The sequence below is a fragment of the Streptomyces sp. NPDC057565 genome, assembly GCF_042801455.1.
Taxonomy (GTDB): domain Bacteria; phylum Actinomycetota; class Actinomycetes; order Streptomycetales; family Streptomycetaceae; genus Streptomyces; species Streptomyces yanii.
Genome location: NZ_JBHVFU010000002.1, coordinates 512400 through 568794 on the forward strand (window position 1 = coordinate 512400; position 56395 = coordinate 568794).

Consider the following 56395-nt stretch of genomic DNA (forward strand, 5'->3'; position numbering starts at 1 on the left):
TGCCGCCGATGGCCAGTCCGAACGTGAGGTCCTTTTTCTCCCGCTCGTCCTCGCGCTTCGCGTACGCCCCGAACAGGACGGCGATGAAGAGCGCGGCGGCCCCGAGCAGCAGCAGCCGTGAGACCAACGCAGCCCCGGGTTTGGTTTCGAGCACGGCCTTCAGGCCGTCCAGGTCGAAGGCGTCCGCGAGCTTCCCGGAGCCTGTGTACGGGCTCCGCAGCAACAGCATGGCCAGGGTGGCCGCGGTGAGGGTCAGCCAGCCGCGCACGACCAGACGCTGCAGCGGGCGCGCGCCCGCCCCGCGCTGCCAGCAGGCCAGGACGAAGGCCGCGCCACCGGCCAGCACGATGAACCCGGCGTACGCGGCGTACCGCGCGATGTCGTAGAGCGCGCCGACCAGGCCACCGCCGGCCTCGTTCGAGGGGAGGGCGACGGTGGTCTCCGAGGGGGCCCCGACGGAGAAGGTGAAGGCACCGGAGATCGGGTGACTGTCCGCGGAGACTGCCTGCCAGGCCACGGTGTAGGTACCGTCGGGCAGCCCGGAGTGGAGCGTGACGCCATACTTCACGGTGGAGCCGCTCTGCAGATCACGCGGAGCCGCACCGGTGTCGGCGCGCTTGCCGCCGGGGTCCAGGATCCGGATGGAACCGTCGCCCATGGCGACCTGCTCGGAGAAGGTGAGCGTGACCTCCTTGGGGGCGGTGGCGACCACCGCCCCGTCCTGCGGATCGCTCCCGGTGAGTGCGGCATGTGCGGATGCGGGTGCCGCGCCGCCCAGCAGCAGGCCCGCCACCATGGTGACGAGCGCGGCGAGGAGTGCGGCCGCGGCGAGTGGCCGGCGCATCGGGGGCACGGACGGGGACGGCCCGAAGTGCGGGGCGGTGGCTGTCATGGTGTGTCAGTACCTCACTGCTTCTTCGGGTTGTAGGTGGTCTCCTTCACGGGAAGGTCGATCCTGATGGGATCGGCCTTCTCGAAGTGCAGCTCCATGGTCACCGTCTCGCCCTGCTTGGGTTGCTCCTTGAGCGCGGTGAACATGATGTGGCTCCCGCCGCGCTCCAGATCCAGCTCGCCGCCGGCGGGCACCTCGAAGGACGTCACCATGCGCATCGTCTGGTTCTTCGTCTCGTGGATCGTGACGTAGTCCGAGAGCGGGCTGGTGACCGATGTGAGCCGGTCGGAGCTGCCGCCGGTGTTCCGCACGACGAGGAAGCCCGCCGCCATGTCGCTGACGGGCTGCGGCATGAACGCGCCGGTCACCTTCAGCTCGGGCTTGCTGTCCGAGGCCGAGCATCCCGCAAGCGCCAGCCCGGTGGTGAGGGCGAGGGCGCCGGCGAGGGTGGTGCGGCGGTTCACGGAGCCTCCCCCTTGATGATCTTGGGGAGGTCCTTGGTGTAGTCGTCGGGCGAGGTGTCCTCGCTGTACAGCACGTACCCCTTGTCGGTCTTCGGGGAGAACGCGATGACCTGCGACCCGTGCATCGAGACGACCGTGCCGTCCTTCTCCTTCTTCGGCGGGTCTATGCCGATGCCGATCTGGCGTGCGCCCGCCTGGATGGTCGGGAAGTCGCCGGTGAGGCCGATGAAGGAGGCGTCCTGGGCCTTGAGCCAGCTGCCCAGCGAGGACGGAGTGTCCCGCTCGGGGTCGGTGGTGACGAAGACGACCCGGAGCTTGTCCTGGTCGGCCTTGGGCAGGGACTTCTTGGCGATGGCGATGTTGCTCATGATCAGCGGGCAGACATCAGGGCAGTTGGTGTAGCCGAAGTAGATGAGTGTCGGCCTGCCCTTGGTCTGCTCACGCAGGTCGTACTTCTTGCCGTGGGTGTCGGTCAGGACGAGATTCGGCTTGGTGAACGGCTGGTCGAGTACCGTCGCGGCCTTGGTCTTCGCCTCGGCGGAGACATCGGCGATGGGTTTCCCGGCCTTGTCGTCGCTGCTGCCGCAGGCCGACAGGGTGAGTGCGGCCGTGGCGACGAACGCCGCAACCAGCACAGTTTTCTTACGCATGGATCGCTGATTCCTGGTGGGTCGGTGAAAACGGTGGGTCTCCGGGCCCTCTTCCGGATCAGGCCGAGCCCCTGGGGCCGGGACCGCGCGTCTGCGGTCCGGTCCGGAGAGCGGCTTGATCCGAAAGAAGGGGCCGGGGGTCTCAGGCGGTGCGGCGGCGGCCTGCGAGGACGCCGAAGGCCACCCCCGCGATGCCGATGACGATGCCGACCACCCCGAGGACACGCGCGGTGGTGTCACTGGAGGACGAGGCGGAAGCAGCCTCCGTGCGCTTGTCCTTCGCCTCGTCGGCGGTCGCCGCACCGCTCTTGTCGTCGGCGGTGCTGCCGTGCTCGTCGGTGGTCGCGGCGGTCAGCTTGAGGACGGGAGCCGGGCTCTCGGGCTCCTCGGCGCCCTCCTTCTGCTCCTCGATCCAGCGGACGACGTCCTTGTTGTCGTACGTCTGGATGGCCTTGAAGACCAGCTGGTCGGCGTCCTCGGGGAGCTGGCCGACGGAGAGCGGGAACTGCTGGAATTCGCCCGGGCGGATGCCGAGGCTGTTCTTGCTGCCCTCGGCGGTCCAGGTGACCTTGGAGACGGCCTCGTTGATCTTCTGGCCGTGCATGTCCAGCGGCTTCGCCAGCTTGCTCCTGGTGACGTCGATCTTCCAGCCGGGCACCGGCTGCGGCATCACGGAGGCCAGCGGGTGATCGGTCGGGAAGTTGACCTCGAGCTTGGTCGTCGAGGCGTTGTCCTGCTCGTTGGGGACCTTGAAGTTGATCGTGGCGTAGCCGCCCTTGGCTGCCTCGCCCTGCGGTTGCACGCTGACGTGCGCGGAGGCGGTACCGGCGAGGATCAGCACGGTGGACGCGGCGGCGCCGCCGACCAGGGCGATGCGGGAAACGTTCATGGCAGGAATCACTCCACAGAAGCAGGAAGGAGAGGTGGTCCGCCGCGCAGGTGCGCGACGGCGTCGCGACACCTCTTCCTCACGTGCGGAGTGCGTGCACGGTGCCGGGCGGGCGCCACCGGGCGTGGGCCGGGTGATGACCGCAGAACGGTTCGTGCGTGCTACGAGCGGAGGGTGTCGCGTCAGGCTGCGAGGGTGAATGCGGACGGAGGCCCGCGCCTGATCACCTGGTGCTGCAGTGGATCGCCGGTGACCGGAGCCGGTGCGTCGGCTGCCGTACGGGGGGTGCGCGGCCCGGTCGCCGCCTCGACCGGGAGACCGGCCCGCAGCGTTCGTACGAGAACGAGCGCGGCCCGCAGCGCGCGCAACCGGGCCTCGGCCGCGAGCTGCTGGGCGCCGTGCGCGGAAAGCCTGGTCAGCTTGAACAAGGCGATCTCGCCGCGCCGCAGCAGCCAGCCCGTGGCGAGCGCGGCCAGCAGATGGCCGAGCACCATGGGCAGGCTGGGAAGCAGACCCGTGAGCAGCCCGGTGAGGGTGGTCGGGTCACCTCCGGCGGCGGCCATCGACTGATGGTCCATGCCTGTCACCGTCGCCGGATCGATGCCCGCATCGCTGACGATGCGGTGGGCTTCGGCGGCGTTCAGCTGCGCCGGTCCGGCGCCGCACACCAGGCTTGCGGCGAACCGGATCAGGGAGCCGTCGCCCGTTGCTGCCAGTGTCGGCGTACCGGACGTGCTGTGCGTGCCCAGCCCGAACAGGGTGTGGAGGGCGAGCTGTCCACCGGCCAGGGCGGCGGCGATGGACGGCAGGGAGCGCTCGCGTCCGGCGAGCGTCACCACCAGCGCGAAGACTCCGAGGAAGCCTGCGAGCAGCGTCCACCAGGGGACGCTCGCGCAGGAGGCCAGTGCGTGCCCTGCCGCGGACAACGCGACACAGACCGCGGTGAACACCGCGGCCCTCAGGAGCCGCAGACCGGCTCCGGCGCGTGCGACAGGCGTAGACATGGCCGGCCCATCATCGCACTGCGTCCCGGGAATCGGTACGGCAGGTCCGGAAGGTCGCCTTCCGCCCGATTGAGTGCGCGGCGTGCCTGCTGTCGGGCCTGGCATACACGGGTGCACCAAGTGCGGGTATCCGCCGGATGAGCTGTTTCACATCAGGTCTGTGCTTACGAACCGCCCGGTGCGGCAATACGTATCGGTATGTCGAGCCGCAGCCAGGAGGCTGGAGCATGAGCATCTGGTGGTCACTCCATTTGCGGCGCGAAGCTGCGAGCGTTCCGCTCGCCCGTCGTTTCCTGCTCGGCACCATGGAGACCGCCGGCGTGGATCCGGACGTCTCCTTCGATCTGTCGGTCGCGCTCAGCGAAGCATGTGCGAATGCCGTCGAGCACGGCGGGGACCGGAGAGACGTCGGCGCCCCCGAAGCCCCATGGGACACGTGGGACGCCTGGGACGAGCAGTCCGGTTCGGCTTCCGGGCAGTACCGGGTCACCGCGTATCTGGACGGCGAGAAATGCCGTATCGAAGTCGCCGACTCGGGGCCCGGTTTCCCCGCGCGGTGCGTGCTTCGGACTGCTGATCAGCCGCAGTCGGATCAACATCAGCAGCAGTTCCTGCCGCCCGTCGACGCCGAGGACGGGCGGGGGCTCTGTCTGATCGAGCAGCTCGCCGACCATGTCCACTTCGACAACCGCCCGGGTCGTGGCGCGGTGGTGAGCTTCGACAAGGTTCTGAAATGGCGGGAGGGTGCCCTGCTCATGGTGTCCTGAGCAGGGCACCCTCCGGCTCTCGGGTGCGGGTTCCCGGGGGTCAGCCCTTGAGCTGGGCCATCCAGGCCTCGATCTCGTCGGCCTGGCGCGGCAGCTTGTCGGAGAGGTTCCGGTTGCCGTCCTCGGTAACGAGGATGTCGTCCTCGATCCGGACGCCGATGCCGCGGTACTCCTCCGGCACGGTGAGGTCGTCGGCCTGGAAGTACAGGCCCGGTTCGACGGTGAGGCACATGCCGGCCTCGAGCGTTCCGTTGACGTACGTGTCCGTGCGCGCGGTGGCGCAGTCGTGGACGTCCATGCCGAGCATGTGGCCCGTGCCGTGCAGGGTCCAGCGGCGCTGGAGACCCAGCTCCAGGACCTTCTCCACGGAAAGGTCGCCCAGCAGGCCCCAGGCGACGAGCTTCTCGGCGAGCACGCGCTGCGCGGCATCGTGGAAGTCGCGGAAGGCCGCGCCCGGCTTGACGGCGGCGATGCCCGCCTCCTGGGCCTCGTACACCGCGTCGTAGATCTTCCGCTGCAGCGGCGTGAACGTGCCGTTGATGGGAAGGGTCCGGGTCACGTCGGCGGTGTAGAGGTCGTTCGTCTCGACACCGGCGTCGAGGAGCAGCAGCTCGCCGGAGCGCACGGGGCCGTCGTTGCGCACCCAGTGCAGGGTGGTGGCGTGCGGGCCGGCCGCGCAGATCGAGCCGTAGCCGATGTCGTTGCCCTCGACGCGGGCGCGCAGGAAGAACGTTCCCTCGATGTAGCGCTCGCTGGTGGCCTCGGCCCTGTCGAGGACCTTGACGACGTCCTCGAAGCCGCGCGCCGTGGCGTCGCAGGCCTTCTGCAGCTCTGCCGTCTCGAAGGCGTCCTTGATCAGTCGCGCCTCGGAGAGATAGATCTTCAGTTCCTCGTCGCGCTCCGCGGTGACCTTGTCGGTGAGCGCGGCGTCGATGCCCGCGTCGTGGCCGCGGAGGTTGCGGACCGGGCCGGTGGCCTCGGCCAGCGCGGCCGGGAGCTCGCGCACATCCTTCGCCGGGATGCCCAGCAGGTGCTCCGCCTCGGTGAGGGAGTGGCGGCGGCCGACCCACAGCTCGCCCTGGCCGTCGAGCCAGAACTCGCCGTTCTCCCGGTTGGAGCGGGGCAGCAGGTAGATCGTCGCCTCGTGGCCGTCGGCCTTCGGCTCCAGGACGAGTACACCGTCCTGGGTCTGGTTGCCGGTGAGGTACGCGTACTCGGTGGACGGGCGGAAGGCGTACTCGGTGTCGTTGGCGCGGGTCTTCAGCTTGCCCGCGGGAATGACCAGACGCTCGCCGGGGAAGCGGGCGGACAGTGCGGCGCGGCGGTCGGCGGTGTGACCGGCCTGCGCGATCGGCTCGAGGCCGTGCAGCTCGGTGTCGGCCCAACCCGACTTCATTCCGGCGGCGAGCTCATCGGATACGCCCGGGTACAGGCCGTTCTTCCGCTGCTTGACCGTCTCGGCTTCTTCGGTCTCCGGGTTCTCCGGGTTCTCCGGGATGAGCTCCTCAGACACGGCTTGACTCTCCTTGATACGACACTGGATCTCGTCCATCGTACGGGCGTACGGAAGGGGGCCCTGGGCCGTAAGACCTCTTACACACGGAAGCCGGAAGACATCACTCAGCCGGGAATCGGTTCAGTCGAAGCGTGCAGCGAGGATCACGACGTCCTCCGTGCCGTCGGTCTGGTCGAGCCCGTCCGGAAGGACGGTCCGCAGGACATGGTCGGCGACGAACCCGGCGTCGTGGCGCAGCGCCGTCGGCACGCTCGCGGCTGCCGAGTGGAGCCGTGCGAACGCCCGGTCCATCGAGTCGCCGGTACGGCGCAACAGCCCGTCGGTGTAGAGCAGTACGGTCTCGCCGGGCGCCGGGGCGAATTCCACGCTCGGCGCTTCCCAGCAGGCAAGCATCCCCAGCGGCGCGGACAACGAGGTCTCGACGAACTCCGTGCGCCGGTCGCCGATCACCAGCGGCGGGGTGTGTCCTGCGCCGGCCAGCAGGATCTTGTGGCGGGCGGGTTCGCAGTAGGCGAAGAGCGCGGTCGCGGACCGGGCGGGTTCGGTCAGCCGCAACAGCAGTTCCAGATCGGACAGGACGGCGACCGGATCCTCGCCCTCCATCACCGCGTACGCCCGCAGACCCGCCCGCAGCCGTCCCATGGCGGCCAGGGCGCTCGGCCCGGAACCGCCCACCGAACCGACGGCGAGACCGAGTGCGCCCTCCGGCAGCGCCAGGGCGTCGTACCAGTCCCCGCCGCCGCAGGGTGCCATGCGATGGCGGGCGGCCAGCTGTACGCCGGTGACCCGGGGCAGTCGGCTGGGCAGCAGCTCCTCCGTGATGGTGGCGACGTCGGCCCTGGCCCGTTCCAGCTCCAGCAATCGGGCCAGATGCTCACTCGCGTACCCGGCGTACAGGCCGACGAGATGACGTTGACGTTCCAGCGGCTCGGCGGGCTCGTCGTACAGCCAGACGGCTGCGCCGAGTCGTCCGGTCGCGTCGGTGGTGATCGGCAGGGCGTAGCTGGCGGCGTATCCGAGCCGGGCGGCGACTTCGCGGTGGCGGGGGTCCACGCTTGCGTCGCCGAGGAGGTCAGGGCTGGTCAGCGGGGCTTCGGTGGTCGGAAGACCGTCCAGGATCCGTCCGTACGAGGTGACGCTGCGCGGCACCGTCTCGATGTGCCCGAGCTCGGCATGGGCGAGGCCGAGACCGATGGTGGAGACCGGGCCGCGACGGTCGGAGGGTTCGAACACGATCAGTCCGCGGCGGGCGCCGACGAGAGCCGCGCCGGCATCCAGCAGTTCGTGCAGTGCGTCGTCGAGGGTGCTGGTTCTGGCCAGTCGCTCGGTGAGTTCATGGAGCGTCGTGAGGTCGGACACCCAGCCGGCCAGACGGTCCTGGATGAAGGCTCCCGGTGCTGCGGCCACATTGGCCAGGGGCCCGGCAGTGTGCGCTGAAACAGGAACCATGGGATCGATTCCAGCCACTTTCGGCAGGTGAGGGGCGCTCATGGCAACCGGCTTTCCGACCAGTGCGTTTCGTCGAATAGCATCGCAAACCCCCATGTCATTCTGCGCCGCTATCAGTGCATCCACATGTACACGCACAAGTGAGCCGATGTCCAGCATTGTCCCTACGGCATTTGTGGTGTCCATGGGGCCGCCAAGTTGGCCAAAAAATGCACCCTATGGCGGCGAATTGCGGTCGACTGGGTCTGGCTCGACAGGGGGTTCCCGCGGGGTGAAGTCCCGGTGGGAGCGTCATTCCGGGCCTGCGGGGGTACGTAATCGGTGAGGAACGAGGGGCAGTTCCGGCCGCTCCGGAACCTGGCGGAGAGCCCGGGCGTCCTCACTACGACGACCGCGCCCCACCCCCGAGTGGCGGGGTTGTGCACCATGGAACGGCAGGCGCGATGCGCGCTGCCCCTCGCCATGCTTTTGGCTGCACCTGGCTCAGTTCGACCCGGCTCACGCTCGGTACCGACGGGTGACCCCGTACCGCAGACATAGAGAGCATGTACGCACGGTGAAGTAATGCACACGTGATGTGACACGCACGTGGTGTGATGTGGCCCTCGGCGTTCAACGGAAAGGAACGAGCGCTCATGCGCGAGATCCTCGGAAGGCGACGCAGGCTCCGGCTCCGGCGCAAGGCAAGGCCCGCTCAGCTCGACGCGGCCCTGACCTGCGCCACTGCATGGCAGTGGCCCGTGCTCCCCGGAGTGGGACTGGACGCAGCCGGTGGCCGCGGTGACCGTGGCCGCGGCTGTGCCTGCCCCGATCCCGAGTGCGCCGTACCCGGCGCACACCCCTTCGATCCCGGTCTCCTCGCGGCGACCACCGACGAGCGCATGGTGCGCTGGTGGTGGAACAACCGCCCGACTGCGCCGATCGTGCTGGCCACCGGTGGTCGTGCCCCGTGCGCGCTGAGCCTGCCGGCCGTGGCCGGTGCCCGGGCGCTGGCCGAGCTCGACCGCATGGGCATGCGGCTGGGCCCGGTGGTGGCGACGCCGACGCGGTGGTCGCTGCTGGTCGCCCCGTACACCCTCGAGCGACTTGGTGAGCTGTTGCATGCCAAGGACTGGGTGCCCAGTTCGCTGCGCTTCCACGGCGAGGGCGGCTATCTCGTCCTTCCCCCGTCGGAGGTGGGTGCGGGACAGGTGCGCTGGGAGCGGGCTCCGCTGCCCGGTTCGGCGACGCCCTGGCTGCCGGACGTCGAAGCCGTCCTGGACGCGCTGGTCGAAGCGAGCACCAGCGCTCCCGACGGCGGCAGCCGGCTCGCCTACTGACAGGCACGGCTGCCGGGTCCGGCGTACGAGCGGTTCGGTGGAAGGCCCGGGGCGGATCGGCTCACTCGTTCGGGTGTGAGCCGATCCGGATTCTGCGGTCCGCGGGCGTGCTCCACCCGGGGCCCCATGACGCCGGTACCTTCGCCGCAGCTCAGGCATTCCTGTCGGCCGGCAGGTGGGATCACCATGAATTTCCGCATGATCGTTATGGCGGGTGTGGTGGTGTCCGTCGTCGTGCTCCCGCTCGTCGCTTCCGCCCAACCCACGGAAAGCCCCGCTTCCGTGCCCGGCCATGCAAAGTCTGCCCATGCAAAGTCTGAAGTCCACGGGCTTTCTGATGCACCTTCCGAAAAAGGTTCGGAGGGTGCATTGGGTACTTCCTCAAGGGGATCTTCGGAGAGGAGTTCCGGTGTCGGACTTCTGTCCGATACTTGCCGCCCCCGTGAGGTCGGTTCGGTTGCCGGATTCGGCGTTGCCACCGGCCCCGGCGCTGCCGGTTTCCCCCCGCGGACCGTTGCCCCCTGCGGCCCCGAGCTGTTTCCCCCGAGGGCGTCGGGGTGCAGACCTGCGTCATGGCCGACGGTCGGGACCCCTGGGCGCGCAGCTCCTACCGCAATACGACGGGTGGCGAACTCAGGTTCGTACTCGCCCTGATGGGGCCCGGCGGCCGGACCGTCGAAGTGCGCTGCACAGTGGACGCACAGGAGGAGCCGGGGGTCTGCGAAACGCCTCGCCGCTCGTCGCGCGGAGGCCCCGACGCGTACACCTCAGTGGCCGAGTACGCCGGAGAGGAGGTGGTGGCGGCGGTTCCGCTCCTGCTGAGGGCCGGTTCCAATCCGGCGTCTCCTGCGGCGGGTTGACGCCGCTCCGCGGCTGCTGTGCGCCGGTCGCCGTCCGCTCCGTGAGCCGCGCCGCGCGCCGGGTCCGGGCATGAGAATGCCCGGTCGCTGGCGACGGGGGATGCACCAGCGACCGGGCTTCTAGAACCGTAACAAGAGATCTGCCGTTCGCAAATTCGATCTCGCATATTCGGACAGTGATTTACCTGCGGATACGACAAGTGTGATGTGGGTCACCGGGCGGTCCGCAGGGGTCGTCACGTCCGCACGGTCAGCTGAGCGTCACTTGGCGGTTGGTGAGCCCGCCACGGGCCCGGCGCTCCTCGGCGGTGAGCGGGGCGTCCGAGGCGAGCGCCCCCGTCAGCCGCTCCATGAGCTCGGCTGCGGGCTTCTCGCACTCCTCCGCCCCCATCGCGCTCGGCAGGTCCCAGACCGGAACCATCAGCCCGTGCGCGCGGAAGGAGCCGACCAGCCGGGTCCCTTCGCCGAGTGAGGAGGTGCCGGCGGCATGCAGCCGGGCGAGTGCGTCGAGCAGCTGCTCCTCGGGGTGCGGCATGACCCAGCGCAGGTGGTTCTTCTCCGGGGTCTCGCACCAGTAGGCGGCGTCCACCCCGGAGAGCAGAACGGTGGGGATCGCCGCTTCGTTCGCGCGTTCCAGGGACGCGGACACCTCGGGCGTGGCGTTCTCCGCGTCCGGGACCCAGAACTCGAAGCCGGAGTGGACGACCGGCTCGAACGCCGCTTCCGGGTCGAGCAGGTCCTGCAGGCGCGGACCGTCGGCCGGTACGCGGCGGGCGGCGACGGGCGAGCCGGGCTCGGCGGTCAGTGCACGCTGCAGGGTGTCCGCGAGGTCTCGGCTGAGGTCGCCGGAGGAGGTGTCGTTCTGCAGGGCGACAAGGACGGAACCGTCGTCGCGGCGCAGTGCCGGCCAGGCCATCGGCAGCACGGTCGCGAGCGTCACGGACGGCACGCCCTCGGGCAGTCCGCCCTTGAGCGTCAACTCGGCCGTGGCTGCGGGCACCAGCTCGCGCAGGGCGACCCAGTCGCACTCGCCCGCCAGGCCCTCGAAGGGGCGGTGGACCAGCTCGGTCACGGCCTGGGCGGCGGCGCGGCCGTGACACGCCTTGTAGCGGCGGCCCGAACCGCACGGGCAGGGCTCACGAGCCCCGACCACCGGGATCTCGGCGTCCTTGAGTTGCTGCTTCCCGGCCTTGGTCTGAGGGCGCTTCTTGGCCATGGTGGGCTTTCTCCCGATTGCGACAGTGCGGTCTGGGCCGCGAGCCTAGCGGCCCGTGTCGGGTACGGGGCACAGACGCCCGGGCGCCTGCGTGTACATACGCCGGAAGGTCGGCCGGGACACCGGCCAGGCGCCGGTCGGCGCGCGTGCCGTTACTGCGCGGTCCGCCCGCCGGTCCGTACGGGGGTCTTGTCCGCCGGGTGGCGGCTCTGCCCTGTGTCCGGGCGGTGCGCAACCGGTGTGTCGGCGTCAGCCCACGTCGTCGAAGGCGTCGGCGAAGTCCAGCCCGTCGAGCCCCTGCACGTGTCCGTTCCCGGTGTCATGGCCCTCGCTGACCACCACCCACACGGTGACCTCGCCGGACGAGCCGTCGCGTACGCCCCACTCCTCGGCGAGCGCGCTGATGATGTTGAGCCCGCGTCCGCCGCGTGCCGTCACCGAAGGAGTGGCCGGAATCGGTCTGGTGGGACCGCCTCCGTCGGTCACTTCGACGGTCAGTCCGCCTGTTCTGTCAACGCGCCATGCGGCGCGGACGTCACCGTCACCCACATCTGTGTGTCGCCCCAGCGGCCTGCCGTGTCGACAGGCATTGCTGAGAAGTTCGGAAAGGATCAATACAGCATCGTCGACGACCGAATCCGACACCCCGTAGCTGCGCAATTGCTCGCGCATCCGGTGCCGCGCCTGGCCCACGCCCGCAGGGCCATGGGGTACGGCCATGCTCGACGACGTGGGCACTTCCTGTGCCACCACCAACGCCACCCCCGAGACCTCCTTTGCCCCACGCCACGGAGTGAATGCCCTCCTGGGCTGGGCCGGAAACCGGCCAATGGCCTGCGAGTGACGCACTCGTAACGATCGGATACAGAACGAATGCGCCGGTGTACTCCTTGTAACTGATGTTAAAGGTGACCCAGTTGCGACAGGACCTGTTTTGGGCGATTCGTGATGATTGCCTCGACGCCCAGGCGGGCGCAGAGCTCGACGTCCTCCGGTTCATTGACCGTCCAGACGTGCACGCGGTGGCCCGCGCGGTGCAGTCGCTCGATGTAGCCGGGGTTACTGCGTACGATCCGCAGACCCGGACCGGCGATCCGGGCACCGGCGGGCAGCCGCCCGTCGCGCAGCCGCGGCGAGACGAACTGCATCAGATAGACGGTGGGCAGGGTGGGTGAGGCGGCCTGGATGCGGTGCAGGGAGCGCGCCGAGAAACTCATGATCCGTACCGGCGAGGGGCCGTCTGCCGGTGGCGTGTCGAGCTCGTACCGCTTCAGGAGGTGCAGCAGCCGTTCCTCCACCTGGCCGGCCCAGCGCGTGGGGTGCTTGGTTTCGATGGCCAGTTGCAGCGGTCGCCCGGCAGCTCGCGTCTCGACGACCAGTTCGAGCAGTCGCTCCAGAGTGAGTACGGAGGTGAGCTCGCCCGGCACCGGGTCCCAGTCCGGAGACTCCTCGCGGTCCTTCCAGGAGCCGAAGTCGAGTGCGGCGAGTGCGGAGAGCTCCAGGGCGGAGACGGCACCCCGCCCGTTGGACGTGCGGTTCACCCGGCGGTCGTGGACGCAGACGAGCTGGCCGTCGGCGGTGAGACGTACATCGCACTCCAGGGCGTCGGCGCCGTCCTCGATCGCCTTCCGGTATGCGGCCAGGGTGTGCTCGGGTGCGTCGTCGGACGCTCCGCGGTGTGCGATGACCTGGATGGGGTGGTGCGGGGTGTGCTGCCGTGCGTGGGTCACGGCGTCATCGTGTCACCGTGGCGCGACGGGCGCGTGCACCTGGCAACGAGAGACCGTTTTGCCGGATATAAAGATTGGTGTGCGGACACACAGGTCCTGCTTACAGTGGCCTGACGGGTCATGGGAAAAGCTGGCTCCAGACACGTGCACAGCGGATCTCTTGCCGAAACTGATGAGGAACCGAGGAGTAAAGAGCTGTGAGCACAGAGAACGAGGGCAACGAGGGCACCGCGGCTCAGGCCGTTCCGTCCGTTCCGTCCGCACCTCCCGTGCCGGCCGCCGCTCCTGAGGGCACGCCTGCCTCCCCGCAGGCGCCCGCGAGCCCGGAATCGTCGGAAGCGACGGCAACGCAGCAATTCCAGCAGCCGGAGCAGCCGTCTCAGCAGCCGCAGCGCGCGAATGACTGGCCGCCGCCGCAGCCGCCGCAGTCCCAGCCCGTGGGTGCCTGGCCGCCGCCCCCGCCCGCTGTTCCCGCGTACGCCCAAGGTGCGGGTGGTGGCGGTGGTCCCGTGTGGGGCGCCCCCGGCCAGCCGCAGACGCCCGAAGCCCCGCGAAAGCGGCGAGGCGGAGGCCTGGTGGCGGCGGTGGCAGTGGCGGCGCTCGTGGCGGGCGGCATCGGCGGCGCCCTCGGCTACTGGGCGGCCGACCGGAACGACAGCAACTCCTCCGGCTCGACCACAATCGCGGCGTCCAACCCTCAGGCACTCAAGCGCGATCCCGGTACGGTCGCGGGCGTCGCGGCCGCGGCGCTGCCGAGTGTGGTCACCATCAACGCGCAGAGCGGCGACGGCGAGGGCGGCACGGGCACCGGATTCGTGTACGACAAGGAAGGCCACATCCTCACGAACAACCACGTGGTGGCCTCCGCGGCGAACAGCGGCCAGCTCACGGCGACGTTCTCCAACGGCAAGAAGTACGACGCCGAGGTGGTCGGCCGCGCGCAGGGTTACGACGTCGCGGTGCTGAAGCTGAAGAACGCACCGTCGGGTCTTGCACCGCTCGCCCTCGGAAACTCGGACCAGGTTGCGGTCGGTGATTCGACGATCGCGATCGGTGCGCCATTCGGTCTGTCCAACACGGTCACGACGGGCATCATCAGCGCCAAGAGTCGCCCAGTGGCCTCCGGCGACGGTTCCGGCGGCAGCAACTCGTACATGAGCGCACTGCAGACCGACGCCTCGATCAACCCGGGCAACTCCGGCGGTCCGCTGCTCGATGCGCGCGGCGCGGTCATCGGCATCAACTCGGCGATCCAGTCCACCGGCAGCAGCACCCAGTCGCAGGCGGGATCCATCGGCCTCGGCTTCGCGATCCCGATCAACCAGGCGAAGAACGTCGCCCAGCAGCTGATCAAGACCGGTCAGCCGGTCTACCCGGTGATCGGTGCCACGGTCTCGATGGACGAGAGGACCGGCGGAGCCGCCATCTCGGACCAGGGCTCGGGCGGCACCCCGGCCGTCTCGCCGGACGGCCCGGCGGCCAAGGCCGGCCTCAAGGCGGGCGATGTCATCACGAAGTTCAACGACTCGGTGATCGACAGCGGCCCGACCCTGATCGGCGAGATCTGGACCCACAAGCCGGGCGACAAGGTGACGCTGACCTACAAGCGAGACGGCAAGGTGTCGACCGCCGAAGTCACCCTGGGACAGCGCAAGGGCGACAACTGACCGGACCGGCTGCCCACAGCCAGGAAAGGTGCAGGTGAGGGGGCTGCCGAGCGATTCGACAGCCCCCTCGTGCGTCCCACAGTTCAGGGCCGAGGCGGTTGCGGTCACTCGTCCGCGGGGCGCGGCAGTCGTTCAGCTCCTGTTGATGCTGCTGCACCTGCGTCCGTTGCTGCGCGGTGCTTCCATGAGCGTGATGAGTGCATTCACCGTGGTCCCACCAGGACGGCCGACTCGGCACCTGTGATGCTGATTTCGGGTTGGCGGGAGTCCGGTACGTGACCATCCGCTCCTGGAGGACCACCGACACCGGCGTTGTGGCTCTCTGTCGCGGTGAGCCACAACGCCCGAATATGTCGCCGCACTTGTGGCGCCCGACGTCACCGGCGACACGGTCGACGGCAGGGCGACGGGATTCGTGTACAAGTGAGCGGGGTTACGTGCACCACCGCGGCGCACCCGGTTGTTGGGGACATGCGACGGGGGCGGCGGTGCCCTGGTGACGGTGGGCGCGTGATCAACTGGTCGGGTCCGGCCGCTCATGGGACCGGCCAGTCACACCGGAAGCACCCAGCCGGTAGGCTGTAGCCCGCTCCGCAGCAGGGCAAGGCGGGGCGAAGGTGGGTTGCCCGAGCGGCCTAAGGGAACGGTCTTGAAAACCGTCGTGGCGCGAGTCACCGTGGGTTCAAATCCCACACCCACCGCGTGCGGGTCAGCGAAGTGGTTGGCCAGAAGGGGTACCCCGGTCTCGAGGTACCCCTTTCGCGTTCAGGGCTGTCTCACCCGGTGACGGCGCCGGAGCGTGAGAGGCACGGTGATCCGGGCTGGGCCGCGCATCACGGGCACGGGTGGCGCCGGCATCGTCCCCGACCACGGCGCCCGCGGTGGCGATCGCACGGAGACGAGGCTGGAAGCCATGCCTCAAGTCAGCCGAGCAGCGCAGTTGCTTCGACTTCTACGAGCACATCCGGCTCGAAGAGGTACTCGACACCGATCAGGGAGGCCGGCGGCATGGGGAGCTGGAGCCCGATCTCGTCGGCGACGGCCTCCACACCGGCCATGAAGTCGCTGATTTTCTCCGGGCTCCATCGGGTCACGTAGAACGTCAGGCGCAACACGTCTGCGAACGACGCGCCCGCGCCCGCGAGCCCGACGGAGGTGTTGCGCAGTGCCTGGGCGACCTGCCCGGCCAGGTCGCCGGGTGCGACCGGAGTCCCATCGGCCCGGCGTGCGACCTGCCCGCTGACGTGGATGTGTGTCGCGCCGGTGCCGACTGCCACGTGGTGATACGGAGCCGGTTGCAGCATGCCTTCCGGCGTGAAGTGCTGGACAGTCATCAGTGTTCTCCCTCTGCGCTAGGTATCCGTAAGCTACTTAGTGGAAGAAGGACACTTCAACGAGACCAGGTTTCCCCATGGATACCGAGGACGAATTCCTCATCGGCCTTCCGCATCGCGAACTGCTCGACCAGGTCCTCGACAAGTGGTCGCTCAGCGTGCTCAGCGAACTGTGCGAGCGCCCGTGCCGCTTCAACGAGTTGCGCCGAGCCATCCCGCAGGTCACGCAGAAGTCGCTGACCGCGACACTTCGGCGACTCGAGCGAAACGGCGTGATCGAGCGCGAGGTCGTCTCCACCCGCCCGGTGGCGATCAGGTATCGGATCACGCCACTCGGCAAGACCCTGCGGCCTCCCATCGACGTGTTGCTGACGTGGGCCTCGGAGAACATGCCCGCTATCACACGCGCCCGTGAAGCCTTCGACACGCAGGAAGAAGCAAGCCGCTGAGTCTTCCCCCGCCCCGGCCGGCCGTGGAAGGGCGAAGCATGGCAAAGAGTCCCGCTGCCCGACGGCCGAAGCAGCCGAAGGGGTGAGCTGTCCAAAGTTTCTTCTTTCTGAGGGATCGGGCCAGGCAGCCCGGCTTCCGGCTCATGAAGTAGCTCCAGCCCGGTTCCCATCCCTCTTCTGATTCGGCCAGTGGTGTCAGTGGCCGCTGTTAGCGTCCGGCCGTTCTGGCAGAGCTGTGTGGGGAGGGGACGGCATATGGGCGCGTCGGGATGGGACTACTCCGTGCCGTATCAGGAAGATCTCGTCGGGGCGTTCGAGGGGCTGCGGCGGAAGGTCTTCGAGGAGCGGAACTACTACTGGGTCTCGGGCGCCGACTGGCGACCCGCCGAGCAACGTCTGCCGTGGCCGAAGACCATCGAGGAGCTCTGGGCTGACGAGATCGTCCAGGAAACCGGAACTCATTCGATCCTCGACATCTTCCGGATCATCGGACCGGACGAGGAGCCGGACTACTGCACGATGAAGCAGGTGACCGAGGAGGAGGCGCTGCGTGTCCTGGGCACGAGGAAGCCCACCCGTGCTCACGTTCCGCGGTTCGAGGAGTTCGACCACTGGCGTTGGTACGGGCGGTGCGCCGTGCTCCATGACGAGCAGGGGGAGCCACAGGAGATCTGCTTCTGGGGCTACTCCGGCGACTGAGCCGACCCAGTGGACCAGGTATGGACCGCCGGGGGCGGCGACCCCGTGGGGTTTGCCCTCGTCGGCTGCGGCAGGCTGTTCCCGCCGCCGGTGTCAAGAGACACTGACGGTCGCCTCCCCCCCCACGCGGAAAACAGGTCCGTCCCTGTCGTCCACGATCTCGCAGCGCAGAGACTTCGGCTGCAGGACGGTTGAAAGGTCGCCGGAGACGGCCGGCCGATCATCACCGTTCTTCGTCCGAGCGGGCGCCCCTTCTGTGTGCCTGCCCGGCACGCCCGGTCAAGGCGACCGGTCGGGGCTGCCCTCCGGACCGGCGGGGCGGCCGGAGGTGAGGCGAGCGGCCGAGGCGATGGTGGCGCGGGCTTCGTGTTCGGTGAGGCCCGTTTGGATGGCGGCCCCGGTGAGGGCATCCGCGAGGGCGTCGCCGAAGCCGTGTTCGTACGCACGGCAAGCCGCCCAGAAGAGGCGGGTGTTGCGCTGTCCTTCGTGTGCCGCGAGGACGAACTGGACCAGGCCCCGGCCGTGGTGGGGGCGTGGTGAGGGGTGGTGAGGGCGCGCGGGGGGTGTGAGCAGCCGCAGGAGTGCGCGGGGGCAGGGGGCCGGGGAGAGATCGGCGGCGCCAGGGGCGAGTCGGTAGGTGCCGCCGGTGGTGACCGAGCCGGGGCCGACCAGGTAGCCGCCGGCGCCGCGGATGTCGATGCCGGGGGCGAGGCGGCTGGCGGAGTTCGGTACGGGCACCCCGGGCGGACCGGTGAGCCAGATGTGCCGTCCGCCGCTCGGTGTGATGACCGTGACGGTCGGCGGGATGGTGAACAGATGGTGCAGGGCCAGCTGCTGGAGGGCCGCCGCGGAGTCGTTGCGGCCGGAGGCGTCGATGTCGAGATCGATGCCGATGAGGTGGTGCGGGGCCCGGCCGCAGGCGATGCCGTATCCGGTGGCCCACGGAGCGGCGGCGAACAGGGCTCGTACGGCGGCGGGGTTTGTGGTGGCGTCGTGGACCCCGTGTCCGGGAAGGCCGCAGGCTCCCCGGCAGCCGACCGGCCGGTCGTCGCCGCGGTGGGGGGAGCGCAGGGCGGGGAGCTTGGTGGCGGACAGCGGGATGACGGGGAGCCCGTGCTCGGCGGCGGAGAGTGCGTGGGCGAGGGCCAGGGTGGCGGTCTGCCGGTCGGTGATGGCCATACTTCATTTTCGTACAGGTGTTCGAGAAAGGGAAGGGGGATGGGGTGCGCGGGATCGCGTGGTGCGATCCAGGCGTGGGGGTGTGAACCGGTGCTTTGAGGGTGTGGGGGAGGTTTATCGGGTGTTCCTCATGCTTGCGGGGGAATCGCGGATCATGAGTGGTTCGTCGGGGATTCGGTGGGCAACTTTGGTCTCGCGACGTCGTGACCAAAACCGAGGCTGTCGGCCAACCGCCTTGGAACAAGCTGCACTTCCGGTTCCTGGAGGAATTGACATGGCAAGCATCCGTACCGCTCGCGCCCTCGCCGCCGTTGCCGCACTGCCTCTCGCCGCCACTCTCTTCGGCGGCGTTGCCCAGGCCGACAACGGTTCGTTCGCGACCGATGGGTCGAACGCGGGTGTTGCGACGATCAGCGGCAGCGGAGTCGGTGGGGACAACTTCGGTAATTCGTCCACGTCGCAGCAGCAGGCCACCGGCTCCGGGGCGTCGAACCGGAGCAACTCGGCGCAGGTGAACGGCTCGGCCTTCACTGTGATCGATCAGTCCACCAGGAGCGTCGCGGTGAACTTCACCAGTCTCTGGTGAGCCGGGGGCCACCGCAGGCCGGTCGGGGGGCCGGTGTGCGACGAGGTGAACAGCGGCCTGCGCAAGGACACTTCGGTTTCCTTGCGCAGGCTGTTGGCGTTCCGGAGGGTGGGGCGGGAGTGTTCGGCCGTCGCCGACCTTGACAGCGATCAGGCATCTGACGGACAGTCAGAAACCCTGATCCGTACCCCCGCGTCCGGGAGGCCGCGCCGTGCACCTCGCCCCGACGGAACGTCAGCAGCAGCTGCGCGCCGAACTCCGCACGTATTTCCGCGATGTGATCTCCGGGGCGGATCCGACCGCTCGGGCCGACGGTGCCCCCGGGGCGGACGGAACTCCTGGGGCGGGCGGGAAGTCCAGGCTTCCGGCGGCACTCGAGGGCCCGGTCGAACAGCGTCGGCTGTTGCGGCGCATCGGTGGAGACGGGATGCTCGGGCTCGGCTGGCCCGTCGAGTACGGAGGGCAGGGCCGCGGACCCGACGAGCAGTTCGTCTTCTTCGACGAGGCGTACCGGGCGGGCGCACCCGTGTCCATGGTCACGCTCAACACCGTCGGCCCGACGCTGATGAGGTACGGGACCGAGGCGCAGAAGGAGTATTTCCTCCCGCGGATCCTGAGCGGGGACCTCGTCTTCGCGATCGGCTACAGCGAGCCCGAGGCGGGCACGGACCTTGCCGCGCTGCGGACGAGGGCGGTGCGGGACGGCGACGACTGGGTGATCGACGGGCAGAAGATCTTCACCAGCAATGCGCAGAACGCGGACTGGATCTGGCTCGCCTGCCGTACGGATCCGGATGCGCCCAAGCACAGGGGCATCTCGATCGTCCTGGTTCCGACGGACGCGCCGGGATTTGCCTGGACCCCGATCGAGACCGTGGGCGGACTGACCACGACGGCCACCTATTACGACGGGATTCGGGTGCCCGCCACGAACCTGGTCGGCGAGGAGAACGGTGGCTGGGGCCTGATCACCAACCAGCTGAACCACGAGCGGGTGGCCCTCGCGGCGATCGGGATGCAGGCCGAGGATTTCTACGAGGCGGCGCTTGCCTTCGCCCGGACCCCCGATCCGGTGACGGGGCGGCGTCCGGTTGACGAGCCGTGGGTGCGGTCCCGGCTGGCCGAGGCGTATGCCCGACTGGCGGCAACCCGCCTGCTCAACTGGCGTCTGGTGGGGGACGTCGGGGCGGGCTCGGTGGCCCCCGGGGACGCGAGCGGCGTGAAATTCGTGGGAACCGAATCGGCCGTCGAGGTGTATCGAATGTGCCAGGAAATCACGGGCGAGACCGGGATGGTCAGGGGCGGATCGCCCGGCTCCTTCGGGGACGGGGAGCTGGAGCGGATGAACAGGGCGGCGCAGATCAACACCTTCGGGGGCGGGGTGAGCGAGGTGCAGCGGGAGATCGTCGCGACGATGCGACTCGGCATGAAGAGGGGGAAGCGGTGACGGACACAGCGGACCAGCTGTACGGGAGGCTCAAGGCGTACGAAGGGCGCGCGTCCGCTACGGCCGGTGTCGGCAAGGACCTGGTCAACGAGCCGATGATCAGGCATTGGTGCGAGGCGATGGGGGACGGGAATCCCGCGTACGTGGGGCCGGGGGCGATTGCGCCGCCGACGATGCTGCAGGCGTGGACGATGGGCGGTCTGTCGGGGCACACCGACCGGTCCGGGGCGTACGACGAGCTGTTCGGCCTGCTCGACGGTGCCGGATACACCTCGGTGGTCGCGACCGACTGTGAGCAGGAGTACCTGCGTCCGCTGCGGCCCGGGGACCGGATCACTTTCGATGCGGTGATCGAGTCGGTGTCGGAGCGGAAGACGACCAAGCTGGGGACGGGCTATTTCATCACGACGCGGATGGACGTCCGAGCGGCCGGTGAACCGGCCGGTACGCATCGCTTCCGGATCCTGAAGTACGCGCCCGCAGGGGGTAAAGACGGGCAGCGGGGTGGAGGGCGAGGGCTGAGGCAGGGCGGCCGGAGTCTGCGGCCGAGACCGGTGATCAACCGGGACAACGCCGGTTTCTGGCAGGGCGTCGCCGAGCACAGACTTCTCATCCAGCGCTGCCGGGAGTGCGAGACCCTGCGTTTTCCCTGGCTCCCGGGATGCAATGCCTGCGGCTGCCAGGAGTGGGACACGGTCGAGGCGAGCGGCGAGGGCACGGTCTTCAGTCACGTCGTGATGCATCACCCGCCCTTCCCCGCCTTCAGCGCCTCCGACGAAGCCGGGCCGTACGCGGTGGCGCTGATCGAGTTGGCGGAGGGCGTGCGGATGGTCAGCAACGTGGTCGGTGTGCCCTGCGACAAGGTGCGGACGGGGATGTCGGTGAAGCTGGAATTCCTGCGTACGGACCCCGAGTTGGAGCTGCCGGTCTTCCGTGGGAGCGAGGGCTGACATGGACTTCACGCCCACGGAGGAGCAGGGCGCGGCACAGGGGCTCGCCGCGCAGATCTTCGGTGACCTGGCCACGCATGAGCGACTGGCCGCCGCAGGGTCGGGCACGGATGCCGAGCTGTGGAAGGAGCTGTGCGCAGCCGGGCTCACGGCCGCCGTCGAGGAGATCGGGCTGCTGGGTCTGGTGCTGCTGTTGGAGGAACAGGGCAGGACGACCGCGCAGGTGCCGTTCGCGGCGAGCTGTGTGTACGGGCTGCTCGCCGTCACCGACCACGGTACGGGCGAACAGCGGGAGCGACTGCTGCCACCCCTGCGGGACGGCACGGCCGTGGCCACCGGGGCGTTTCCGGCACGCTCCGGTCTACGGACCGACGGGGAGGGGCGGTTGAGCGGCGTCGTGCCCTATGTGCCCTGGCTGCGGGACGCGAACCTGGTGCTCGTGGCGGATGCGGACCGGGTGCTGTGGGTCGTGCGGACCGCCGATCCGGGCGTGGCGGTCCTGCCGGTGGAGACGACGGCGCCGTGGTCGGCGGCGCGGCTCGTCCTGGACCGGGCTCCCGGCGAGCGGCTCGGCGGGCCGGGGCCGGAGCTGAACCCCGAGCCGAGCCCGGACCCAGAAGCAGAAGCGGGAACGGGCCGGGAACCGGAAGCGGAGACAGGGCAGACAGCGGGAGCAGGGATGTACGGGGCGGTGCTGGCCGCGAGCCGGACGGCGTTCGCGGGATTGCAGGCCGGGGTGTGCGCCGGGTCGCTGGCCCGAGCGGTCGCCCACACCACCACCCGGGAGCAGTTCGGGCGCCCGCTCTCCACCAACCAGGGGGTGCTGCTGCGCGCAGCCGACGCCCATATGGACACCGAGGCGATACGGGTCACGGCGTACGAGGCGGCATGGCGCCACGACCAGGGTCTGGCCTACGGCGCCCAGGCGCTGACTGCGGCCTGGTGGGCCTCGGAGGCCGGCAGGAGAGTCGTACACGCCGGACAGCATCTGCACGGCGGTACGGGCGCCGATCTCGACCACCCCGTCCACCGTCACTTCCTCTGGGGCCGTCAGCTCGACTCCTATCTGGGATGCGGCAGTGAAGTGCTCGAGGAACTGGGTGAGTTGCTGGTGAAGGAGGGATCGCAGTGAAGGTCGGTGAGGAGCTGGCACCGCTGGAGATCGCGGTGACCCGCACCCTGATCGTCGCGGGTGCCGTCGCCTCCCGCGACTACCAGGACGTGCACCATGACGCGGAGCTCGCGCAGCGGAAGGGTTCCCCGGACATCTTCATGAACATCCTGACGACCAATGGCCTGGTGGGGCGGTACGTCACCGACCACTTCGGGCCGTCTGCGGTGCTCCGCAAGGTCGCCATCAGGCTGGGGGCGCCCAACTACCCCGGAGACACCATGGTGTTGAGCGGCACCATCACGGCCATCGATGAAGCAGGGACGGCCGAGGTGAGGGTCGTCGGCGCCAACGGTCTCGGAAGGCATGTCACCGGCACGGTGACCGTCAGCGTCCCGGAGGGGCCGGCATGAGCGTGCGCAGGGCCGATTCGCTCGGCGGCCGGGCGGCAATCGTCGGGATCGGGGCGACCGAGTTCTCGAAGGATTCCGGGCGCAGTGAACTCAAGCTGGCCGTCGAGGCGGTGCGAACCGCCCTCGACGACGCCGGGCTGACCCCTGCCGATGTCGACGGTCTGGTCACCTTCACCATGGACACCAGCCCCGAGATCACGGTCGCCCAGGCGGCCGGCATCGGAGAGCTGTCGTTCTTCTCCCGCATCCACTACGGCGGCGGTGCGGCCTGTGCGACCGTGCAGCAGGCGGCGCTCGCCGTGGCGAGCGGGGTTGCCGATGTCGTGGTCTGCTACCGCGCCTTCAACGAACGTTCGGGCCGGCGCTTCGGATCCGGGGTGCAGCACCGGGAACCCACCGCCGAGGGGACGGCGCTCGGCTGGAACCTCCCCTTCGGGCTCCTCACTCCCGCCTCCTGGGTGGCCATGGCCGCCCAGCGTTATCTGCACACATACAACCTGACCCCGGAGGCCTTCGGCCATGTCGCGGTCACCGACCGGCGCCATGCGGCGCGCAACCCGGCGGCGTACTTCTACGAGAAGCCGATCACCCTCGCCGACCACGCCGCGTCGCGCTGGATCGTCGAACCGCTGCGGCTGCTCGACTGCTGCCAGGAGACCGACGGCGGACAGGCGATCGTCGTGACCAGCGCCGAGCGGGCCAGGGACCTTCCGCGGCCGCCTGTGGTGATCGTTGCCGCCGCACAGGGCGCAGGGCGGGCGCAGGAGCAGATGACCAGCTTCTACCGTGACGGGCTGACCGGGCTGCCGGAGATGGACGTCGTCGCCAGGCAGCTCTGGCGTACCTCCGGACTCACCCCTTCCGACATCGACGTGGGCATTCTCTACGACCACTTCACCCCCTTCGTGCTGATGCAGCTGGAGGAGTTCGGCTTCTGCGGGCCGGGCGAGGCCGCCGACTTCGTGGCGGACGACGCGCTGCCCCTGAACACGCATGGAGGTCAGCTGGGGGAGGCGTATCTGCACGGGATGAACGGCATCGCGGAGGCGGTCCGGCAGATCCGGGGCACATCGGTGAACCAGATATCCGGGGCGGCCAGAACCCTGGTCACAGCGGGCACGGGGGTGCCTACCTCCGGACTGATTCTGGGCACCGGCGATTGACCGTGGGGCAGGAGCGGGCCCGTTGTCTCGGGTGGTTGTCTCAGGTGGCGACCCTGAGTCCTGATGACGGGCTCTACTCCTCCAGGAGGTGGGGCCGGCCCTACCCGTACAACCTGAGGCGGACGTGGCTTCGGGACCTGGGGCCGATCCCCCGGGTAGCACCCGCTCCTAGCGTGGACCCATGACCACGCCAGTCTGCACGGGCGCCTCCGGGGGAGCCACTGCCGCCACCGGACACGCGCCGCTCACCTCGCCGGCGTCGCACACGCAGCATGCGTCGCATGGTTCACCGGGATCGCACGGTTCATATGTGGGACGGGCGCCCTACGCTCCGTACCCGTCGTTCTCGTCGTTCGTGCGGGCGCGGGGGCCCGTGCTGCTGCGTACCGCGCGCTCACTGACCGCGAATCCGAGCGATGCCGAGGATCTGCTGCAGACCGCGCTCACCAAGACGTACGTCGCGTGGGAACGGATCGAGGATCACCGGGCGCTCGACGGCTATGTCCGCCGGGCCCTGGTGAACACCCGCACCTCGCAGTGGCGCAAGCGGAAGGTGGACGAATTCGCCTGCGACGAACTGCCCGAGCAGGAGAGGGCTCCGGCGCCCGATCCTGCCGAGCAGCAGTCGTTGCACGATGCGATGTGGCGAGCCGTGCTGAAGCTCCCGGACCGGCAGCGGGCGATGGTCGTCCTGCGCTACTACGAGGATCTCAGCGAGGCGCAGACGGCCGAGGTGCTCGGGGTGTCCATAGGCACGGTCAAGAGCGCGGTGTCACGGGCACTCGGCAAGCTGCGCGAAGACCCGGAGCTGACCCCCGTACGCTGACCCCGCGAGCCCGCCCGCCTGCGACCCCGCTCAAGCGCGCGAGACCGCCGGCCTGTGAGCCCGTGTGAGTTCCTCTGAGCGCGCGCAAGCCGGTGAGCCCGCGTGAGCCTGCGATCCGGGCTGTCCCTGAGCTTGTGCGTCTGTGGTGCCGGTCGTCGGTGACCAGGCCGTCGAAGTTGACGAGTGCATGGAAGACGTCGAGGTCACCGGCGGATTCCGGCCCTCAATGCCGGGCTTTCGTGCCCCGGGCGCTGCGCCGATGCGTGCAGAAGAAGTCGACGGGCACCGATTCGTTTGCCCGGGAGTAGTGACATACCGCTTGGTATGTGCGCAGAATCAGCGGAACCTTACTGCCGCGTAGCGCCCACCGGGAGGACGCCGTGCTGAGCACCATGCAGGACGTACCGCTGACTGTCACCCGCATCCTGACGCACGGGATGACGATCCACGGGAAGTCGCAGGTCACGACCTGGACCGGCGAGCCCGAGCCGCAGCGGCGAAGCTTCGCCGAGGTGGGACGCCGTGCCACGCAGCTCGCCCACGCCCTGCGCGACGAGCTCGGTGTCGTCGGCGACCAGAGGGTCGCGACCCTCATGTGGAACAACGCCGAGCATGTCGAGGCGTACCTGGCGATCCCCTCCATGGGTGCCGTGCTCCACACGCTCAACCTGCGGCTCCCCGCCGAGCAGCTGATCTGGATCGTCAAGCACGCCGACGACAAGGTCGTCATCGTCAACGGTTCGCTGCTGCCGCTCATCGCGCCGCTCCTCCCGCACCTGCCGTCGATCGAGCATGTGGTCGTCGCCGGGCCCGGTGACCGTTCCGTGCTCGACGGTGCCGCGCCGCGGGTGCACGACTACGAGGAGCTGATCACCGGCCGCCCGACCAGCTACGACTGGCCGGAGCTGGACGAACGCCAGGCCGCCGCCATGTGCTACACCTCCGGCACCACCGGCGACCCCAAGGGCGTCGTCTACTCCCACCGCTCCGTCTACCTGCACTCCATGCAGGTCAACATGTCGGAGTCGATGGGGCTGACGGACAAGGACACCACGCTGGTGGTCGTCCCCCAGTTCCACGTCAACGCGTGGGGCCTGCCGCACGCGACGTTCATGTCCGGCGTCAACATGCTGATGCCGGACCGGTTCCTGCAGCCCGCCCCGCTCGCGGACATGATCGAGCGCGAGAAGCCGAGCCACGCCGCCGCCGTTCCGACCATCTGGCAGGGTCTGCTCGCCGAGGTCACCGCCAACCCGCGCGATCTGACCTCGATGGCCCGCGTCACCATCGGCGGCGCCGCCTGTCCGCCCTCCCTCATGGAGGCGTACGACAAGCTGGGCGTCCGTCTCTGCCACGCCTGGGGCATGACCGAGACGTCGCCGCTCGGCACGATGGCCAACCCGCCCGCAGGGCTGACCGCGGAACAGGAGTGGCCGTACCGCATCACCCAGGGACGATTCCCGGCCGGGGTCGAGGCGCGACTGGTCGGCCCCGGCGGCGAGCATCTGCCCTGGGACGGTGCGTCGGCCGGTGAGCTGGAGGTCCGTGGTCCCTGGATCGCCGGTGCGTACTACGGCGGCGCGGACGGCGAGGCGCTGCGCCCCGAGGACAAGTTCAGCGAGGACGGCTGGCTGAAGACCGGTGACGTCGGCGTCATCAGCGAGGACGGCTTCCTCACCCTCACCGACCGCGCCAAGGACGTCATCAAGTCCGGCGGCGAGTGGATCTCCAGCGTCGAGCTGGAGAATGCCCTGATGGCGCACCCGGATGTGGCCGAGGCCGCCGTCGTCGCGGTCCCGGACGAGAAGTGGGGCGAGCGTCCGCTGGCGACCGTCGTGCTCAAGGACGGCGTGACCGCGGAATACGAGGCGCTGAAGGCGTTCCTCGCCGAGTCCGGCATAGCCAAGTGGCAGCTGCCGGAGCGCTGGTCGATCATTCCGGCGGTGCCGAAGACCAGCGTCGGCAAGTTCGACAAGAAGGTGATCCGCAAGCAGTACGCGGCGGGCGAGCTGGACGTCACGCAGCTCTGAGCGGTGCGCTGACGGCGAGGGCGGTACGGGAAGTCCCGTACCGCCCTCGCCCGTCGTCGCGACGACGACTGCGTCAGTTCGTGCCGATCTTCGCCAGCAGGTCGACGATGCGGGACTGGACCTCTTCGCTCGTCGAGCGTTCCGCCAGGAAGAGCACGGTCTCGCCGGAGCTGAGCCTCGGCAGCTCCGTCCGGTTGATATCGGCCGAGGTGTAGACGACCAGCGGGGTCCGGTTGAGCTGGCCGTTCGCGCGCAGCCAGTCGACGATCCCGGCTCGGCGGCGGCGTACCTGCATCAGGTCCATCACCACCAGATTCGGCCGCATCCGGGTGGCGAGGGAGACCGCTTCGCTGTCGGTCGCGGCGCACGCGACCTGCATGCCGCGGCGTTCCAGTGTCGCCGTCAGCGCCACCGCGATTTCCTCGTGCTCCTCGATCAGCAGCACCCGCGGCGGGTGCTGCTCGCTGTCGCGGGGTGCGAGCGCCTTGAGGAGCACCGCGGGGTCGGCACCGTACGCAGCTTCCCGCGATGCCTGTCCGAGACCGGCCGTCACCAGCACCGGAACCTCGGCCGCCACGGCCGCCTGGCGCAGCGACTGCAGCGCCGTACGCGTGATCGGCCCGGTCAGCGGGTCCACGAAGAGGGCGGCGGGGAACGCCGCGATCTGAGCGTCCACCTCCTCGCGGGAGTGCACGATCACCGGCCGGTAGCCGCGGTCGCTCAGCGCCTGCTGGGTGGAGACGTCGGGCGCGGGCCAGACGAGCAGCCGGCGCGGGTTGTCCAGCGGTTCCGGGGGAAGCTCGTCGTCGACCGGCTGCGGTGAGGGACGGTTGGCGACCTCGACCGCGCCGCCCGGGCCGTCCAGCGGCTCAGGCCCCTCGGCGCCCTCGTCGGGTGCCCCTATGGCGTACGCGCGCCCCTCGGCGGCCGGGGCTGAGAGCAACTGCCCGGAGGCACTGGTGGTGGGCGCGTTGCCGGGCTGGGGTGCGGTGGCCGGCTGCGGCAGGGCCGGCTCCGGGGTGCGCTCGTCCTCGGGCGGCGCGGCGAGCTTGCGCCGACGCCCGGCACCGCCGAGCGTGTGGTTCTGCTGGTGTGCGAGGTGCTGGGCGAACGGCACGCCCTGCCCGAGGGTCCGCACGCTGAACGCGCGCCCCTGCGTCGAGTCGCTGGAGACGGGTGCGGCGGCGGACCCCGGCGTCGGCGCGGGCATCGGTGCCTCGGCGGGCAGCGGCTGTCGCCGCGGGTCCGCCGCGGGCTCGGCCACGGGAGCGGGCTCGGGCGCGATGGCGTCCGGACGGCTTTCCGCCGGGCCGGCGGGAGCGGTGATGGCCGTGGTGCCGGTGGTGTGCCCCGTTACGGGCCGGGACAGGTCCCCGGGGGCGTTCAGGGCGGCCAGGCCCTGTCCCGAGGTGCCGTTCTCCGGCCGTCCGCCGGGCTGCATGGGCTCCTGCGCGGGTTCCGGCTGTCCGGGCTGCTGCTGGGGCGTCTCCGGGGCGCGACGGGCACGGCGGCGCCCGGTCGGTGCGGGGTGTTCCTGCGGCGGCGTGTGGTGGTTGTCCTGCGGCGTTCCCACGGCGTCGTGGCGTCCGGGCAGCGAGGCGTCCGCCTCACCGGCCGTGGGCGGGATCCGGTCGGCATCGGCGGGCGGGAGGGCGAACGCGGTTCGCGGCCCCACCGGTTCGGCCGCGGCGGCTCGGTCCTGCGCGGCGGCCAGCGCCCGGCGGGCCCGTCGCCCGGTCGGCTGCTGCTGCGCCTGATGCTGAGTCTGGTCGGTCTGCTGCCCCTCCGGCGTCTGCTGTCGGCCGGACCGGGACGCGGTCCGGTCCGGCCCCGGGGCAGACGCGAGGGCCGGGAGGGCCAGCTGGTTCTCGTTGCCCTGGCGTGCCCGTCCAGCGCCCGCGGGCACCGGCACGGGCGCCTCGGCGGGTACGCCCTGCGGCGGCACGGTCTGCCCGCGCTGCGGACGGCCGCCCACGCCCTGAGCGCCCTCGGCCGCCGTCACCACCGCCCCCTCGGACGGCTCCGCGGCCGCGGGCAGCGCCAACGCCTGCCCCGGCTGCTCCACGGGCTGACCCGCGCCCGTCTCGGCCGGGCTGGGCCGTCCCCGCCTGCGACCGGATCCCACGCCCTGCTGGGCCGGGATGAGCTCGTGAGGCGACTGCTGGGGCTGCTGGGCGGACGGCTGCTGAGTCTGCTGTCCGCCGTGCTCGTCCTGCGCCGCCGCTTCACGACGCGCCCTGCGCCGCCCCGTCGGCTCCGCCGCAGCGGTGTCACCGGACTCGGCCGCCGCAGCGGCCGTCCCGCCGCCCACCGGGCTCTCCAGGAAGGCGTCCGTCGATGCGCGGCGCGCCCTGCGCCGTCCGCCGCCCGACGTCCCCTGCTGCTGCCCGGTCTCCTCGGAGGCAGCCGGAACGGGAGGCGTCCGAGGCGGCAGTACGGTCCCCGCACCCGCACCCAGCGGCACTTCGAGGACGTACGCGCTGCCGCTCATCCCCGGCATCTCGTGCGTCTGCAGCACGCCGCCGTGCGCCCGTACGATCCCGCGCACGATCGGCTCGTGCACCGGGTCGCCCCCGGCAAACGGTCCGCGCACCTCGATCCGTACGACCTCACCGCGCTGCGCCGCCGCCACGACCACCGTCGAGTCGACGTAGCCGACGCCCGGCACCACCCGCGCCTTGCCGGTCGAGTCGATCCCGGCGACGTCCGCGACCAGGTGGGCGAGCGCCGTCACCAGCCGCCCCGCGTCCACCTCGGCCTCGATCGGCGGCGCGTGCACCGCGAACTGCGCGCGCCCCGGACCGATCAGTTCCACAGCGCCGTCGATACCCGCCGTCACGACCGAGTCGAGCAGCACCTTCTGTTTGACCAGCGCCTCCGCCCCGCTGTCGAGACGCTGGTAGCCGAGCACGTTGTCGACGAGCGTCGTCATCCGGGCGTAGCCGGCGGCCAGGTGGTGCAGGATCTGGTTGGCCTCGGGCCACAGCTGGCCCGCCGGGTCGGAGGCGAGCGTCGAGAGCTCGCCGCGCAGCTCCTCCAGCGGCCCGCGCAGCGACTCGCCGAGGACGGCGGTCAGCTGTGCGTGCCGGGCGGTCAGTTGTGCGAGCCGCTCGGTCAGCTCCTCCGACTCGGCCGCGGACCGCTCGGTCCGGTCGGCCAGCTCGGCGGCATGCCGTTCGGTCAGCCCGGTGACCTCGGCGGTGTGCTGCTCGGTCAGCCGGGTGACCTCGGCGGTGTGGCTCTCGGTCAGTTCGGTCAACCGCGCCGTGTGCTCGTTGGTGAGTTCCTCGTACGGCCGGCGGTCGGTGAACGTCATCACCGCACCGACCAGCTGGTCCCCGTCCCGGACGGGCGCGGTCGTCAGATCGACCGGCACCTGCGCGCCGCTCTTGGACCACAGCACCTGCCCGCGCACCCGGTGCTTGCGACCGGACTTGAGCGTGTCGGCGAGCGGCGACTCCTCGTACGGGAACGGCTCGCCCTCCGCACGCGAGTGCAGGATCAGCGGATGCAGCTCCTGGCCGCCCAGGTCGCTGGCACGGAAGCCGAGGATCTGCGCGGCGGCGGGGTTGACCAGGACGACCCGGCCGTCGGTGTCCGTGCCGACGACCCCCTCGGCCGCGGCACGCAGGATCATCTCGGTCTGCCGCTGTGAACGGGCCAGCTCGGCCTCGGTGTCGACGGTGCCCGACAGATCCCGTACGACGAGCATCAGCAGCTCGTCGCCCGTGTAGCTGCCGTTGTAGGTGGACTGGAAGTCGTTGTACGCGGCCTGCCCGTCCTCCAGGCTGGCGCTGGTGACCTCGACCGGGTACTCGTTGCCGTCGGTCCGCCGCGCGATCATCCGCGTCGGCTTCGTCCGGCCCCGCTCGTCCGCTGCCTCGGGCCTGCGCATCGACCCCGGGATCAGCTTGGAGTCGAACTCCGGAAGCAGATCGAGGAGTCCGCGACCGACGAGCGCGGTGCCCGGCGTCTCGAACATTTCGAGGGCGATGGTGTTGGCGTTGACGACCGTGCCGTTGCAGTTGACGAGCAGGAGCCCGTCGGGGAGGGCGTCGAGTATGGCTGCGAGGCGAGCAGCGCCTCGGGATGGCCTGCTGCTCACGACGACGCTTCCTCCCTGGTTACCGCACCTTGCCGACAGCGGGCCCATCTTGCCCCTCGGGCCGCAGGCTGTCACTGGAGGAGTCTAAAGGCAGGGGAGGGGCATCCGGCGGCGGATGGGGGGAGCTCTCACCAAGGTTCTGTGCATACCGTGTACGACCCTTGCCCCCGACGTGTCCCGTGACGGCCCCGACCACGTCGGGTCACCGGACATTCGGGAGCACCGGCCGCAGGTTGTTCCAGCGTGCGATCTCGCATCCGTTGGTCCGGTCGAAGGCGGCGTCGACACGCTGCCCGTGCCAGGTTCCGGTGACCCGGGCCGTGGCCGATCCGCCGAACTGCTGGGTGCACATGGTGTCGGTGGGCACCGGACGGAAGGGGTCCTTGCCGTCACCCGCGGGCTCCCCCAGCTTCGCGAGCCGGTCGCACGCGTGCTGCGCCACCGGGTGGCTGCCGCCGGCGGGGGAGCACTTCAGTTCGTACACGCCGTCGGCGGCACGGTCTCCGGAATTCGAGACCGTGACCTTCAGCTCGGTCGTCCGGGCCTCGTCGTCTCCCTGGAGCGCCGGTACCGGCAGCGGGAGGGGCAGCAGAAGGTGGCCGGTGGCAGCGGTCGCGGCCGGTGCGGCGGCGGACAGCACCGCGAAGGATGTGACGGCGGTGAGGGTGAGGCGGCGCAGCATGCGGGCTCCTGTGGACGTGTGGAAGACGGAGAGGCGGTACCCCGTCATCACTAACGCTCCGCATGCTCCGGCGTTGCGCAACCCGAAGGCTTTGCCCTGGCGGCCGACGGCCTAGTACCGTAGGCGGCGATTGGTGAGGCAGTGCTCAGCTGTGTCATCATCTGCACGCACCACTCGCGTTCGCGCGGGGTGTGCTGGAGGCGTCGCCTAGTCCGGTCTATGGCGCCGCACTGCTAATGCGGTTTGGGTCTTAAAGCCCATCGAGGGTTCAAATCCCTCCGCCTCCGCTTGATCACTGAAGCCCCGTGCCACTGGCCGGGGCTTCAGTCGTATCCGGGTGCTGCGCACGTTCGCGAAGGCGCGTGCAGACATGACCCAACATGGAGTTTCCGCAGGTCAGAGGCGGTTTGGGTAATGGATTTCGCGTGACGGCGCAGGTCATGTAATGTTGTTCCCGCAACGCCGACCAGGCAGAAAAGCCCGGAACGCCAAGCACTCGTAGCTTAACGGATAGAGCATCTGACTACGGATCAGAAGGTTGCAGGTTCGAATCCTGCCGAGTGCACAGCAGGCCGGAGGCCCTCAGGAGAAATCCTGAGGGCCTCCGGCTTTTGCGGTGACGGCAGTGTTTGACGGGCCGTGGAGCCAAAGGGTGCTGAGGCCAGGAGGCCAGGGCGAGCACCCAGTTCGACTCGGCGAGCCGGAATCCGCAGTGACCCTTCGCCGCGCAGGGCCACATGGCTGTGGCCCTGCGCGGCTTCACCCACCTGTCCGGGCCGGGGCCCGAGTTGTCGTCCAAGGCCCGCAGAGGACGGCCGGGTCAGGCCGACGCCTTGACGGCCGAGCCCGTCCGGGCCCGCTCCTGCACGATGCGGCGGCGCCGGGTCGGCATCCCGAGCGTCGGGTTGGCGACGCCCCAGGCCGCGCCTTTGCAGACCAGCTCCTTGTAGACGGCGGCGAGCCGTCCGGTCAGGGCCGCCCCGACGGCGCGGTCGTCGGCGGTGACGTACTGGATCACGCCTTCCCTGCGGCCCAGTGAGATGCACTGGTTGAAGTAGCGGAGCGGCGTGTTCGGGAGCTTTCCACCGGTCAGGCGTGCCGCGATGGCGTCGGCGGCCTGCCACGCGGTGGGGGTGCCCGAGGCGCACGACATCCGCAGCGGCTTGTCGCCCGGGCCCATGGCCATGGCCGCGTCGCCGATGGCGTAGACGTCCGGGTGCGAGACCGAGCGCATGGTCCCGTCGACCACGATCTGGCCTGTGCCGGTGACCTCCAGAGCGGTGGCCTTCGCGATCGGGTGGACCGCGAAGCCGGTGGTCCACACGGTGACCGCGGCCGGGACGGATGTGCCGTCGGTGGTGGTGACCCGGTCGGCCTCCACGCCGGTGACGGCGGTGTGCTCGTGCACGGTGATGCCCAGCTTGTCGAAGACCTTCCGCAGGTGCCGGCGGCCTTTGGGCGCGAGCCAGTCGCCGAGCTCGCCGCGGGCGGCGAGGGCGATATCGAGGTCCGGGCGGGCCTCGGCGATCTCGGTCACGGCCTCCAGGCCGGTGAGGCCGCCGCCGACGACGACCACGGGCTGTCCGGCGTCCAGGCCGGCCAAGCGCTTGCGCAGCCGGAGCGCTCCGGGGCGGCTGGTGATCTCGTGGGCGTGCTCGGCGGTGCCGGGGACGCCTTGGGTGTTCCAGCCGCTGCCGAGGGCGTACACGAGGCTGTCGTACTCGAGCTCCTCGGCTCCGTTCGCGTCGATGACGGCGACAGTCTTGCGGCCGACGTCGACACCGGTGACCTTCGCGAGCTTCAGTTCGACGCCGGTGCCCGCGAACATCTCGCTGAAGGGCCGGGGCTTGAGGTTCTGGCCGACCGCCAGCTGGTGCATCCGGACGCGCTCGACGAAGTCGGGCTCGGCGTTGACGAGAGTGATGGCGACGTCCTCGCGGCGCAGCCGCTTGGCGAGGCGACCGGCAGCGATGGCTCCGGTGTATCCGGCGCCGAGGACGATGATTCGGTGCTGCATTTCCCTGCTCCTGTCTCGCGCGGGTTCGCCACCTGAACCGGGCAGCCCGCTGTTTCCTGACAAGAACGGGATGTGAAGCACCTCACATCGCGGTCAGAAGGCTTTGAGCAGGGGTTCCCCGTGGTCGGCGGCCGCCCACCGCTGGGTCGCGCGTTCGAGCTTGTCGGGGTTGACCTGGTTGCGGAACGCGGCGATGCCCTCGGCGGTGACCTCCAGGCACATGACGCCGATGACCCGGCCGTCGAGGGCAGCCACGAGGGCGGGGGCGCCGTTGGCGGTCGTGGCGTAGATCTCGGGGGAGCCGCCGACGATGGCGCGCTTGGCCGTGCCGGGCTTGAACAGGCCTCGCATGAATGTGGCGACCGCGAGGGCGCCCTCGAACGCCTTGGCGCGGGCCGGGACCTTCCCGCCGCCGTCGCCGATCGCGATGGCGTCTTCGGTGAGCAGCCGCACGAGCGGCTCGGTACGGCCGCTGGTGGCGGCCGCGAGGAACTCCTCGACGATCCGGCGGGCGGCGGCCTCGTCGATCTCGGTGCGGGCCCTGCCGTCCGCGACGTGCTTCTTGGCGCGGTGGAAGATCTGCTGGCTGGCCGCCTCGGTGAGGTCGAGGATCTCCGCGATCTGCCGGTGCGGGTAGTCGAAGGCCTCCCGCAGTACGTACACCACCCGCTCGTTGGGGGAGAGGCGCTCCATGAGGGCGAGGACCGCGTACGAGACGGATTCGCGCTGCTCGGCGGTGTCGGCCGGGCCGAGCATCGGGTCCCCGGCGAGCAGCGGCTCGGGCAGCCATTCGCCCACATAGGTCTCGCGCCGGGCGCGGGCCGAGGTGAGCTGGTTGAGGCACAGGTTGGTGAGGACCTTCGTCAGCCAGGCCTCGGGGACCTCGATGCGGTCGATGTCGGCGGCCTGCCAGCGCAGGAACGTTTCCTGCACGGCGTCCTCGGCATCGCTCGCGGAGCCGAGGAGGCGGTAGGCGATGGCCTCCAGGCGGGGCATGGAGGCCTCGAACCGGTCCACGTCGTTCATGGTCAGAGCCATGGCCCGGATCATAAGGGCTGTCCCGTGATTCCTGGAGGGCGCGTACGGACCCTGGGCTGCGTCCCTGCGTCCCTGCGTCCCTGCGACCCTGCGCCACTCGACCGGTGCTGTTCGGCTTCCCGGACTCGGTGGATCGCGTTGCCCGTGTCTCCCGGGCCCTCGCGTGCGCCGATCGCCCTTCCCCGCGCGGCCGGTTGACGGAGACCCCCGCTGCGCCGCGGAGCCTCGTTACGATCGCACGCATGAGCTGGCACTGCACCGGGTTGCGATGGCCCCCAGAAGGGCCGGTCCTGGGGTGGCAGCAGGACGGGGCGAAGGGCCGGGCGGTGGGCGGGGCCGGTTCGACGCGGGTGAGCGTCCTCGCGTACGGGAAGGAGCTCGGGTTCCGCGCCGGCGGTGAGCGGCACTGTGTAGGGGCGCGGGGGAACGTGTGTCCGCTGGGCGCCGTGGTGTCCGGGCGGAGTACGGGGGCGCGGTGCCCGGAGTGCGCGCGCCTGGACCGGGCGCATTCGGTGGCCGCCGACACGATCGCCGACGACCCCCGGACGTACCGCGTCTATCTCGCCTGGTTCGGTCCCGGGATGGTGAAGGTCGGCATCACCGCGGAGGAGCGGGGTGCGGCGCGGCTGCGGGAGCAGGGGGCCGTGGTCTTCAGCTGGCTGGGGCGCGGCCCGCTGATGGCGGCGCGGCGGACCGAGGAGCTGCTCCGTGCGGCGCTGGGCGTGCCGGACCGGATCCCGTACGCACGCAAGCGCGCCGTGCGGGCCGTCCTGCCGGGTGCCGCCGAGCGGGTCGCGGAGGTCGAGGAGCTGTACGGGCGGGCGGCGGCGCTGGAGAGGGGGGCGGGATGGCCGCAGTCGCTGGAGCGGCTGCCGTTCGACCCCGTCGACCACACAGGGGTGTTCGGACTGGACGGGCCGGTCGAGGTGGGGCGGGCGGTGACCGAGCTGGTGGACGGCGGGGTGGTCGGTGGGCGGCTGGTCGCGGCCGCCGGGCCCGATCTGCATCTGGCGACCGCGGACGGGGTGGTCGTGCTGGACACCCGGCTGATGACCGGGTGGGAGCTGGTGGGGGCCGATGCGCGGTCGGGGGTGACCGTGCCGGTGGTCGACATCGGGGGCGGCGGCGTGCAGGACGGACTGTTCTGAGATCGTCGGTGGTCCGGGCGGGCCGGATGAGGAGTGCGCGATGAGTGGCGAGAGCGATGACGTGGTGCGGTTCTGGGAGCGCCTCGGGCTGCCGGGGCTGATCGACGTCCATACCCACTTCATGCCGGAGCAGGTGCTCCGCAAGGTATGGGCGTACTTCGACTCCGCCGGACCGCTGACCGGCATGGAATGGCCGATCACCTACCGGCACGACGAGGACGAACGGCTCGCGCTGCTCCGGTCCTTCGGGGTGCGACGGTTCACCTCGATGCTCTACCCGCACAAGGCGGGGATGGCGGCCTGGCTGAACGGCTGGGCGGCCGACTTCGCGCGGCGGGTGCCCGACTGTCTGCACACGGCGACCCTCTTCCCCGAGGAGGGCGTGGAGCGTTACGTCCGCGAGGCGGTCGAGGCGGGGGCGCGCATCTTCAAGTCGCACCTCCAGGTCGGGGCGTACGACGCCAACGATCCGCTGCTGGAGCCCGTGTGGGGGCTGCTCGCCGACGCCGGGGTTCCGGTGGTGATGCACTGCGGGTCCGGTCCCGCACCCGGCAAGTACACCGGCCCCGAGCCGATCGGCCGGCTGCTCGCCCGGCATCCGCGGCTGCGGCTGGTGGTGGCACACATGGGGATGCCCGAGTACGCGGAGTTCCTGGCGCTGGCGGAGGCGTACCCGGAGGTGCGGCTCGATACGACGATGGCGTTCACGGACTTCTCGGAGGACCTCACGCCGTTTCCGGCGGCGGAGCGCGGACGGCTCGCCGATCTCGGGGACCGGATCCTGCTGGGGACGGACTTCCCGAACATTCCGTACCCGTACGTGCACCAGTTGCATGTCCTGGAGCGGTTGGAGTTGGGGGACGACTGGCTGCGGGCGGTCTGCTACGGGAACGCGCACGCGATGTTCGACCGGCGCTGAGCCCACGCTTCCTGGTTTCTCAGGGAATTCACAGGATCGGGAAAGGACCCTCTCAGAGGCGTCTCACAGGGTTGAGGCATGACGACGATCACCCCCCAGGGGCGTACCGAACTGCTCAGGCCGGATCGCAATCCCGTCCGCGTGCTGGTCGTGGACGACGAGGCGCCGCTCGCCGAGCTGCTGTCCATGGCCCTGCGCTACGAGGGCTGGGAGGTGCGCAGCGCCGGGGACGGTGCGAGTGCCGTCCGCATGGCGCGTGACTTCCGGCCCGACGCGGTGATCCTCGACGTGATGCTGCCCGACACCGACGGGCTCTCGGTGCTCGGCAAGCTGCGCCGGGATCTCTCCGAAGTCCCCGTGCTGTTCCTGACCGCGCGCGACTCGGTGGAGGACCGGATCGCCGGGCTCACGGCGGGCGGCGACGACTACGTGACGAAGCCGTTCAGTCTGGAGGAGGTCGTGGCGCGGCTGCGCGGGCTGATCCGGCGGTCCGGGACGGCGACGGTACGGAGCGAGTCGACGCTCGTCGTCGGAGACCTGGTGCTCGACGAGGACAGCCACGAGGTGAGCCGGGGGACGACGTCCATCCACCTCACCGCGACCGAGTTCGAGCTGCTGCGCTTCCTGATGCGCAATCCGCGGAGGGTGCTGAGCAAGGCGCAGATCCTCGACCGCGTGTGGAACTACGACTTCGGCGGGCAGGCGAACGTCGTCGAGCTGTACATCTCGTATCTGCGCAAGAAGATCGACGCCGGACGGACGCCGATGATCCACACCCGGCGCGGGGCCGGATATCTCATCAAGCCCGGTGAATAGCACGGTGAACAGCCCGGTGAGCGGTCGGGCGCGGCGGCGGGGAGAGCGGAGGGGACGGCGGCCCTGGACGCTGCGGACCCGGCTGGTGGTGTCCGCGGTGACGCTCATCGCCGTGGTGGCCGCGGTGATCGGTTCGGTCACCACCATCGCCTTCCACAGCTACATGTACAACAAGCTCGACGACCAGCTGCACTCCATCGCCATGCGGGCCCCGAAGCCGCCGCCGGGCGGCGGCGCGGCCGGCGCAGGTGGCCTGCCGATGCCCGCCGACGGTCCGGACGACGATCCGCTGGCGTTCATAGACGCCCGCGGGCAGCCTTTCGGCACGCTCGGTGCGGTGTCCGTGGACGGCTCGATCACCGCGTCGAGCGTGGTCCAGGACAGCTCCGCCGCCCTCGAAACGACCGCAGCGGCCGGTGAGAGGCCGCTGAAGCGTGCGGAGGAGAAAGCCCTGGAGGCGGCGGACATCGAGGTCGGGGACGCGGCGCGGAGCGTCGATCTGCCCGGACTCGGCTCGTACCGCGTGGAGGCGGTCATGGGAGCGGACCGGACGAAGACCGTCCTCGTCGGCATCCCCGCCGCCGAGGTGCGCGGCGCCCTCACCACCCTGATCCTCGTCGAGGTCTGTGTCACCGGGGCCGGGCTGATCGCCGCCGGGATCGCCGGGGCGGCCATGGTCGGGGTCGCGCTGCGGCCGCTGCGCCGGGTCGCCGCGACCGCCACCCGGGTCTCCGAACTCCGGCTGCACAGCGGCGAGGTGGCACCCCTGGAGCGGGTCCCGGATGCCGAGGCGGATCCGCGGACCGAGGTCGGACAGGTGGGCGCGGCGCTCAACCGGATGCTGGGGCACGTCGGTTCGGCGCTCGCGGTGCGCCAGGAGAGCGAGATGCGGGTACGGCAGTTCGTCGCGGACGCCAGCCATGAGCTGCGGACGCCGCTGGCCTCGATCCGCGGGTACGCCGAACTGACCCGGCGCGGACGTGAGGAGACCGGTCCGGACACCCGGCACGCGCTGGGGCGGATCGAGTCCGAGGCGGAGCGGATGACGGGCATGGTGGAGGATCTGCTGCTCCTGGCCCGTCTCGATGCCGGGCGCCCGCTCTCGTACGAGAGCACTGATCTGTCCCCGATCGTCGTCGACGCGGTGAGCGATGCCCGGGCAGCCGGGCAACGGGGCCATCACTGGCGGCTGGAGCTGCCCGACGAACCCGCGACCGTGCACGCCGATCCGACCAGGCTCCATCAGGTGCTGGTCAACCTGCTGGCCAATGCGCGTACGCACACCCCGCCCGGCACCACCGTCACCGCACGCGTACGGACCGGGGCCGCTCACCCGTGGGTGACGCTGGAGGTGCAGGACGACGGGCCGGGCATCCCTGCCCAGCTTCTGCCGCATGTCTTCGAACGGTTCGCGCGAGGCGATGCGTCGCGCTCGCGCAGCGCGGGTTCCACCGGGCTCGGCCTCGCCATCGTGCAGGCTGTCGTCACCGCGCACGGCGGCCGGGTGGAGGTGCGGTCGGTGCCGGGGTGCACGGTCTTCGCCGTCCATCTGCCGGCGGTGCTGCCTGCGGTGCTGCCCGCGGTGGGGCCTGCTGTTCCGCCGGCCCGTACCGACTCACAGCACAGGCACAGGCCCGTCACACCGGTGTGACAGCGGAGTTGGCGACTGTCGATGACATGCGAACCGACTCTTCCTGGAGCACCTTGCCGGCCCGGGAGCATCTCCTGGCCGGAGCGGTCGACGCGGCAGGTGCCCCCGTCCTCGATGTGGTGGTACCCGTCTACAACGAGGAGAAGGACCTCGAAACCTGTGTGCTGCGCCTGCACGACCATCTGGTGCGCACCTTCCCGTACGCCTTCCGGATCACCGTCGCCGACAACGCGAGCACCGACCGCACGCCCGAGGTGGCGGCCCGGCTCGCGCGGACACTCCCACAAGTGCGCTCGTACCGGCTGCAGGAGAAGGGCCGTGGGCGCGCGCTGCGCACCGTCTGGTCGCACTCGGACGCCCCGGTCCTCGCCTACATGGACGTCGACCTCTCCACCGATCTCAACGCGCTGCTCCCGCTCGTCGCCCCGCTGATCTCGGGCCACTCGGACCTGGCCATCGGGTCGCGGCTGGCCCGCAGTTCGCGGGTCGTGCGCGGATCGAAGCGGGAGTTCATCTCGCGGGCCTACAACCTCATCCTCCGGTCGTCGCTGGCCGCGCGGTTCAGTGACGCGCAGTGCGGGTTCAAAGCCATTCGGCAGGACGTCGCGCAGCGGCTGCTGCCGATGGTCGAGGACACCGGCTGGTTCTTCGACACCGAGCTGCTGGTCCTCGCCGAGCGCGCCGGGCTGCGCATCCATGAGGTGCCGGTCGACTGGATCGACGACCCCGATTCCACGGTCCACATCGTGCGGACGGCTGCCGAGGACCTGAAAGGCGTGTGGCGGGTGGGGCGGGCGCTGGCCGTCGGGGCGCTGCCGCTGGACCGTCTCACCCGCCCCTTCGGGGACGATCCGCGCGACCGCGGGCTGAGCGGTGTGCCGGGCGGCCTGGCTCGCCAGCTGGTCGGGTTCTGTGTCGTGGGCGCGCTCTCCACGCTCTTCTATCTCGCCCTGTACTCGCTCTTCCGACTGGGCACCGGCCCCCAGATCGCCAACGGCGGCGCGCTGCTGGTGTCGGCCGTCGCCAATACGGCAGCCAATCGGAGGCTCACCTTCGGCGTACGCGGCCGTGGCGGCGCGGTACGCCATCAGGCGCAGGGCCTCGTCGTCTTCGCCATCGGCCTCGCACTGACCAGCGGTTCGCTCGCGGCGCTGGGCACGACGTCCGGATCGCCGTCGCACGGTACGGAGCTCGCCGTGCTGATCGCGGCCAACCTCGCGGCGACCGTGCTGCGGTTCCTGCTCTTCCGCGCCTGGGTCTTCCCGGACCGCACCCCCGCGGCTGCCACGGCCGGCCACGCCGACGACACTCACCACGAACTGGGGAACGTCCGATGACCACGCTGCACCCCACCGACCGTTTTCCGGCGGCGCCGCCGGCGCCCGCACCGGCTGCGGAAGAGCCGTTCCTGCGGCGCGTCCGGCGGGGCAGGCCCGAGGACCCTCGCTGGGTACGGCCCGCCTTCCTCACCCTGCTCCTGGCCATCGCACTGGCCTACCTGTGGAATCTCAGCGCCTCCGGCTACGCCAACTCCTTCTACTCCGCGGCGGTTCAGGCCGGCAGCCAGAGCTGGAAGGCGTTCTTCTTCGGCTCTCTGGACGCCGCCAACGCCATCACCGTCGACAAGCCTCCGGCCACGCTCTGGCCGATGGCCCTGTCGGTACGGATCTTCGGCCTCAGCTCGTGGGCGATTCTCGCTCCGCAGGTGCTGATGGGGGTGGCGACGGCCGGTGTGCTGTACGCGGCGGTACGACGACGGTTCGGCGCGGCCGCCGGACTGATCTCGATGGCGGTGTTCGCGCTCACGCCCGTCGCCGCGCTGATGTTCCGTTTCAACAACCCGGACGCGCTGCTCGCGCTGCTGATGACCGTGACGGTCTACTGCGTGCTGCGGGCGCTGGAGCACGGCCGGACGAAGTGGCTGGTGTGGGCCGGGGTCGCAGTCGGTCTCGCGTTCCTGTCGAAGACCCTGCAGGCGTTTCTGATCCTGCCGCCGCTGGCCGTGCTGTACGCGGTGTGCGCGCCGACGACGGTACGGAAGCGGTTCGGTCAACTCGGCCTCTCCGCTCTCGCGATGGTCGTCGCGGGCGGCTGGTGGGTGGCGATCGTCGAGTTCTGGCCCGCATCCTCGCGTCCGTACATCGGCGGTTCGCAGAACAACTCCTTCCTGGAGCTGACCTTCGGCTACAACGGGCTCGGCCGGATCAGCGGAGACGAGACCGGCAGCGTCGGAGGAGGCGGGGGCGGTCAGTCCGGTGGCCAGTGGGGCGAGACCGGCATCGGCCGGATGTTCAACTCCGAGATCGGCAGCCAGATCTCCTGGCTGCTGCCCGCCGCGCTGATCCTGCTCATCGCGGGCATCTGGCTCACCCGGAGGGCGAAGCGGACGGACGTCGCCCGCGCGGCCTTCCTCGCCTGGGGCGGCTCGCTGCTGATGACCGCGGTGGTCTTCAGTTTCATGGCCGGCATCTTCCACCAGTACTACACGGTCGCCCTGGCCCCCTACATCGCGGCGCTCGTCGGGATGGGCGTCACTGTGCTGTGGGAGGAGCGGGCCGAGTGGGCGGCGAGCGGAGTGCTCGGCGCCACGGTCGCTGTCACGGCGCTCTGGTCGTACGTCCTGCTGGGGCGGACCCCGGACTACCTGCCGTGGCTGCGCTGGGCCGTCCTCATCGGCGGTCTCGTGGGCGCGGCGGGCCTGCTGCTCGCGGGCCGGGCCGGGCGCCGGCTGGTGCTCGCCGCGGTGGGGATCGGTTTCGTCGCGTCGCTGGCCGGTCCGACGGCGTACACCCTCAGCACGCTGAACACCGGGCACCAGGGCTCGATCGTCACGGCCGGCCCGTCGGGCGCCAGCATGATGGGCGGTGGCCGGGGTGGTCCCGGAGGTGGCGGAATGCAGCCTCCGGGCCGGAACAGTCAGAACAGCCAGGCCAATCAGCAGGGCGGCGGCATGGGCCGGCCGCCGACCGGCGGCCCGGGCGGCTTCCCGGGCGGTGGCCAGCAGGGCCAGGTCCAGGGCCAGGGCAATCAGCAGAACGGCATGCCGGGCGGCGGCCCGGGTGGCATGGGCGAAGGCGGTATGGGTGGAGGCGGCGGCATGGGCGGTCTGCTGAACGGCTCGTCCGTCAGTTCCCGGGCCAAGAAGCTCCTGGAGACGAACGCCGACGCCTACACCTGGGCAGCCGCGGCCATCGGCTCGCAGAACGCCGCCAGTTACCAGCTCGCCACCGGCGACCCGGTGATGGCGATCGGCGGTTTCAACGGCAGTGACCCGTCCCCGACGCTCGCCCGGTTCAAGCAGTATGTCGAGGACGGAAGGATCCACTACTTCATTTCGAGCGGCACGGGCGGGATGGGTGGCGACAGCGGCACCTCGTCCGAGATCAGCTCGTGGGTCGAGGACACCTTCGAGAAGGTCACTGTCGGCAGTTCGACCTTCTACGACCTGACTCAGCCCACGAGCTGACGCGAACCGGCCGTCAGCGTCGGAGCAGCAGATCGGCGACAACCGGGCGGTGGTCCGAGGCAAGTGTCTCGGCCACCGCCGCGTCGCGTACCCGTACGCCGTCCTTCGACACCGCCACGAAGTCGATCCGTTTCACCGGGTCCAGCGCGGGGAAGGTCGGCGCATTCGGTTCGGCATCGGTCAGGTCCTCCCACAACGGGGCCAGCTCCGGGGCACCCGGCTCCGCGTTGAAGTCACCGAGCAGCACCTTCCGACCCTCGTCCTCCGCCATGACCCGCCGGGTGTCGGCGACCTGTGCGATCCGCACGGACGGGTCGCCGCGGTAGTCGAGGTGCGTCACATACACATGCACGGGCATCCCCTTCACCCGTACGACCACCTCGCCGAAGCCGGGCGCCGGCTCCGGCACGGGGTTGGGGACCTGGGTGGAGAGCCGGGTGATCTCGTGGTTCTCGGCGCTCACGATCCGGTACTTCGACAGCACCGCGACCCCGAACTCGCGCCGGGATGCACCGGGGGTCTCCGGATCGAGGCTGTAGATCGGGGCGAACGACACCTGCATGTCCAGCCGCTCCGCAAGCTCGCCCGCGACATCGCGCCACTCGCTGCGCGTGCCCCAGTGGACGTCGACCTCCTGGAGCCCGATCACATCGGCGTCCAGCGCGCGGAGTTCTGCCGCCTGCCGGTCCAGATCGAAGACGTTGTCCATGCCCGAGCCGGCGTGGATGTTGTACGTGGCGACGCGCAGAGGTACCGGATGCCCCTGCCCGGCAGCTCCGGCGGGCGGGACGGCGGCCGCCCCCAACAGACCCGCGGCAATCAGGACTTCCACCGTACGACGACGCAGTGACATGCCACTCCAGCCCTAGTCGGTTCCCTGTTGATCAGCGTCGAGCACCGTACCCGGCGAAAGTCGCTTGTACACCGTATGGGAGTTGCTTTACGGTGTACAACGCTTTCCTCGTACGCCGTATAGGAACCCCAGGAGCGCAAGGAGCCCGCATGACGGCGACCGCCGCCGAGCAGAACCACCTCTCGCCGCCGAGCCACCCGCAACGCTGGCTGATCCTCGGCGTCATCTGCCTCGCCCAGCTCACCGTGCTGCTCGACAACACCGTCCTCAACGTCGCGATCCCCTCCCTCACCCGGGAGCTGGACGCGTCCACCGCCGATGTGCAGTGGATGATCAACGCCTATTCGCTGGTCCAGTCGGGCCTGCTGCTCACGGCAGGCAGTTCCGCCGACCGATACGGCCGCAAGAAGATGCTGGTCGCCGGGCTCGCCCTGTTCGGTATCGGCTCGCTGGTGGCCGGACTGGCCCAGACGTCCGTGCAGTTGATCGCCGCCCGCGCCGGCATGGGCATCGGCGGTGCGCTGCTGATGACCACGACCCTTGCCGTCGTCGTTCAGATCTTCGACGACACCGAACGGGTCAAGGCGATCGGCGTCTGGTCGACCGTCAGCTCGCTCGGCTTCGCCGTGGGACCCCTGGTCGGCGGAGTGATGCTCGACCACTTCTGGTGGGGCGCGATCTTCCTGATCAACATCCCGGTCGCGGTCGTCGGTCTGGCCGCCGTGATCCGTCTCGTCCCGGAGTCCAGGAACCCGCGCGGCGAGCGCCCCGACCTGCTCGGCGCGCTGCTGTCCACCATCGGCATGGCCTCCGTCGTGTACGCGATCATCTCCGGCCCGGAGCACGGCTGGACCTCGGGTCTGGTGCTGCTGACCGCGTTCACCGGGGTCTGTGTCCTCACCGGATTCGTGCTGTGGGAGCTGCACATTCCGTACCCGATGCTGGACATGCACTTCTTCCGGAACCAGAAGTTCATCGGGGCGGTCGCGGGCGCGATCCTGGTCGCCTTCGGGATGGGCGGCTCGCTCTTCCTGCTCACCCAGCAGCTCCAGTTCGTCCTCGGATACGAGCCGCTGGAGGCGGGTCTGCGCACGGCACCGCTGGCGCTGAGCGTCGTCGCGCTCAACCTCACGGGCCTGGGCGCCAGGCTGGTGCCCAAGCTGGGCACGCCCGTCACGATCGCCGCCGGGATGAGCCTGCTGGCCGCAGGTCTTGCCGCGATCGCCCTGCTGGGCGGCAACGGCTACGGCGGCATGCTGCTCGGCCTGGTCGTCATGGGTGCGGGCATCGCACTCGCCATGCCGGCCATGGCCAACGCGATCATGAGCGCCATTCCGCCGGAGAAGGCGGGGGTGGGCGCGGGGGTCAACGGCACGCTCGCCGAGTTCGGCAACGGACTGGGGGTCGCGGTCCTCGGCGCGGTGCTGAACTCGCGGTTCGCGGCGCTCGTGCCGGCGGCCGTCGGGGCCGCCTCGCTTCCCGCGGCGCTCGCCGCGGCGACCGGCGACGGCGAGCGGCAGCGGATCACCGACGCCTTCGCCTCGGGACTGGAGACCAGCCAGTTGGTCGGGGCGGTGGCGGTGCTGGCGGGCGGGCTGCTGGCTGCCGTGCTCCTGCGCCGGGCGGAGCGGGCAGAATCTCCTCAGGCAGACTCGGCCGCGGCAGCGGCATAGCATCAGGCGGGGCGTACCGGACTGTGTGAATCCGGTTCGTGCGCACGGGGTACGGATCCGGTTCAGTCATCCCGTCCGTCCCGCCGGCAAGACGAGGAGAGTGCGCCATGGTGTCCGCGGCCGACCGAGTGAAGAACCCTGCCAGGACCAGTGTGTGGCTGGATCAGCGGGCACCGTCGCGCACCCGTAAATCGGACCAGCCGGCCGGCCTCGACCGCGACAGGATCACCGCGGCGTCGGTCCGGCTGCTGGACGCCGAGGGTCTCGCCAAGTTCTCCATGCGCCGGCTCGCCGCCGAACTGGACGTCACCGCGATGTCCCTCTACTGGTACGTCGACACCAAGGACGACCTGCTGGAGCTGGCCCTCGACTCGGTCTACAGCGAGATCGCGCCTCCCCGGGAGGAGGCGCACTGGCACGACCGGCTCCGCGAACTGGCCACCACCTACCGGGAGCTCCTCGTCCGGCACGTCTGGGTGTCGCCGCTCGCCGGACATTTCCTCAATATCGGCCCGCACTCGATGCTGTTCTCGTACGCCGTCCAGGACGTGATCCGGGCGACCGGGCTGCCGCTGCACCAGCAGACGGGCGCTCTCTCCGCGGTCTTCCAGTTCGTGTACGGATTCGGCACCATCGAGGGCCATGTCGTGCAGCGTTCCGCGGCGGCGGGGCTCAGCCAGGACGAGTACTTCCAGCAGGCGATGCGCACGATCCGGTCCCAGCCGCAGCTCAGCCGGATCGTCGAGTCGTCGCAGGACCTGATGGACGCCCGGGGCGGCGACACGGTCGAGGAGATGCGCGAGCGGGACTTCACGTTCGCACTGGACCTGCTGATCGCGGGGATCGAGGCGATGCGGGACCGCTAGTGCTGCGACCGGAAAGGTTTGCCGGGAAGCTCGCGGCGTCCGGTGCGGTGCATCGCAAGGCGGAGGATCGCCCTCGTACCGGATGTACTCGGGTGATGCGACAACGCGGCGAGGTGCCGTGCCGGGCGTCGCGAGCCGGTGAACCTTTCCGGTCGCAGCACTAGTGCCCCTCCACATCGCTGTCACGCCGGGCCTGCGGGGTCCGTCGCGCACATCTGCCGCGTCGTCGTCGGTCCCTGACCCGGAGGAACGACCCCGGGGAACGTCCGGGGGCGTCCTCCAGGGTGTGTCCCGCACCCTTCAGTACCCGCGCCGCACGTCCACGGCCGTCCCCGGCACCCGCCCCGCCGCCAACGCCTGCCAGCACGCGGCGAAGTCCGTGACGACGTCCTCGTCCGCCGTGATGCCCGCGGAGTGCGAGGTGATCACCACGAGGCAGCTGCCAGCAGCGATCGCCGGGCACGGCGGGTTCCTCGGGCAGCACGTCGAGCACCGCCCCGCCCACCGCACCGGAGCGCAGCCCGGCCTCCAGCGCACGCATGTCCACGGTCGCGCCCCTGCCGACATTGATGAACGTGGCACCGCCCATGCCCGCGAACCGGTCCGCCCCGAAGAAACCGGCCGTCGCGGGGGTCAGCGGCAGCGTGGAGACCACCCAGCGCGCGGACGCGAGCGATTCGGCGTCGTCGTCCGCCCCGACGACCCGGTCGAAGCCCGCCGGCGTCGCACCTGCCCCGCGCCCCACGCCCACGGTCCGGATGCCGCACCCGCGCAGCAGGCCGGCGACGGCCGAGCCGATGCGACCGGTCCCGTAGATCAGGGCGGTCTGCCCGGAGGCGAGTTCGGAGGGGATGCGGCGCCACTCGGCCCGTGCGTGCTGGGCGGCGAACTCGGGGACGGACTGACAGCCGGCGAGCATCCAGGCCAGTACGTACTGGGCGATCCGCTCACCCATGCGGCCCACCGTCCGGGTGAGCAGCGCTCCGGACGGCCATGGTCCGGCGCTCAGCAGGGTGTCCGTGCCGGCGTTCACGCTGTGGAACCACACCAGGGGCCCGTCCCGCAGCGCATCCGGCAGCGCGGCCCCGACACAGATGAAGGGTTCCTCCGGCGGTGTGCCGGAGAAACCCTGTTCCACCGGGCGGCCGGTGACCCGCTCCAGGCCGCGGACGACGGAGGCGCCGACGGTCGGTGCGGCGAGCAGCCGGGCCCGCGCGAGCAGGCTCGGCGCCGGAAGGACGTTCTCACTCATCCTGAACAGCCGTCAGCTGCCGGGCGCCAGGTGGGCGGGGAAACCGCCCGTGGCAATGGGCCCCCACCGCTGCGGGGTGATCCGGATGATCGACTTGCCCTGCTTCACCATTGCCGCCCGGTACTCGTCCCAGTCCGGGTGCTCTCCCGAGATGTTCCGGAAGTACTCGACGAGCGGCTCGACCGAGTCGGGCGCGTCGATCACCTCGGCCGCCCCGTCGATCTGCACCCACGGCCCGTTCCAGTCGTCCGACAGGACGATCACGCTCACGCGCTCGTCCCGCTTCGCGTTCCGGGTCTTCGCCCGTTCGGGGTAGGTCGAGACGACGATCCGGCCGGCGTCGTCGACGCCGCACGTCAGCGGGGATCCCTGGGGGCGGCCGTCGGCCCGGGTGGTCAGCAGGATCGCCCGGTGCCGGGGCCGTACGAACGCCAGCAACTCATCGAGTTCCACGGCGGTGTTGGTCGCGATGTTGGGAGCCATGTCCGCAGACTACGACGGCAGGGTCTCGCCCTGCACGGCCTGGATGTCCAGTTCCACCCGCAGTGTCGTGCCGATCGCCGAGATGCCCGCCTGCACCACCTGGTTGTAGTTCATGGCGAAATCGTCGCGGCGCAGCTCTGCCGTTGCGCTGAACGCCGCGCGCACGCCGCCCCACGGGTCGGGGCCGGTGCCGAGGTAGCTCAGGTTCAGGTCGACCGGGCGCTCGACGCCGCGCATCGTCAGCAGGCCGTGCACGGTCCAGCGGTCGGGGCCGGCCGGGGTGAGCCCGTTCGAGCGGTACGTGATCTCCGGGAACCGGTCCGCGTCGAGGAAGTCCGGCGAGCGCAGGTGCTTGTCCCGCATGCCGTTGCCCGTGTCGATGCTGGCCGCGCTGATCACGGCGTCGACTCGGGAGCGGTGGACCTCCTCGGCGATCTCGATCCGGCCGCCGAACTCGGTGAACCGGCCGTGCACGCTGGAGATCCCCAGGTGCTGCGCGACCGCGCCCACCGAGGAGTGCGCCGGGTCCAGCGACCAGGCGCCCGGCGGCGGCAGCTCCACGCCGCCCTGGCGGGCCAGCACCACCGTGCCGGCCTCGACCCGCCCGCTCGCCGTGACGAGGGCGGTCGACGCGGCGGGGGCGTACCCGACCGCGGTCACGATCACCGTGTACGCGCCGGCCGGGAGCAGGGCGTCGGTCCGTACCGCCCCGTCCTCGTCGGCGGCGGCTCGCAGCACCTGGGTGCCGGTCATGTCGGTCACCGTCACGACCGCGTGCTGGACGGCCCAGCCGTCCCGCGTCCGTACCTGTGCGCGAAGTCCCATCCCGTTTCTCTCCTTGCTTTATGACTCAATGAGTCGGGCCCCGGGGCGGGGACGGCAGGCCGTCCCCTGCCTGCCGTACCCACCACCGGGGCCCATTTCCACCGGGGGCAGCCTCTCCGCTCGAAGCGCTGTCCACCAGGGGTCTGTGTTACTCGATCACTCGCCGGGGTGGGCGAGCTCGATGTCGTGGCCGTCGACCCCGCGACCGGCCACGGTCAGCGCGCCGGCCACCGGCGGGTAGCCGGTCGCGATGACCGAGTACTCGCCCGCGTCCAGGTCGGCGAAGGCGTACGCCCCGTCCTCCCCGGTCGTCGAGGTGGCGACGACATTGCCCGCCGCGTCGACGAGCGTGACGCGGGCGTCCGGGAGCGGCCGCCGGGCCGAACCGGCCCGCACGACACCCTGGACCAGCGCACCGGACTGCAGTACGGCGTCGACCCGGGTGACACCCTGGCCGCCGATCTCCACCGGCAGCGCCAGCGGACGGAAGCCGGCGGCGTTCACCGCGACGGTCACCGCACCGGGCACCAGCTCGGCGAAGGTGAACTCGCCGGCCCCGGTGGACTTGCCGGTGGCCAGCACATCACCGCGCACATCGGTCACGATGACCATGGCGCCGTCGACCGGATCACCGCTCTCGGCGGCCCGCACGGTCCCGGCCAGGCCACTCGTACCGGCGAGCAGGATGTCGTACGACAGCTGCTGGTCACCGACGACCACGGTGGACGCCTGCGGCTGGAAGCCGTCGGCGGATGCGATCAGGACGTAGCTGCCGGCGCCCGGCGCGTCCAGACGGTAGCTGCCGTCGGCCTGGGCGACGGAGCGCCCCAGCTGCCGGCCGCCCAGCGAGATCAGCGTGACCGCTGCCCGGGCGACGGGTGCGCCCTCGGCGCCCCGCACCACACCGCTCACCGGGGTGCCCTGCACGGTTGCCACCGGAGCTTCGAGCGTGTCGACCGAGGTGACCCCGGCCGTGCTCTCGGAGACCGGTGCGGCAGTACCGGACGGGACCTCGGCGAGCACCGCGGCGGGAACCTCGGCGGGAGCATCGGCCGCCACCGGGGCGTCGTTCGCCGCGTTCGTCTTCAGCGCGACCTCCTTGATGAAGATCGTGATGAGGAAGGCGATCAGCGCGGCCGGAGCGGCGTACAGGAACACGTCGCCGACACCGTGCCCGTAGGCGCTCTCCACGACCGTACGGAACGGTGCGGGCAGCTTGTCCAGGTCGGGGATGCCCCCGCCGCCGGTGCCGCCGTGGCCCAGGGCCGCGCCCTTCGGACCGAGGTCCGCGAGGCCTTCCTTGACGTAGTGGGTGACGCGGTTCGCCATGACGGCGCCCAGCGCCGAGACGCCGATCGCACCACCGAGGGAACGGAAGAAGGTGACGACGGAGCTGGCCGAGCCGAGGTCGGACGGAGCGACCTGGTTCTGCGTGGCGAGCACCAGGTTCTGCATCATCATGCCGATGCCGAGACCCATCACGGCCATGAAGGCGGCGATGTGCCAGTACTCCGTGTCGTACCGGAGGGTGCCCAGCAGCCCGAGCCCGGCGGTGACCAGGAAGCCACCGCTGACCAGCCAGGCCTTCCAGCGGCCGGTCTTCGTGATGATCTGGCCGGAGACCGTCGAGGAGATGAACAGACCCGCGATCATCGGGATCGTCATGACGCCGGACATCGTCGGCGACTTGCCCCGCGCCAGCTGGAAGTACTGACTGAAGAAGACCGTGCCCGCGAACATCGCGATACCGACGAACAGCGAGGCCAGCGAGGCCAGCGTGATGGTGCGGTTGCGGAAGAGGCGCAGCGGGATGATCGGCTCGCTGGCCCGGGACTCGGTGTAGACGAAGAGCAGGGCGAGGATCAGGGAACCCGCGAGCATCACGCCGGTCTGCCAGGACAGCCAGTCGTACTTGTCGCCTGCGAAGGTCACCCAGAGCAGCAGCAGCGAGACGGCGGCGCTGATGAAGAACGCGCCGGTCCAGTCGACCTTGACCTCACGCTTGACGACCGGGAGCTTCAGGGTCTTCTGGAGCACGATCAGCGCGATGACGGCGAACGGCACACCGACGTAGAAGCACCAGCGCCAGCCCATCCAGCTGGTGTCGGTGATGACTCCGCCGAGCAGCGGACCACCGACGGTGGCGACGGCGAACACCGCACCGATGTATCCGCTGTAGCGACCGCGCTCGCGCGGGGCGATCATCGCGGCCATCACGATCTGGGCGAGGGCGGAGAGACCGCCGACGCCGATGCCCTGGACGACACGGCAGGCGATGAGCATGCCGCTGCTGGTCGACAGACCCGCGACGACCGAGCCCAGGACGTAGATGACGAGCGCTATCTGGACCAGCAGCTTCTTGCTGAACAGGTCGGAGAGCTTGCCCCACAGAGGAGTGGTGGCGGTCATCGCGAGCAGCGAGGCCGTGACGACCCAGGTGTACGCGGACTGGCCGCCACCGAGGTCCGAGATGATCTCGGGGAGAGCGTTGGAGACGACGGTCGACGACAGGATCGCGACAAACATGCCGAGCATCAGCCCGGCCAGTGCTTCCATGATCTGCCGGTGTGTCATCGGCGCGCCCTCGGAGGAAGAGCTTCCTCCGTGCTTGGCGTGGCCGCCCCGCACACCGGTTGGTGTGGTCGTAGCCATTGAGTTCCTTTGCTTTGCTTCTGTTACACGGGTGTACGGGTGTACGAGTCGTCGTCGCTGTCGGCGGGCCGCGTGCGGCACTCGTGGCTGTGCCTTCCGGGGGCGCACCCACCGGAACTGCGACAGACGAAACTGTCACGCAGCCGGGCCAACAACGTGTTGAGCTGTCCGACCTCGTCGTCGGACCATTCCTGAAGGTTGTGGGCGAACATTTCGGTGGTCCGCCGGTTCAGGTCACCGAGTACCGCGTTGCCCGCGGGGGTCAGCCGCAGGATGCGGGAGCGCTTGTCCGCCGGGTCCGGAGACCGTTCTATCCAGCCGCGCTCGGCCACGTGGGCGACATGTCGGCTGGTGACCGACATGTCGACGGCCATGAGCTCGGCCAGTCTGCTGATCCGCATTTCGCCGTGCTGGCTGAGCAGGGCCAGTACCGCGGCGGATCCGCCAGGACATTCAGCAGGGAGGATGCGCGCGAGTCCGCGTTTGACGGCCCCGATGGCGCTGAGCTGCCGGGCCAGTTCTTCGTACTGACTCCGTGCGGCCACGGGACCCCCAGACGGTTGTCACTGCATCTTGTTGCTTAGGGCAACCATAGATTCATTGGTTGCTGCAGGCAAACGAAAATCGGCTTGCAGGAGTAAAGGAACGCAAAAGGATGCGTCGGGTTCGGGTCAAAGACCCAGGCTGCGTCGGGCGGATTTCGTGGACGTGTGTCTCGTGCCACATCGGAGGTGTGGACGGTGGCCCCGAAACCGCAGTAGGCCCCGAGCGTTACTCGGGGCCCGGCCGTCGCCCCGTAGGGGCATAAGGTGCCGTCGGGCCGCTAGGGTCCTGACCCATGGCACACAACCGTTCCTTGGCGCCCGGCGCGAGGTGCTGTGCGTCTGACGGGCCATCCCGAACGGTCTTGGATGACCTGGTTCTCCGCTTTCGCGCCCCGGTGGCGGCACGCGTCACGCGCGTGATCCAGTCCGCGGCGGGCAGAGTCCCTGGTGCGAGAGGGGTCGAGCGTTGGCCGCAGGACCCTCTCCCACGTGACGACGCTACAGTTCCACAGGCTTCATATCGCAGTATCCGACGAGCACTTCACCCGATCGAGTGGGAATGCATTCATGCGTAATCAGCCGCCGGTAAATGGCAACCCCCAGGGCCCCGAGGGCAATTACGACCCCGCGGGCAGCACCCAGATGTTCCGCGCCTTCGTCGACGAGGGCGAGCCGCAGCGCCGGCAGCAGCCGGCCGCGTCGTCCGGACCGAAGACCGGAGTGATCGTCGCCGTCGTCGCGGTGATCGTCATCCTCGTCGCGGTCGCCTGGCTCGCGCTCGGCTGACCCGACCCCGTCCTTCCCATCCGTCACTTCCAGACGGCGGTGACGTCCCGGGTCTCGACATGCATGCCCAGGGGCACCCGCCAGGCGTCCACGCAGACGGTGTACGTCTTTTCCTGCGCCGCTCCCGCGTCGATCGGCGCGGGCAGCGGCGCGGTCGTTTCCACGGTCGCCCAGTCGATCCCGAGCCCGCCGATGATGTGCGTGGCGAAGGTGACCGTTCCCGACCGGGCCGGTGAGCCGCCGGTGTTGCGGAACTCGACAGTCACCTTCTCGCACCAGCGGTGATCGGCCGCCGCCCGCTCGGGTGTGCCCAGGGTCAGGACGGCAGGTGCCGCGGGTGCGGTGGACCCCGGTGCGGACGGGGTGGTGGGAGTCGCGGAGCCGCCCCCCGCGCCGCCCGAGGCCGTGCCACCGGTACCGCTGCCACCTGTACCGCCGGCGGAGCCGGTACCACCCCCGGAGCCCGCAGCGCCCCCGGTGCTGCGGGCGGTGGTGCCGCCGGATCCGCCGGAGGACTGCGCACCGCCGCTCGTGCGGTCGGCCGCGCCACCGCCCGCACCACTTCCGGTTCCCCCCGTGCCGCCGGTGTCACCGCTCGCCGCGGAGGAGCCCGGCTTCGGCTCCTTGCCCCCGTCGCCCTCCCCGTCCAGCGGAATCAGCGTCACCCTGCCCGAAGGTGCGACCGCGCCCTTGGGCGCCTTCTCCGGTCCGCTGCCCGCCGCGCCGACTGCCGCATAACCGTCTCTGTCGCCCGCCCCGGCGCCGCAGGCGGCGAGTGCTCCGCCCAGGCACAGCACGGCCGCCGAGGCGACGATCACGGTGCCCCGGCGGCCGGTCGAGCCGAATGTCTGACGTCGCATCGCGCCAGTTTGGCTGACGGTCCGTCAATTCGGAACCCTCGCGCGACCGCGCGTGGGTCAGTCGGCGATGAGCCCCTCCCTGAGCTGGGCGAGCGTCCGGGTCAGCAGGCGTGAGACGTGCATCTGTGAGATGCCGACCTCCTCGCCGATCTGCGACTGGGTCATGTTGGCGAAGAACCGCAGCATGATGATCTGCCGCTCCCGGGGCGGGAGTTTGGCCAGCAGTGGCTTCAGCGATTCGCGGTACTCGACGCCTTCCAGCGCGGAGTCCTCGTAGCCGAGCCGGTCCGCGAGCGAGCCCTCGCCGCCGTCGTCCTCCGGGGAGGGTGAGTCCAGTGAGGAGGCGGTGTATGCGTTGCCGACGGCCAGGCCGTCGACCACGTCCTCCTCGGAGACCCCGAGCGCCGCAGCGAGCTCCGGCACGGTCGGCGAACGGTCGAGCTTCTGAGCCAGCTCGTCGCTGGTCTTCGTCAGCGCGAGCCGCAGCTCCTGGAGCCGGCGCGGCACCCGCACCGACCAGGAGGTGTCGCGGAAGAAGCGCTTGATCTCACCGACGACGGTGGGCATCGCGAACGTCGGGAACTCCACGCCGCGTTCGCAGTCGAACCGGTCGATCGCCTTGATCAGGCCGATCGTGCCGACCTGGACGATGTCCTCCATCGGTTCGTTACGGCTCCGGAACCGCGCCGCGGCGTATCGCACCAGCGGGAGGTTGAGCTCGATGAGTGTGTCCCGCACGTAGGCACGCTCCGGGCTGTCCGGTCCGTCGGGCCCCGGTTCGGGACCGAGGGCGGCGAGCCGCAGGAACAGGGAGCGGGACAGAGTGCGGGTGTCGATGGCTTCCGACGAGCTGGTGAGCACAACGGGTGCGGGTGCGCTCTTCGTGAGCGTGAGCACCTTCGAGCTGCCCTGTTCTGCGGACATGCCACCCCCTTGAGGTCGCGGACGGTCGCGGTAGCCACGACCATCGGAGGAACGCAGCCTCCACCTGAATACCGGAGGCGGGGCTGCGGCAAACGCGGTTCACGCAGAATGTCACATGTCGGCAACACGCTGTAGTGACATGTCGACAAGTCCAGGTGGCGTATGCGCAGTTAACGGGGGGTGTGCGGCATTCGGGCCGCCTGAGACAGACGTTGATCGGTTCACCCGATCCGGTTACGCCTCGATCCTGTTTGCGGATCGAAGTCGCGCGAAGCTTCTGGCCAGCAGTCTTGACACATGCATCTGGGAAACGCCCAATTCGGCGCTGATCTGTGATTGCGTCAGGTTGCTGTAATAGCGCAGCAGCAGGATCCGCTGCTCGCGCTCGGGCAGCTGGACGAGCAGATGACGGACCAGGTCACGGTGCTCGACCCCGGCGAGAGCGGGGTCCTCGTAGCCGAGCCGGTCGAGCAGTCCCGGCAGCCCGTCGCCCTCCTGGGCGGCTTCCAGCGAGGTCGCGTGGTAGGAGCGTCCCGCCTCGATGCAGGCCAGTACCTCCTCCTCGGAGATCTTCAGCCGCTCGGCGATCTCCGCGGTGGTGGGCGAGCGGCCGTGCGCGGTCGTCAGGTCCTCGGTGGCGCCGGTGACCTGCACCCAGAGCTCGTGCAGCCGCCGCGGCACGTGGACGGTCCGCACGTTGTCCCGGAAGTACCGCTTGATCTCGCCGACGACGGTGGGCATCGCGAAGGTCGGGAACTGGACGCCGCGTTCGGGGTCGAACCGGTCGATGGCGTTGATCAGCCCGATGGTGCCGACCTGGACGACGTCCTCCATGGGTTCGTTACGGCTCCGGAAGCGTGCCGCGGCGTACCGCACGAGGGGGAGGTTCGCCTCGATCAGCGCGGCCCGCACCCTGCCGTGCTCCGCACTCCCCGGTTCCAGCTCCTTGAGCTGGCCAAAGAGGACCTGGGTGAGCGCCCTGGTGTCCGCGGCCCGGGTCCTGGCGGGCGTCGTGCCGTCGGGCGTCTCGGTCCGGACGCTCTCGACCGCCGGGGCGGCCCGGGTCGCCGAGGCGGACCGGGTGGGCTGATCGGACTGAGTGGACTCATCGGACTGGGCTGTTTGGGTGGTTTGGGCATCGTCGTTCTGGACGATCTGGGGAGGCACTTGAGGCGCTGTACTGGCCGGCACGGTGAGGCCACCCCTTTGCGGTCAACTTCGGTCAACTCATCTGTCAAAAGCGGTCATAGCATCACAAGACAGGTCCACTGTGTGCAAGCACCGTACAATGTCGTGTTGAGGCCAAGCCGGTTTAAACACATGGAAAAGCCCCTCACCGAAATGGTGAGGGGCTCGTGGGTTCCGCGACCGCGGAGGTCAGAACGGGTAGTCGGCAATCACCCAGGTGGCGAAAGCCCGCCACTGTTCGGCGGCTGCCTGATGGGCCGGGTGTGCGACGTAGCGCCCCAGGGCGTCCTCGTCGGCGACCGCGGAGTTGATGGCGAAGTCGTAGGCGATCGGCCGGTCGGTGATGTTCCAGGCGCACTCCCAGAACTCCAGCTCCGGGATCTTCCCTCCGAGCTCCTGGAACGCCTTCGCCCCGGCGACGACGCGCGGATCGTCACGCTTCACGCCGTCGTTCAGCTTGAACAGGACCAGATGGCGGATCATGGGGTACTCCTACTTCACGAGCTCGGACATGAAATCGCCGACGCCCTGTGCGGCACTCGAAACGCCTTCGAACCCTACCTGGACAAGGTCCGCGGCCCGGGCGGGGGACGTGATGATCGTGTACAGCACGAAGACGGCAACCATGTAGAGCGCGATCTTCTTCGCTTGCACCATCAGCCCCTGCCTCCCCTTCGATCACCTGTGCAGTCGGGCGATTCTATCCGCACGAATGGCCGTATCCGATGGGGGTTTCCGATGGGTTTTGCGATCACACACCCGGCCCGATGCCTCGGTAGGTGTGTGGCCCGGCCGAAGGATGATCCTGCCCGCGGACGCGACCACCCGCGGACGCGGTCCCCCCGCGCGTCGGTGTCCTGACGCGCGGCCGCTGCCTGTGAGCGCCGAACCGATGGACAGGATGTGGTCGTCCCCGAGGGGCGGTCACCCCTCCCGGAAGCCTGCCGGGCGTAGCCGGAGTCAGCCGTTCGCACCGCTTCCTGTTCGTACGGTTGCGGCCGCTCCGTTGTCCGCAATGGAGCGCGACCACCCTCCG

General features: G+C 70.1%; 49 protein-coding genes, 3 tRNA genes and 1 pseudogene (1 of these 53 running past the window's edge). 26 read left to right on the forward strand and 27 right to left on the reverse strand.

Translation table 11 applies throughout. The annotated features are described in order from the left end of the window. The 5 genes from ACFU8W_RS06345 to ACFU8W_RS06365 form a co-directional block, all read right to left on the reverse strand. A protein-coding gene (locus tag ACFU8W_RS06345) for a copper resistance protein CopC (protein ID WP_384032720.1) crosses the window boundary here: on the reverse strand, window positions 1–892 show its 5' portion. Its footprint begins 1055 nt before the window's first position; the window shows 892 of its 1947 coding nt (coding positions 1–892); the start codon lies at window positions 890–892; its stop codon lies off the left edge, out of view. A gap of 14 nt (window positions 893–906) precedes the next feature. After that, window positions 907–1356 (reverse strand): copper chaperone PCu(A)C, encoded by a 450-nt coding sequence (locus ACFU8W_RS06350; RefSeq protein WP_384032722.1) that lies wholly within the window; start codon window positions 1354–1356, stop codon window positions 907–909. Continuing rightward, on the reverse strand, window positions 1353–2006 hold the full coding sequence (locus tag ACFU8W_RS06355; RefSeq protein WP_384032724.1) for an SCO family protein: 654 nt from the start codon (window positions 2004–2006) through the stop codon (window positions 1353–1355). The genes ACFU8W_RS06350 and ACFU8W_RS06355 overlap by 4 nt, the downstream gene beginning before the upstream one ends. A 142-nt stretch (window positions 2007–2148) precedes the next feature. After that, window positions 2149–2895 carry a YcnI family protein gene (locus ACFU8W_RS06360; RefSeq protein WP_384032725.1) on the reverse strand — a complete coding sequence of 249 codons (747 nt, stop codon included), beginning with the start codon at window positions 2893–2895 and terminating at the stop codon, window positions 2149–2151. A 182-nt stretch (window positions 2896–3077) separates the two neighbouring features. After that, complete coding sequence (locus ACFU8W_RS06365; protein WP_384032726.1) at window positions 3078–3899, reverse strand: hypothetical protein; 822 nt, start codon at window positions 3897–3899, stop codon at window positions 3078–3080. A 227-nt stretch (window positions 3900–4126) separates the two neighbouring features. Between ACFU8W_RS06365 and ACFU8W_RS06370 the strand changes: the two genes are divergently transcribed. Beyond that, window positions 4127–4666 carry an ATP-binding protein gene (locus tag ACFU8W_RS06370; RefSeq protein ID WP_384032728.1) on the forward strand — a complete coding sequence of 180 codons (540 nt, stop codon included), beginning with the start codon at window positions 4127–4129 and terminating at the stop codon, window positions 4664–4666. 40 nt (window positions 4667–4706) lie between these two features. Here ACFU8W_RS06370 and ACFU8W_RS06375 read toward each other — a convergent pair whose 3' ends face one another. Beyond that, the gene (locus ACFU8W_RS06375) at window positions 4707–6179 is read right to left on the reverse strand and encodes an aminopeptidase P family protein (protein ID WP_384032730.1); all 1473 of its coding nucleotides are present in this window, start codon (window positions 6177–6179) and stop codon (window positions 4707–4709) included. Between the two features lie 123 nt (window positions 6180–6302). Further along, on the reverse strand, window positions 6303–7790 hold the full coding sequence (locus tag ACFU8W_RS06380; protein ID WP_384033018.1) for a PP2C family protein-serine/threonine phosphatase: 1488 nt from the start codon (window positions 7788–7790) through the stop codon (window positions 6303–6305). 476 nt (window positions 7791–8266) lie between these two features. On the opposite strand from ACFU8W_RS06380, the gene ACFU8W_RS06385 reads away from it, so the two are divergent. Both ACFU8W_RS06385 and ACFU8W_RS06390 read left to right on the forward strand, forming a co-directional pair. Beyond that, entirely contained in the window at window positions 8267–8950 is a 684-nt protein-coding gene (locus ACFU8W_RS06385) for a bifunctional DNA primase/polymerase (RefSeq protein WP_345512630.1), read from the forward strand. A gap of 572 nt (window positions 8951–9522) precedes the next feature. Then, window positions 9523–9810: a hypothetical protein gene (locus ACFU8W_RS06390; protein WP_384032732.1), complete on the forward strand. Its 288-nt coding sequence runs from the start codon at window positions 9523–9525 to the stop codon at window positions 9808–9810. Window positions 9811–10060: 250 nt separating this feature from the next. On the opposite strand, the gene ACFU8W_RS06395 is transcribed toward ACFU8W_RS06390, so the two are convergent. The 3 genes from ACFU8W_RS06395 to ACFU8W_RS06405 all read right to left on the reverse strand — a co-directional run bounded on the left by ACFU8W_RS06395 (window position 10061) and on the right by ACFU8W_RS06405 (window position 12756). Beyond that, the gene (locus ACFU8W_RS06395; protein ID WP_384032733.1) at window positions 10061–11026 is read right to left on the reverse strand and encodes a DUF5926 family protein; all 966 of its coding nucleotides are present in this window, start codon (window positions 11024–11026) and stop codon (window positions 10061–10063) included. A 249-nt stretch (window positions 11027–11275) separates the two neighbouring features. Then, complete coding sequence (locus tag ACFU8W_RS06400) at window positions 11276–11875, reverse strand: ATP-binding protein (protein ID WP_345512627.1); 600 nt, start codon at window positions 11873–11875, stop codon at window positions 11276–11278. A gap of 53 nt (window positions 11876–11928) precedes the next feature. Beyond that, window positions 11929–12756 (reverse strand): glycerophosphodiester phosphodiesterase, encoded by an 828-nt coding sequence (locus ACFU8W_RS06405; RefSeq protein WP_345512626.1) that lies wholly within the window; start codon window positions 12754–12756, stop codon window positions 11929–11931. A 197-nt stretch (window positions 12757–12953) separates the two neighbouring features. Between ACFU8W_RS06405 and ACFU8W_RS06410 the strand changes: the two genes are divergently transcribed. Then, window positions 12954–14423, forward strand: coding sequence for a S1C family serine protease (locus ACFU8W_RS06410; protein WP_384032735.1), 1470 nt, complete (start codon window positions 12954–12956; stop codon window positions 14421–14423). Window positions 14424–15039: 616 nt separating this feature from the next. Then, window positions 15040–15124 (forward strand) — tRNA-Ser (locus ACFU8W_RS06415). Window positions 15125–15346: 222 nt separating this feature from the next. Here the strand turns inward: ACFU8W_RS06415 and ACFU8W_RS06420 are convergent. Next, the gene (locus ACFU8W_RS06420; protein WP_384032736.1) at window positions 15347–15757 is read right to left on the reverse strand and encodes a RidA family protein; all 411 of its coding nucleotides are present in this window, start codon (window positions 15755–15757) and stop codon (window positions 15347–15349) included. Between the two features lie 77 nt (window positions 15758–15834). On the opposite strand from ACFU8W_RS06420, the gene ACFU8W_RS06425 reads away from it, so the two are divergent. Both ACFU8W_RS06425 and ACFU8W_RS06430 read left to right on the forward strand, forming a co-directional pair. Further along, the gene (locus ACFU8W_RS06425; RefSeq protein ID WP_345512623.1) at window positions 15835–16206 is read left to right on the forward strand and encodes a helix-turn-helix domain-containing protein; all 372 of its coding nucleotides are present in this window, start codon (window positions 15835–15837) and stop codon (window positions 16204–16206) included. A gap of 255 nt (window positions 16207–16461) precedes the next feature. Continuing rightward, the gene (locus ACFU8W_RS06430; protein ID WP_384032738.1) at window positions 16462–16905 is read left to right on the forward strand and encodes a hypothetical protein; all 444 of its coding nucleotides are present in this window, start codon (window positions 16462–16464) and stop codon (window positions 16903–16905) included. Between the two features lie 279 nt (window positions 16906–17184). On the opposite strand, the gene ACFU8W_RS06435 is transcribed toward ACFU8W_RS06430, so the two are convergent. Next, entirely contained in the window at window positions 17185–18084 is a 900-nt protein-coding gene (locus tag ACFU8W_RS06435; protein WP_384032740.1) for a bifunctional DNA primase/polymerase, read from the reverse strand. Between the two features lie 274 nt (window positions 18085–18358). On the opposite strand from ACFU8W_RS06435, the gene ACFU8W_RS06440 reads away from it, so the two are divergent. The 8 genes from ACFU8W_RS06440 (at window position 18359) to ACFU8W_RS06475 (ending at window position 26610) form a co-directional block, all read left to right on the forward strand. Next, on the forward strand, window positions 18359–18670 hold the full coding sequence (locus ACFU8W_RS06440) for a hypothetical protein (protein WP_384032742.1): 312 nt from the start codon (window positions 18359–18361) through the stop codon (window positions 18668–18670). 211 nt (window positions 18671–18881) lie between these two features. Beyond that, entirely contained in the window at window positions 18882–20117 is a 1236-nt protein-coding gene (locus tag ACFU8W_RS06445) for an acyl-CoA dehydrogenase family protein (protein ID WP_384032744.1), read from the forward strand. Continuing rightward, window positions 20114–21067 carry a bifunctional MaoC family dehydratase N-terminal/OB-fold nucleic acid binding domain-containing protein gene (locus tag ACFU8W_RS06450; RefSeq protein WP_384032747.1) on the forward strand — a complete coding sequence of 318 codons (954 nt, stop codon included), beginning with the start codon at window positions 20114–20116 and terminating at the stop codon, window positions 21065–21067. Before ACFU8W_RS06445 ends, ACFU8W_RS06450 begins: the two co-directional genes overlap by 4 nt. A gap of 1 nt (window position 21068) precedes the next feature. Then, on the forward strand, window positions 21069–22199 hold the full coding sequence (locus tag ACFU8W_RS06455) for an acyl-CoA dehydrogenase family protein (RefSeq protein WP_384032749.1): 1131 nt from the start codon (window positions 21069–21071) through the stop codon (window positions 22197–22199). Beyond that, window positions 22196–22591: a MaoC family dehydratase gene (locus tag ACFU8W_RS06460; protein WP_384032751.1), complete on the forward strand. Its 396-nt coding sequence runs from the start codon at window positions 22196–22198 to the stop codon at window positions 22589–22591. Before ACFU8W_RS06455 ends, ACFU8W_RS06460 begins: the two co-directional genes overlap by 4 nt. Next, the gene (locus ACFU8W_RS06465; protein ID WP_384032753.1) at window positions 22588–23754 is read left to right on the forward strand and encodes a lipid-transfer protein; all 1167 of its coding nucleotides are present in this window, start codon (window positions 22588–22590) and stop codon (window positions 23752–23754) included. The genes ACFU8W_RS06460 and ACFU8W_RS06465 overlap by 4 nt, the downstream gene beginning before the upstream one ends. Window positions 23755–23935: 181 nt before the next feature. Continuing rightward, window positions 23936–24580 carry a SigE family RNA polymerase sigma factor gene (locus ACFU8W_RS06470; protein ID WP_384032755.1) on the forward strand — a complete coding sequence of 215 codons (645 nt, stop codon included), beginning with the start codon at window positions 23936–23938 and terminating at the stop codon, window positions 24578–24580. A gap of 380 nt (window positions 24581–24960) precedes the next feature. Next, complete coding sequence (locus tag ACFU8W_RS06475; protein WP_384032757.1) at window positions 24961–26610, forward strand: long-chain fatty acid--CoA ligase; 1650 nt, start codon at window positions 24961–24963, stop codon at window positions 26608–26610. Between the two features lie 73 nt (window positions 26611–26683). Here ACFU8W_RS06475 and ACFU8W_RS06480 read toward each other — a convergent pair whose 3' ends face one another. Both ACFU8W_RS06480 and ACFU8W_RS06485 read right to left on the reverse strand, forming a co-directional pair. Beyond that, the gene (locus ACFU8W_RS06480; protein ID WP_384032759.1) at window positions 26684–30715 is read right to left on the reverse strand and encodes a PAS domain-containing protein; all 4032 of its coding nucleotides are present in this window, start codon (window positions 30713–30715) and stop codon (window positions 26684–26686) included. A gap of 202 nt (window positions 30716–30917) precedes the next feature. Then, window positions 30918–31397: an SSI family serine proteinase inhibitor gene (locus ACFU8W_RS06485; protein WP_384033022.1), complete on the reverse strand. Its 480-nt coding sequence runs from the start codon at window positions 31395–31397 to the stop codon at window positions 30918–30920. Window positions 31398–31593: 196 nt separating this feature from the next. On the opposite strand from ACFU8W_RS06485, the gene ACFU8W_RS06490 reads away from it, so the two are divergent. Together ACFU8W_RS06490 and ACFU8W_RS06495 are read left to right on the forward strand one after the other, a co-directional pair. Then, a tRNA-Ser gene (locus ACFU8W_RS06490) sits at window positions 31594–31684 on the forward strand. A gap of 205 nt (window positions 31685–31889) precedes the next feature. After that, window positions 31890–31962, forward strand: a tRNA-Arg gene (locus ACFU8W_RS06495). A gap of 255 nt (window positions 31963–32217) precedes the next feature. Here ACFU8W_RS06495 and ACFU8W_RS06500 read toward each other — a convergent pair. Together ACFU8W_RS06500 and sigJ are read right to left on the reverse strand one after the other, a co-directional pair. Beyond that, a complete protein-coding gene (locus tag ACFU8W_RS06500) occupies window positions 32218–33414 on the reverse strand; it encodes an NAD(P)/FAD-dependent oxidoreductase (RefSeq protein ID WP_384032761.1) in 1197 nt (398 codons plus the stop codon). Between the two features lie 93 nt (window positions 33415–33507). Next, window positions 33508–34452 carry an RNA polymerase sigma factor SigJ gene (gene sigJ, locus ACFU8W_RS06505; protein ID WP_384032763.1) on the reverse strand — a complete coding sequence of 315 codons (945 nt, stop codon included), beginning with the start codon at window positions 34450–34452 and terminating at the stop codon, window positions 33508–33510. A 242-nt stretch (window positions 34453–34694) separates the two neighbouring features. Between sigJ and ACFU8W_RS06510 the strand changes: the two genes are divergently transcribed. The 6 genes from ACFU8W_RS06510 (at window position 34695) to ACFU8W_RS06535 (ending at window position 42452) form a co-directional block, all read left to right on the forward strand. Further along, window positions 34695–35600, forward strand: coding sequence for a DUF2797 domain-containing protein (locus ACFU8W_RS06510; protein WP_384032765.1), 906 nt, complete (start codon window positions 34695–34697; stop codon window positions 35598–35600). A gap of 40 nt (window positions 35601–35640) precedes the next feature. Continuing rightward, the gene (locus tag ACFU8W_RS06515) at window positions 35641–36519 is read left to right on the forward strand and encodes an amidohydrolase family protein (RefSeq protein WP_384032767.1); all 879 of its coding nucleotides are present in this window, start codon (window positions 35641–35643) and stop codon (window positions 36517–36519) included. A 78-nt stretch (window positions 36520–36597) separates the two neighbouring features. Continuing rightward, window positions 36598–37335, forward strand: a complete 738-nt coding sequence (locus ACFU8W_RS06520) for a response regulator transcription factor (RefSeq protein WP_345512606.1) — start codon at window positions 36598–36600, stop codon at window positions 37333–37335. A 4-nt stretch (window positions 37336–37339) separates the two neighbouring features. Then, window positions 37340–38986, forward strand: coding sequence for an ATP-binding protein (locus tag ACFU8W_RS06525; RefSeq protein ID WP_384033025.1), 1647 nt, complete (start codon window positions 37340–37342; stop codon window positions 38984–38986). A 26-nt stretch (window positions 38987–39012) separates the two neighbouring features. Next, on the forward strand, window positions 39013–40323 hold the full coding sequence (locus ACFU8W_RS06530) for a glycosyltransferase (protein WP_384032770.1): 1311 nt from the start codon (window positions 39013–39015) through the stop codon (window positions 40321–40323). Next, window positions 40320–42452 carry a glycosyltransferase family 39 protein gene (locus tag ACFU8W_RS06535; RefSeq protein WP_384032772.1) on the forward strand — a complete coding sequence of 711 codons (2133 nt, stop codon included), beginning with the start codon at window positions 40320–40322 and terminating at the stop codon, window positions 42450–42452. The genes ACFU8W_RS06530 and ACFU8W_RS06535 overlap by 4 nt, the downstream gene beginning before the upstream one ends. A 13-nt stretch (window positions 42453–42465) precedes the next feature. Here the strand turns inward: ACFU8W_RS06535 and ACFU8W_RS06540 are convergent, their stop codons facing one another. Further along, complete coding sequence (locus tag ACFU8W_RS06540; protein WP_345512603.1) at window positions 42466–43305, reverse strand: endonuclease/exonuclease/phosphatase family protein; 840 nt, start codon at window positions 43303–43305, stop codon at window positions 42466–42468. Between the two features lie 149 nt (window positions 43306–43454). Between ACFU8W_RS06540 and ACFU8W_RS06545 the strand changes: the two genes are divergently transcribed. Together ACFU8W_RS06545 and ACFU8W_RS06550 are read left to right on the forward strand one after the other, a co-directional pair. Continuing rightward, window positions 43455–44978: an MFS transporter gene (locus ACFU8W_RS06545; protein ID WP_384032774.1), complete on the forward strand. Its 1524-nt coding sequence runs from the start codon at window positions 43455–43457 to the stop codon at window positions 44976–44978. Window positions 44979–45085: 107 nt separating this feature from the next. Next, on the forward strand, window positions 45086–45844 hold the full coding sequence (locus tag ACFU8W_RS06550) for a TetR/AcrR family transcriptional regulator (RefSeq protein WP_345512600.1): 759 nt from the start codon (window positions 45086–45088) through the stop codon (window positions 45842–45844). Window positions 45845–46144: 300 nt separating this feature from the next. On the opposite strand, the pseudogene ACFU8W_RS06555 reads toward ACFU8W_RS06550, so the two are convergent. From ACFU8W_RS06555 to ACFU8W_RS06575, 5 genes and pseudogenes are all read right to left on the reverse strand, one after another. Beyond that, a pseudogene (locus tag ACFU8W_RS06555) lies at window positions 46145–47096 on the reverse strand (NAD(P)-dependent oxidoreductase). A 12-nt stretch (window positions 47097–47108) separates the two neighbouring features. Continuing rightward, a complete protein-coding gene (locus tag ACFU8W_RS06560) occupies window positions 47109–47579 on the reverse strand; it encodes a PPOX class F420-dependent oxidoreductase (RefSeq protein ID WP_345512597.1) in 471 nt (156 codons plus the stop codon). A 9-nt stretch (window positions 47580–47588) separates the two neighbouring features. Beyond that, entirely contained in the window at window positions 47589–48404 is an 816-nt protein-coding gene (locus ACFU8W_RS06565; RefSeq protein ID WP_327245306.1) for a YceI family protein, read from the reverse strand. Window positions 48405–48560: 156 nt separating this feature from the next. Next, window positions 48561–51056 carry an MFS transporter gene (locus tag ACFU8W_RS06570; RefSeq protein WP_384032776.1) on the reverse strand — a complete coding sequence of 832 codons (2496 nt, stop codon included), beginning with the start codon at window positions 51054–51056 and terminating at the stop codon, window positions 48561–48563. A gap of 23 nt (window positions 51057–51079) precedes the next feature. Continuing rightward, window positions 51080–51601, reverse strand: a complete 522-nt coding sequence (locus tag ACFU8W_RS06575; protein ID WP_384032778.1) for a MarR family winged helix-turn-helix transcriptional regulator — start codon at window positions 51599–51601, stop codon at window positions 51080–51082. Window positions 51602–52168: 567 nt separating this feature from the next. On the opposite strand from ACFU8W_RS06575, the gene ACFU8W_RS06580 reads away from it, so the two are divergent. Beyond that, window positions 52169–52387, forward strand: coding sequence for a hypothetical protein (locus tag ACFU8W_RS06580; RefSeq protein WP_345512593.1), 219 nt, complete (start codon window positions 52169–52171; stop codon window positions 52385–52387). A gap of 23 nt (window positions 52388–52410) precedes the next feature. Here the strand turns inward: ACFU8W_RS06580 and ACFU8W_RS06585 are convergent, their stop codons facing one another. The 5 genes from ACFU8W_RS06585 to ACFU8W_RS06605 all read right to left on the reverse strand — a co-directional run bounded on the left by ACFU8W_RS06585 (window position 52411) and on the right by ACFU8W_RS06605 (window position 56016). Continuing rightward, a complete protein-coding gene (locus tag ACFU8W_RS06585) occupies window positions 52411–53247 on the reverse strand; it encodes a hypothetical protein (RefSeq protein WP_384032780.1) in 837 nt (278 codons plus the stop codon). Between the two features lie 57 nt (window positions 53248–53304). Then, window positions 53305–54171 (reverse strand): RNA polymerase sigma factor SigF, encoded by an 867-nt coding sequence (locus ACFU8W_RS06590; RefSeq protein WP_384032782.1) that lies wholly within the window; start codon window positions 54169–54171, stop codon window positions 53305–53307. A 234-nt stretch (window positions 54172–54405) separates the two neighbouring features. Then, window positions 54406–55338: an RNA polymerase sigma factor SigF gene (locus ACFU8W_RS06595; RefSeq protein ID WP_384032784.1), complete on the reverse strand. Its 933-nt coding sequence runs from the start codon at window positions 55336–55338 to the stop codon at window positions 54406–54408. 210 nt (window positions 55339–55548) lie between these two features. Next, window positions 55549–55842: a Dabb family protein gene (locus ACFU8W_RS06600; RefSeq protein WP_345512589.1), complete on the reverse strand. Its 294-nt coding sequence runs from the start codon at window positions 55840–55842 to the stop codon at window positions 55549–55551. A 9-nt stretch (window positions 55843–55851) separates the two neighbouring features. Then, the gene (locus tag ACFU8W_RS06605; protein ID WP_345512588.1) at window positions 55852–56016 is read right to left on the reverse strand and encodes a hypothetical protein; all 165 of its coding nucleotides are present in this window, start codon (window positions 56014–56016) and stop codon (window positions 55852–55854) included. Between the last annotated feature and the right edge of the window lie 379 nt (window positions 56017–56395).

Bases quoted from the DNA above. Each gene is read 5' to 3' on its own strand.
- ACFU8W_RS06465 (WP_384032753.1), top strand. From the start codon at position 22,588: ATGAGCGTGCGCAGGGCCGATTCGCTCGGCGGCCGGGCGGCAATCGTC.
- ACFU8W_RS06560 (WP_345512597.1), bottom strand. From the start codon at position 47,579: ATGGCTCCCAACATCGCGACCAACACCGCCGTGGAACTCGATGAGTTG.
- ACFU8W_RS06470 (WP_384032755.1), top strand. From the start codon at position 23,936: ATGACCACGCCAGTCTGCACGGGCGCCTCCGGGGGAGCCACTGCCGCC.
- ACFU8W_RS06570 (WP_384032776.1), bottom strand. From the start codon at position 51,056: ATGGCTACGACCACACCAACCGGTGTGCGGGGCGGCCACGCCAAGCAC.
- ACFU8W_RS06365 (WP_384032726.1), bottom strand. From the start codon at position 3,899: ATGTCTACGCCTGTCGCACGCGCCGGAGCCGGTCTGCGGCTCCTGAGG.
- ACFU8W_RS06485 (WP_384033022.1), bottom strand. From the start codon at position 31,397: ATGCTGCGCCGCCTCACCCTCACCGCCGTCACATCCTTCGCGGTGCTG.
- sigJ (WP_384032763.1), bottom strand. From the start codon at position 34,452: ATGGCTCTGACCATGAACGACGTGGACCGGTTCGAGGCCTCCATGCCC.
- ACFU8W_RS06510 (WP_384032765.1), top strand. From the start codon at position 34,695: ATGAGCTGGCACTGCACCGGGTTGCGATGGCCCCCAGAAGGGCCGGTC.
- ACFU8W_RS06545 (WP_384032774.1), top strand. From the start codon at position 43,455: ATGACGGCGACCGCCGCCGAGCAGAACCACCTCTCGCCGCCGAGCCAC.
- ACFU8W_RS06430 (WP_384032738.1), top strand. From the start codon at position 16,462: ATGGGCGCGTCGGGATGGGACTACTCCGTGCCGTATCAGGAAGATCTC.
- ACFU8W_RS06600 (WP_345512589.1), bottom strand. From the start codon at position 55,842: ATGATCCGCCATCTGGTCCTGTTCAAGCTGAACGACGGCGTGAAGCGT.
- ACFU8W_RS06440 (WP_384032742.1), top strand. From the start codon at position 18,359: ATGGCAAGCATCCGTACCGCTCGCGCCCTCGCCGCCGTTGCCGCACTG.
- ACFU8W_RS06565 (WP_327245306.1), bottom strand. From the start codon at position 48,404: ATGGGACTTCGCGCACAGGTACGGACGCGGGACGGCTGGGCCGTCCAG.
- ACFU8W_RS06535 (WP_384032772.1), top strand. From the start codon at position 40,320: ATGACCACGCTGCACCCCACCGACCGTTTTCCGGCGGCGCCGCCGGCG.
- ACFU8W_RS06395 (WP_384032733.1), bottom strand. From the start codon at position 11,026: ATGGCCAAGAAGCGCCCTCAGACCAAGGCCGGGAAGCAGCAACTCAAG.
- ACFU8W_RS06385 (WP_345512630.1), top strand. From the start codon at position 8,267: ATGCGCGAGATCCTCGGAAGGCGACGCAGGCTCCGGCTCCGGCGCAAG.
- ACFU8W_RS06515 (WP_384032767.1), top strand. From the start codon at position 35,641: ATGAGTGGCGAGAGCGATGACGTGGTGCGGTTCTGGGAGCGCCTCGGG.
- ACFU8W_RS06380 (WP_384033018.1), bottom strand. From the start codon at position 7,790: ATGCTGGACATCGGCTCACTTGTGCGTGTACATGTGGATGCACTGATA.
- ACFU8W_RS06580 (WP_345512593.1), top strand. From the start codon at position 52,169: ATGCGTAATCAGCCGCCGGTAAATGGCAACCCCCAGGGCCCCGAGGGC.
- ACFU8W_RS06590 (WP_384032782.1), bottom strand. From the start codon at position 54,171: ATGTCCGCAGAACAGGGCAGCTCGAAGGTGCTCACGCTCACGAAGAGC.
- ACFU8W_RS06530 (WP_384032770.1), top strand. From the start codon at position 39,013: ATGCGAACCGACTCTTCCTGGAGCACCTTGCCGGCCCGGGAGCATCTC.
- ACFU8W_RS06435 (WP_384032740.1), bottom strand. From the start codon at position 18,084: ATGGCCATCACCGACCGGCAGACCGCCACCCTGGCCCTCGCCCACGCA.
- ACFU8W_RS06585 (WP_384032780.1), bottom strand. From the start codon at position 53,247: ATGCGACGTCAGACATTCGGCTCGACCGGCCGCCGGGGCACCGTGATC.
- ACFU8W_RS06455 (WP_384032749.1), top strand. From the start codon at position 21,069: ATGGACTTCACGCCCACGGAGGAGCAGGGCGCGGCACAGGGGCTCGCC.
- ACFU8W_RS06520 (WP_345512606.1), top strand. From the start codon at position 36,598: ATGACGACGATCACCCCCCAGGGGCGTACCGAACTGCTCAGGCCGGAT.
- ACFU8W_RS06420 (WP_384032736.1), bottom strand. From the start codon at position 15,757: ATGACTGTCCAGCACTTCACGCCGGAAGGCATGCTGCAACCGGCTCCG.
- ACFU8W_RS06360 (WP_384032725.1), bottom strand. From the start codon at position 2,895: ATGAACGTTTCCCGCATCGCCCTGGTCGGCGGCGCCGCCGCGTCCACC.
- ACFU8W_RS06605 (WP_345512588.1), bottom strand. From the start codon at position 56,016: ATGGTGCAAGCGAAGAAGATCGCGCTCTACATGGTTGCCGTCTTCGTG.
- ACFU8W_RS06540 (WP_345512603.1), bottom strand. From the start codon at position 43,305: ATGTCACTGCGTCGTCGTACGGTGGAAGTCCTGATTGCCGCGGGTCTG.
- ACFU8W_RS06390 (WP_384032732.1), top strand. From the start codon at position 9,523: ATGGCCGACGGTCGGGACCCCTGGGCGCGCAGCTCCTACCGCAATACG.
- ACFU8W_RS06550 (WP_345512600.1), top strand. From the start codon at position 45,086: ATGGTGTCCGCGGCCGACCGAGTGAAGAACCCTGCCAGGACCAGTGTG.
- ACFU8W_RS06500 (WP_384032761.1), bottom strand. From the start codon at position 33,414: ATGCAGCACCGAATCATCGTCCTCGGCGCCGGATACACCGGAGCCATC.
- ACFU8W_RS06355 (WP_384032724.1), bottom strand. From the start codon at position 2,006: ATGCGTAAGAAAACTGTGCTGGTTGCGGCGTTCGTCGCCACGGCCGCA.
- ACFU8W_RS06425 (WP_345512623.1), top strand. From the start codon at position 15,835: ATGGATACCGAGGACGAATTCCTCATCGGCCTTCCGCATCGCGAACTG.
- ACFU8W_RS06370 (WP_384032728.1), top strand. From the start codon at position 4,127: ATGAGCATCTGGTGGTCACTCCATTTGCGGCGCGAAGCTGCGAGCGTT.